We start from the raw sequence: 51,895 nt of genomic DNA on the forward strand, positions 1-51,895 counted from the left end.
TTATCAGACAGTTCATACAAAGGTGTATCTACAGCTCCAGGATAAACTGTAGTTACTCCGACTCCGAAACGTCTCATCTCGTACCATAGGGAACGGGAAAAATTTTTAAGAAATGCTTTTGTAGCTCCGTAGTGCGATATTGTAGGGAAAGGCATCCATGCAGTAGCCGATGACACTATCAGGATATAACCGTGTCGGCGTGTTGCCATATCTTCACCGAACAAACGTATCAGCTTTGCAGGTGCAGAGCAATGAAGTGAAATTATTTTTTCTAAATTGGTAAGTGGTGTTTTAAGAAATGTGGAGAATAACAACATTCCTGCATTGCTTACCAATACATCCACTTCAATGTTCCAGCCTTTTACGGTATTGTAGATTATTTCCGGAATATCTGATAAAGTAAGGTCAGCGTCTATAATTCTGACATCTGTATTCGGAAATTTAGTTCTTACTTTGTCGGCTGTTATGATATTTTCATCATGTCTGTTACTAACAATTATAACTCCATATCCTTTTTCTGCGAGTTGTAATGTGTAATGAACTCCCATACCTGATGAGGCCCCTGTTATCAAAGCATATTTCATTTTTCTATTTATGAATTTAAGTTCGTAATCATTTGTAGTCTGGCATCTTCTTTTCTCATAAAATCGGATACTGTGTCTGCTATACTCTCTGATGCGGTGGAATACCTACTCCTTCCATTATATAATTTATATGAGACTTGTAATAGTCGATATTTTATGATAATTTTGTTAGAAGTTTAGATAAATGCTTATGAAACATATTTACTGGAAAGGTCTATGGCGAAAGATTGATAAATTCATTGAAAGAATTATTGACTGTATAATTATCTTTTTCGGTTGAGAAAGATAAGATTATTATTATTCCAAAACTTCGTAGCTGCTGATTTGTATAGGCGTATCGAGATTGTGGAGTACTTTCTCAAGCATTATTCCGTCGAGGTTGTTGTATTCATAGCCGAATGTCGCACGTATTCCCTGAAGAATAAATTGTGTAGCTCTGTCGAGTGCTATCGGGAGACTGTCTCCCTGCATCAGGGCACCAGTTATGACACTTGTGAAAGTGTCTCCCGTGCCAGGATAATGTGCAGGCAGATATGGGCATGTAACTTTCCAATATCTGTTACCGTGACGGTTGTATGCAAACACAGAAGTAGTATGTGTGTTTTCAGGTACAGGTACACTTGTTGCTATTACTATGTCCGGCCCTGCATCAGAAAGTCTTTTCAGATACGATTTTATTTCCTGAACCGTTACCTCGCTTTTATATTCCACGTCCAGAAGTCTGAAAACTTCCGTCATGTTTGGTGTTATCACATCGGCATATTTTATGAGTTTCTTCATTTCTGTCACCATGTCTTCTGTGATGCCTTTATACAGATTGCCGTTGTCGCCAAGTACAGGGTCCACTACAACCATATCCTGCGGACGTCGGAACTTAGATATGAAATCTTCCACTATCTGTACCTGTTGTGGTGAGCCAAGATATCCGGTGTAGAACGTATCGAACTTCATGTCGAGTTTTTCCCAGCTTTCTATTATCCGCTTCATCTCCTCTGTCAGGTCGAGGAACGAGTAATGCGGATATTGTGTATGTGCCGATAGAACTGCCGTAGGGAGCGGGCAAACCTGTATTCCCATTGAGGAAAGTATTGGAATCACTGCCATGAGCGACACTCTTCCGGCTCCGGAAAGGTCGTGTACTGCCACGACACGTTTTACGTGGCTTTGCAGGTATGTCTTCTGCAAACCTGAACTTGCAGCCGATGTGTGCGCTGTTGCAGTTTTTTTCTTTTTCATTCCCGACTTCTGCCATGCGGCTTTGCGCGCCTGGTATTGTTCGTATTTGTTTTCTATATAATTGTCTGCCATAATCTGTTTTTACTGTTATCGTTGCAAAGTACGTCACTTTTTGGGTACGAGGCAAATATTTTGCATTATTTTATTGGTTGCATGGAAACTTCATTCTGTCAGTTTATAAACTTATTTTTGCCTTGATGTTTTCTGTAAATATAAGTTGTGTATTTATAAATATAACTTGTATATATAAAAATACAACTTGTGTTTTTATAAATATAGATTATATTTACAGATTATGAACTGTCGAAAATGTTTTTCTGTCAGCTCTTTTTCAGGTTATTGTCTTCTGCAGATGTAGATTAGCCATACGCCGGCATGTATTATTGGCATATTTCGCATATTTTCCGTATATTTGCATTAAGACATTAAATCATTATAAACTTATGGATATCCGTACAATACTGAAGAATCTGAAAATAGAAGAGTTGAACGCTATGCAGCAGGCAGCTGTAGAAGCTTATAAAGAAGGAAACGACATAGTACTGCTTTCGCCTACTGGTTCCGGCAAAACCCTGGCTTATCTTATTCCACTTGTGCAGTCACTGAAGAAGGATGCCGAGGGAGTGCAGGCTGTAGTGCTTGTTCCGTCACGCGAGTTGGCATTGCAGATAGAACAGGTCTTCAAAGGAATGGGTACTGACTTCCAGGTAATGAGTTGCTATGGCGGACGTCCTGCCATGGACGAACACCGCACAATGAAAGGTATCCGTCCGTCGGTGATTATCGGTACTCCGGGACGTATGAACGACCATCTTGGAAAAGGTAATATAGATGCATCTACAGTGCGTGTACTTGTTATTGATGAGTTCGACAAGTGTCTGGAATTCGGATTTCAGGAGGAAATGGCAGATGTGATAGGCAAGTTGCCTAATTTGCGCCGGAGGTTCCTTCTTTCCGCTACGGATGCCGAAGAAATACCGCGCTTTGCTGGAGTAAACAAGAGTGTAAGGCTGAATTTCCTGAATTCTGACGAACAGTTGTCGGACAGACTTCATCTATATAAAGTGGAGTCGCCGGTAAAGGATAAACTGGAGACATTATATAAATTGGTATGTAATTTAGGAGCGGAGCAGACACTGGTATTCTGCAATCATCGTGAGAGTGTTGACAGGGTAGGCCAGTATCTGCACTCAATGAAAGTTTATTGTGAAACATTTCATGGTGGAATGGATCAGGACGATCGCGAAAGAGCATTGTATAAGTTCAGAAACGGCAGTTGCAATATATTTATTTCTACAGACCTTGCTGCTCGCGGACTTGACATCTCGGGAATAAAGAATGTGGTCCACTATCATCTGCCAATAGCCGAAGATGGATTTATACACCGGAACGGACGTACTGCAAGATGGGATGCCGAAGGTAGTGCATATATTATTATGCATTCCGAAGAAAAAGTACCGGATTATCTTCCTGACGAGATTGATGTTTATACTCTGCCGGAGATAACACCCAAACCTTCGAAACCGGAGTTCGTCACATTATATATAGGTAAGGGTAAAAAAGACAAGATAAACAAGATAGATATAGTAGGCTTCCTCTTCAAGAAAGGTGGGCTTAATAAAGACGATGTAGGAAAAGTTGACGTTAAGGATCATTATGCTTTTGTGGCTATATCGAGGAAAAAGAGCCAACAAACGTTAAAGTTGATACAAAATGAAAAGATTAAGGGGGTGAAAACTTTGATAGAACTGGCAAAATGATAACTTTGTGTCAGTGCATATACAGAACAACGGGTCATTATCTCAATTTGCTATGGTTATTATAACGAAATACACCACAGTATGATTGTTGTGTGTCAAAATGATAGTAAAATTATGCTTCATATCATAAAATGAAAGAAAATTTCAATTGTGGATGTAATTTTATTAGATTAAAGTTTGGTTGTGTGGAAATAAATACATAAATTCGCAATCGTAAGATATTAAAATATATGTAAAACCAATTAAACAACTGCCAAATGAAAAAACATAATTTTAATGCGGGACCATCTATTTTGCCTCGCGAAGTAATAGAGAAAACAGCACAAGCTATATTGGATTTTAATGGCTCTGGACTTTCGTTGATGGAAATAAGTCATCGCGCAAAAGACTTTCAGCCGGTAGTGGACGAAGCTGTAGCTTTGTTTAAAGAGATACTAAATATCCCGGAAGGGTACTCAGTGATATTCCTTGGTGGCGGTGCAAGCCTTGAATTCTGTATGGTTCCATATAACTTCCTCGAAAAGAAAGCTGCTTATCTTAACACGGGTACTTGGGCTAAGAAAGCGCTGAAAGAAGCAAAAGCTTTTGGCGAAGCTGTGGAAGTTGCATCATCTGAAAAAGACGGATATACATATATTCCTAAGGATTATGTTATTCCTGAAGATGCGGAATATTTCCATATTACTACTAATAATACTATCTATGGAACAGAATTGCATTCGGACCCTGAAGTGAATGTTCCTTTGATTGCGGATATGTCTTCTGATATTTTCTCACGTCCTGTTGACGTTTCAAAATATATCTGTATCTATGGTGGCGCACAGAAGAATCTGGCTCCTGCGGGTGTTACTTTCGTAATTGTGAAAGATGAAGCGCTTGGCAAGGTTACACGTCATATCCCAACCATGCTTGATTATAAGACACACGTTGACAAGGGTTCTATGTTCAATACTCCTCCTGTAGTGCCTATTTATGCAGCATTGCAGACTTTGAAATGGATCAAAGCACAGGGTGGTGTGGAAGAAATGCAGCGCAGAGCTAAGGAACGTGCTGATTTGCTTTATGCTGAAATTGACCGCAACAAACTGTTCCGCGGTACAGTGACAGTGAAAGAAGACCGCTCACTGATGAACATCTGCTTCGTAATGGCCGATGAATATAAGGACTTGGAAGCTGACTTCCTGAAGTTCGCTACAGACCGTGGTATGGTAGGTATCAAAGGTCACCGTTCAGTAGGCGGATTCCGTGCTTCATGCTATAATGCTATGCCATTGGAAAGCGTTAAGGCTCTTATCGAGTGCATGCAGGAATTTGAAAAATTGCATTAATCCGTATTAATTATCAAATAGGGACGTGACGGAGACTTCTCTTTTCACGTCCTTTTTATCTTTATATCACTTAAATTTTACTACACATGAAAGTCTTGATTGCAACAGAAAAACCATTCGCCAAGGTTGCTGTGGATGGTATTCGTAAGGAAATAGAAGCAGCTGGTTATGAACTTGTTCTATTGGAAAAATATACAGAGAAAGCCCAATTACTTGATGCCGTAAAAGATGTGAACGCCATTATTATCCGCAGTGATATTGTGGATAAGGAAGTGCTTGATGCGGCAAAGGAACTTAAGATTGTTGTACGTGCGGGTGCCGGATATGACAATGTTGATTTGGCTGAGGCTACGGCTCATGGAGTATGCGTGATGAATACTCCGGGACAGAACTCAAACGCTGTGGCAGAACTTGCTTTCGGTATGATGATTATGGCTGTCCGTAATTTCTATAACGGTAAGGCTGGTACAGAACTTATGGGTAAGAAACTTGGTATTCATGCATACGGTAATGTGGGACGTAATGTAGCCCGTATCGCCAAAGGAATCGGCATGGATATTTATGCTTACGATGCTTTCTGTCCTAAGGAAGCTATCAAGGCTGACGGTGTCACTCCTGTAGATTCTGCAGATGAGCTTTACAAGAATTGTGATGTCGTTTCACTTCATATTCCTGCTACTCCTGAAACACGCAAATCTATCAATTATGACTTGGTGAACCTGATGCCAAAGAACGGTTTGCTTGTCAATACTGCAAGAAAAGAAGTTATCGACGAAGAAGGACTTCTGAAACTGATGGAAGAACGTCAGGACTTGAAGTATGTAACAGACATTATGCCAGAAAAGAATGAAGAGTTTGCCGCTAAATGTGCCGGCAGATATTTCTCTACTCCTAAAAAAATGGGTGCCCAGACTGCTGAGGCTAATATCAATGCAGGTATTGCTGCTGCAAAACAGATTGTGGCATACTTCAAGGATGGTTGCGAGAAATTCCGTGTAAATAAAAAATAAAAAACTTTCTGCCTATGGCAATAGTTAAACCTTTCAAGGGCATACGCCCACCGAAATCAATGGTAGAGGAAGTGGCTTCCCGACCATACGATGTATTGAATTCAGAAGAGGCGCGTGAAGAGGCTAAGGGTAATGAAAAGTCATTATACCATATCATCAAGCCTGAAATAGACTTCCCGGTTGGAACTGACGAGCATGATCCTGCTGTATATGACAAGGCAGTTGAGAACTTCAAGATGTTCCAGGAAAAGGGATGGCTGGTGCAGGACGATAAAGAAAACTATTATGTATATGCACAGACCATGAATGGCAAGACTCAGTATGGTCTTGTTGTTGGCGCATACGTGCCTGACTATATGAATGGCGTAATAAAGAAGCATGAGCTTACACGCCGCGATAAGGAAGAGGACCGTATGAAGCATGTCCGTGTGAACAATGCGAACATCGAGCCTGTATTCTTTGCATATCCCGATAATGCCGAACTTGATGCCATCGTTGCTAAATATACTGCATGCGAGCCGGAATATGACTTCATAGCTCCGGGCGACGGATTCGGTCATACATTATGGGTTATTGATGAAAAGGACGATATAGACAGGATTACTGCTTTGTTTGCTGATATGCCGGCTCTGTATATAGCCGACGGTCATCACAGAAGTGCCGCAGCAGCATTGGTAGGTGCCGAGAAAGCTGCCCAGAATCCAAATCACAAGGGCAACGAAGAGTATAATTACTTCATGGCTGTATGTTTCCCAGCATCGCAGTTGACTATTATTGATTATAACCGTGTGGTAAAAGATTTGAACGGACTGACAGCCGAACAGTTCCTGAAAGCATTGGAGAAAGACTTCATAGTCGAAGAAAAAGGCGAAAGTATCTATAAGCCTTCATCACTTCATAATTTCTCTTTGTATCTTGCAGGAAAATGGTATAGTCTTACAGCTAAACCGGGAACATACGATGACAATGACCCTATAGGAGTGCTTGATGTGACTATTTCTTCAAACCTGATTCTTGACGAGATACTTGGTATAAAGGATTTGCGTTCGGACAAGCGTATAGACTTCGTTGGAGGTATCCGTGGTTTGGGCGAACTGAAGAAAAGAGTTGACAGTGGTGAAATGGCAATGGCGCTTGCCCTTTATCCGGTATCGATGAAACAGTTGATGGATATTGCCGATACGGGAAACATCATGCCGCCGAAGACTACATGGTTCGAGCCTAAGCTTCGTTCGGGACTTGTTATACATAAATTGGAATGATATTTTGATTTACACTTTAGTTGATAGAAATCTGAAAAAGCCTGGTGAATAATCCATTCATCAGGCTTTTATTCCATTAATGTTTTTTACAGATGTTTACTATGCTATAATTATAAATTTAATATTTTATACATGATTTAATTTATTTCTTTATATTTGTACTTTGTTAGCCTTATTGATTTTTAGGCTTAAAACTATCTGTAGATTTTAAATATGAAGGTAATTTTTAAGTATATCATAGCAGTAATATTTTCTGTATTTTCTTTTGCGGATTTGTTTTCCGATGTATTTGACGGAGCGTTCAGTATTCGTCATATTGGTCGTGCTGATGGTTTGAGTAGTGAAAGGGTCTTTTCCATTGTTGAAGACAATGATAATGTGATGTGGATTTCTACAAGGACTGGAGTTGACAGATATAATGGTCTTACAGTAAAGAATTATTCCCTGCTTGGCAATTATTATTATGGAGATATGGCCGGTAGGATAATCAGGCTTTTTCATGACAATCATTTTGGATTGTTGGCATACGACCATACTGGTAGGATTTACAGATATCAACCTGAAACAGATAGTTTTGAGTTATATTTCTTTTTGGGAGATTATATTAAAGGTGAAATAATTCTTAATAAAATATTATCGGATAAATACGGAACTCTTTGGTTGGGATTAAGCAATGGACTTTATTGCAAAAAAACAGACGAAACGTTAAATCGTGTTGTTGATGGGGAGTATATAAATGATATTGCCTGTACTGGTGATTCGTTGTTTATAGGAACATCTGATGGAGTCTTACACTTAATGACTAATGATGGTAAAAGTACAGATCAACTTGTAGAAGGAAAGAATGTACAGACCTTGTATTATGACAGAGACGAAAAGAAACTATGGATAGGTACATTCAATAGTGGATTGTGGAGTCTGGATTTAAACGATCAATCATTGCATTGCATCGAAAGCCATCATCTGTCTTTTCTTAATCCTATTCGTGCCATTACTCCATATGATAATAACAGAATTCTAGTTGGTATAGATGGCGGTGGAGTATATTTTGTGGAAAAAGATACTCAAAAGACAATGTTGTTTATCAATGCAGAAGATAGTGGTGAATTATATTTGCATGGCAATGGAATATATACCATCACTAAAGACTTTCAGGACAATATTTGGATTGGCAGTTACACAGGAGGGGTATCTGTGGCTATCTCAATGAAATATCCTATTACTGTACTGAGGCATGAAAGGGGAAATCCGCAGTCGTTGGTAAATAATAATGTGAATGCAATAGAAGAAAACTTAGACAATGATTTATGGTTTGCCACTGATGATGGTATAAGTATCCAGCATAAATCAGATTTCAGATGGAAGCACGTTTTAAAATCTACTGTAATAGTTGATTTGTGTAAGTCGGAAAATGGAAATATGTGGGCAGGAACTTATGGTGATGGTTTGTATTATATAGATAAGGATGGGTGTGTTATTAGGCATTTTACCAGAAATACAGACGACTTGACCACAAACTATATTTTTTCGTTAAAGGAGGATGCCGATGGAGATTTATGGGTTGGAGGTCTGGATGGTAATTTGATAGTAGTCAATAAGCAAGGAAAACGTAAAGGAGAATTTAAGGTAAATTGGGTTCATTCCATTGAAGAGGTTGATTCGGGTAAGATGGCAGTAGCCACAGTAAATGGTTTCTTTATTGCAGAAAAAAATAACTTTAAGGTGAGCCGTTATGCCACTACTCGTGAATTTAATAATAAAAATATCAGTGCATATATAGTTTCTATGTTGTTTAATGGTGACGAAACTGTATGGTTAGGTACAGAAGGTGGTGGACTGAATCTTTATAATATAAACTCAGGTGATGTAAGAACCATTACTACGAACGATGGTTTATTGTCTGATGATATATACAGTCTGCTGCGTGATATGCGGGGACGCATATGGGCCAGTACAGGTAAAGGTCTTGCTGTGGTTAACGGTTTGCAGGTATCAAATCTGAATTATATGCATGATACAGACAAAACGTATAACAAGTCGGCATGTGCTAAACTATCTGATGGAAGATTTGCTTATGGAAGTACTGATGGAGCAGTTTTTATTACTCCTGATGCGATGGACATTGAGGCTTACGATGCTCCTGTCAGAATAATAGACTTGAAACTGGAATACGTTTCACCAGATAAGGAAATGCAAATGCGTCCGGACATTTATTCCATGCTCATGGATAAGAAAGTCAATCTGGATTACAGGTATAATTCTTTTTCTGTTACTTTCGAGTCAATTAATTATCGTTTTCAGCATGATATTGCTTATCAGTATATACTTGATGGTTATGAAAAATCGTGGAGTGCGATATATTCTAATGGTGCTGTCAGATTTACCAATGTATCTCCCGGCACATATACTTTGAAAGTCAGAAGTCTTAGAAAAAGTAATGGAGAAATTATTTCGGAAGAGTCACTTTCGATAAATATTGCTCAGCCATGGTGGAACAGCTGGTATTCATGGATAATATATGTCGCTTTCGTATGCGGAATATTTTATTTTATTCTCCGATATAAAAGCAATCAGCTCCAGAAAAAACATAATGAAGATAAGATTAAGTTCTTTGTTGAGACAGCACACGATATACGTACTCCGGTAACACTTATTATGGCTCCTTTGGAAGATTTAAGTAAGGAGAAGAATCTTCCGGATGATGTCAGCTATTTGTTGGAGACAGCACGCAGTAACACACAAAAGCTGAATACTCTGGTAAGTCAGTTATTGGAATTTGAAAAGATAGATATAAGTAATAAAAATGTGCTTCTTAAGCCGGTTAATATCAATGATTTGTTAGTGAAGGAATATGTAAGTTTCCAGTCTTTTTGCGATAAGAAACAGCTGTATATAAAGATGTCCTTGCCAGAACATGAAGTGTTCGCAATGGCAGATGAGCGACTGATGGAGATGTTGCTTGATAATCTTATTTCTAATGCATGTAAATATACTTTGCCAAATGGAACAATAAGCTTGTCGCTCTACATTAATAAGAAAAATATAGTAATTGAGGTTAAAGACACAGGTATTGGCATTCCTGAGGAAGCTGGCAGACAGTTGTTCAAGAATGTTTATCGTGCTGTTAATGCAAGGCAAACCAACGAACCTGGCACAGGATTCGGTTTGTTGCAAGTTCAGCGTCTGGTAAACATGATGAACGGAAAAATATCATATAAATCTGAGGTAAACAAGGGTAGTACGTTTTATGTTACATTGCGAAAGGCAGATATCGGTATTCCAACGGCTGATAGTGTTATAGAGAAAGAAATCTCTCCTGTCGTGGAAAATAAAAGTGAAGATATTGGTATTTATGCTGAGAATCCTAAAAAAGATTCGGATACATTGCTTATTGTTGAAGACAATGATGAATTACGTTGTTATTTAAGGAAGGTTTTTGAGCGTGATTACCGTGTAGTTGATGTCTCTGATGGAAATAAGGCATTGGAATGCCTGGCAGATGAATATCCTGACCTTATATTGTCGGATGTTATGATGCCGGGAATACAAGGCGATGAACTATGTCGTATAGTGAAGGATAATCCTCAGACATCAGGTATTCCATTTATATTGCTGACGGCGAAAGTTACTCACGATGCTATGGTTAGCGGTTTGAAGAGTGGAGCCGATGATTATATCCCTAAACCTTTCAGTGCAGAAATCTTGAAACTGAAAGTCCACAGTATTCTTGAAACTAGGAAGAGCCTAAGGCAGTTTGTCTTGAAAAATGTGGTAGCGCAGATTGAGAAAACGGATACTTGTAATACTGAAGTCTTTAATAACAATGAGGAAGTATCTCATGAAGATGAGGGAACTTCAGAAGAGACGATTCTATCAGTGTCCGATGATGACATGAAATTTATCAAGCGTGCTACTCAATTGGTCATAGATAATATTGATGATGTTGAATTCAATATAAATCAATTGTGTCAGGAGATGGCCATGAGCCGTACTTTATTTTATAATCGTTTGAAATCGCTGACAGGAAAGGCTCCTCAGGATTTCATTCGTTTGATTCGTTTGCAGCGGGCTGCTGAACTTTTAAAACAGGGAAAAAGTGTTGTGGATGTGGCAGCTGAAACAGGTTTTGTTAATGCTAAATATTTCAGTACATTGTTTAAAAAACAATTTGGAGTATCACCAAGTAAGTTTTTAGAAGAAAATTCATAAATAAGCAGGACTTGATATTACGGGCATAGAAATCAATAAGGTTTCATAAATGGAGGTTTATTGATTTTTAAGCCCGTTTTTTTTGTGAGAATCTTTATATATACTATGTGATTTGGTAGTTAAAAATCAAAAATGATAGATTTCAACCCTTTTCTGTCAGTATTCAAACCACTAAAAACAGTATTATACCCAATTTTGTCCACAGCTTGATAAGCGAAAATAATCTTTAGTTAACTGTAAATGAGAAAATGTGAATACATAAATGTTTAACCCCAAAAACTATCGGTAATGAAAACAGTTTTTTTATTTTTATTACTCTGCTTCGGAGTAAGTCTGCAATCCTGTTCAAAAGAACCGGTTAAACCGGATAATACGGAAGAGGAAATTAATGATGAAAGTAATGCTAATGAAAGTGAGGATGAACAGCAACATCCTGAAGATGATTCGTCGGACGGTGACGAACCTTCAAAACAGTGGAATCTAATATTTACAGAAGATTTTGATACTTTCGATGATTTGATCTGGACAAAGGAAACACATGAAGCCGGTTGGGTAAACAATGAACTTCAGGAGTATATCGAAGCATGTGTTAGTGTAGGTAAAGATGGAGATAAGTCAGTTCTTATTCTTACGGCCAAAAAAGAAGGGGATAAATTTTATTCAGGTCGTGTAAACAGCAAAGGCAAGAAAAGTTTTCAATATGGTAAAGTAGAAGCAAGTATAAAACTCCCTAAAACAGCAAACGGATTATGGCCTGCATTTTGGATGATGGGCGACAACGATAGGCAGTGGCCTGCCTGTGGTGAGATTGATATAATGGAGATGGGAGAAAAAGCAGGCATAGCCAATAATACAACAGAAACATATATCAATACCGCAATTCATTATGGTCCTAATGTCGAAGGACATGAACAGATATTCCAAACCAAGACAATGGAGAAAAGTCTACAGGATGGCAACTATCATGTCTATTCTTTGGAGTGGAATGAAAATGAACTTATCGTAAAGGTTGATGATATATTAATTAAGACATTCAATATCGGACCTGACAGTGGTCGTTTTGAGTATTTTAATGATAAATTCTATTTATTGCTTAATCTTGCAGTTGGCGGAGATTTTCCAGGCATTACAGATCCGGCACAGATTACAGCATTGAAGGATGGAGAAAAAGCCCAAATGTTTATCGACTGGGTGAAAATATATAATTAATCTTAATACTATTACTTATTAAAAACTTATGAGAAGATTAAACTACAAGTACACATTGTATTGCGGTACATTGTCCTTGTCTCTTTTGGGAGGAATACCGCAAGTGAATGCCGGAGTTGCAGAAGTCAATCTTGCAATAATGCAACAGAATCGACAGGTTTCCGGTAATGTTAAAGATGCGATGGGAGCGATAATCGGAGCTTCGATTGTTGAAAAAGGAACAACAAATGGAACCATTACTGACATGGATGGTAACTTTGTTCTGAATGTACAGCCGGGGGCCACATTGGTGGTAAGTTATGTCGGTTACAAAACAAAAGAAGTAAAAGTTGGTACTTCACCACTAGATATCACTCTCGAGGAAGATAGTAAGGTGTTGAGTGAGGTAGTCGTTACAGCGTTGGGTATAAAGCGTGAGCGTAAGGCACTTGGTTATGGTGTAGATGAAGTAAAAGGTGAAGCACTGACAAAGGCTAAGGAAACCAATGTCATTAACTCAATGGCTGGTCGAGTACCTGGATTGGTTGTCAGTCAGACTGCCGGTGGACCTTCAGGTTCTACACGTGTACTTTTGCGTGGTAATACAGAAATGACAGGAAACAACCAGCCTCTATATGTAATTGATGGTGTACCTTTGGATAATACAAACTATGGCAGTGCAGGTACAGAAGGAGGATACGACTTGGGTGATGGTATATCTAGCATTAATCCTGATGATATTGAGAATATGTCAGTACTTAAAGGTCCTGCTGCTTCAGCGTTGTATGGTAGCCGTGCCAGTCACGGTGTAATTCTTATCACTACAAAGAAGGCTAGCGGTAAGGATGGTGAACGTATGAGTGTTGAGTATAATGGTACAATGACATTTGAAACTCAACTTGCTAAATGGAACGAAGTTCAGCAAATATATGGTATGGGTAGTGATGGCACTTACAGTATAAATGCTGTTGCAAATACAAATAAGAGTTGGGGACCAAAAGCCGACGGTTCAAATATGCTTGATTATTTTGATGGCGTTTCGCGTCCGTATCTGATTATTCCTGATAACGTATCTGTTTTCTTCCGTACAGGTTTGACTGCAACAAATACATTAACTTTAAGTTCGAGCCATGGAAAGTCGGGAGTACGTTTTACTTACACTGATATGCGTAATAAGGATATAGTTCCTAATACAAATATGAGCCGTAACATATTCAATTTGCGTGCGAATACTAGTATGGGAAAAGTTGATTTGGATTTCAGTACAAACTATACACGCGAATCGGTAAAGAACCGTCCGGCTCTTGGCGACAGCAAAGGTAATGTCGGTAAAAACCTTATGACTCTTGCCACTACATACGATCAGGAATGGCTGAAAACATATCAGGATGCAAATGGTGAATACTCTAATTGGAATGGTTTGGATCCATATAATGTAAACCCTTACTGGGATGTTTACAAAAACTCGAACCAATCAGATAAAGATCAGTTCCGTTTCAATGGTAAGGCAATATGGAACGTTACTGACCATTTTAAGCTTCAGGGTACGGTCGGAGCTGAATTCAACTGGTTTAAGTTTGAGGATTTCAAGGCTCCTACAACTCCTGGTTATGAAGCCGGCAGATTGCAGATAAGCAATTTCAGAAACCGTATGTACAACTTCGAAATGTTGGCTCTGTATAACAACTCCTGGGGTGATTTCGATTTCAATGCAACATTGGGCGCCAACTTGTATAAAGTGAATAATGAGACTACAATTACTACAGCTCAGGATATGAAGATACGTGAAACGGTGGCACTCATGAGCTTTAATGAAACAAGTGTGGAACAGAATTATTACAGAAAACAGATAAATTCTATTTATGGTGCAGTAAATGTTGGATGGAGACACCTGATATATCTTGATGCTACATTGCGCGGAGACCGTTCTTCCACATTGCCTTTGAATAACAATACATATATCTATCCTTCATTCTCAGGTAGCTTTGTATTCTCTGAACTTATAAAGAATCACAATTTCCTGCCTTACGGAAAACTCCGTGTGTCATGGGCACAAGTAGGTAGCGATACTGATCCTTATCAGCTGGGATTGGTATATACAAAATCTAAATTTACTTATCCTGGATATACTTTAGGCTCTATCAGTAACACTACTATTCCTAATCGTGACCTAAAGCCTACAAGAACCAACTCATACGAAATGGGATTGGAATTGAAATTCCTGAATAGCCGTATCGGTCTGGATTTCACTTACTATAACCAGACTAGTAGAAATCAGATTATGGCTATGGCTAGTTCATGGGCTTCCGGTTATACATATCGTATGATTAATGCCGGTGAAATCCAGAACAACGGTATTGAAATTGCTTTGAACACTCGTCCTATTCAGACAAAGGACTTTTCTTGGGATTTGAACATCAACTTCTCTAAGAACAACAATAAGGTTAAGGAATTGGTTGACGGCATCGACTTATTTGAACTGGAAAAGGCTACATGGCAGGATGTGCAGATTGCAGCTGTAGTAGGAGAAAATTTTGGTTCAATTATTGGTCCGGACTTCAAACGCAATGAAAATGGTGATATTTTGATTGATCCAAGCACTGGTTTGCCACAATACGATAACAGTAACCATATATTGGGTAACGCTTCATGGGACTGGACAGGTGGTGTTGTAACAAATTTCACATACAAGAATATCTCTCTTGCTGCCGTATTCGATGTTAAGGTCGGTGCCGATTTGTATTCAATGTCAGCTCGTGCTGCATACGAATCTGGTAAAGCATTGGAAACATTGGAAGGGCGCGAAGAATGGTATAAATCAGAAGAACAGCGTAAAGCTTTAGGCATAAGCGAAGCAAATTGGACACCGACAGGTGGTTTCATTGCTCCTGGTGTAATAGACAATGGAGACGGAACATACCGTCCTAATGATATCTACGTAAATCCTGAGGATTATTGGATGAATATCAGTCGTTATGCTCCATCAATGTTTGTTTACGACAACTCATACATTAAATGTCGTGAAATCACATTGAGCTATTCATTACCTAAAACATGGTTGAAGAATAAGGTTCAAGGATTGACTGTGTCTTTCGTTGCGCGTAATCCGTTTATTGTTTGGAAGAATATTCCTAATATCGATCCTGATTCGAACTATAACAATACTACAGGTATGGGTATGGAATACGGCTCATTGCCTTCACGTAAAAGCTATGGTTTCAATGTCAACGTTAAATTCTAATTAATTCTAAATCATTTCAAAAAGAAATACACAATGAAACGTTACAAATCATATATAAAAACAGCAATGTGCATGGCAATTGCACTTGCTTTTACAGCTTGCAGTGATGAATACATGAATGACATGAATACAGACCCGTCGAAAGCTGAAAATATTGACCCAAATTCACAGTTGACTTTTGCCGAACTACAGACATACGGCGACCTTGGAATGATAGAGATATACCGAAGCTATATAGGTGCCTTTACGCAGCAGCTTATGGGATGTTGGAATACAACAAACTACGGAGGTCAGCACAAAATTGACAATAACGAAATGAATCGTTTTTGGACAAATCTTTATACTACAGGAATCAAGAATCTTGTAGATGTTGAGGTAAAGACAGAAGGTGACGAGAACAAAGTGAACATACATGCCGCTGCTGTGATTTACAAAGTATATCTTATGTCTATCATAACAGATACATACGGTGATGCTCCATACTCAGAGGCAGCCAGAGGTTTTATCAGTGGTATTACAAGTCCTCGTTATGATACTCAGGAAGAAATTTACGATAGTTTCTTTACTGAACTGTCTGCTGCCGTGGCTGCGTTGGATGATAAAAAAGATGCTATTACCGGTGATGCAATATTTAATGGTGATGTCAATAAATGGAAGAAATTTGCAAACTCGCTACGTATGCGTTTTGCGATGCGTATATCAGATGTAGCCCCTCAGAAAGCACAGGAAGAGTTTGAAAAAGCATATAATGATGCAGCCGGCTATATGACAAGTGCTAACGATGATGCTTTGATTGAATACATGGAACTTACATTCAATTTTGGTCAGGAAGCATATACTGATTACAGGCGCAATGCTTTGTCACAATTGTACTTTGGTAACGACCCTGCAAACAACCAGACTTATATCTGTTCTACTTTCTTCAACACATTGAAAGACAACGACGACCCTCGTACTTTTGTTCTTACCCGTTGTTATTTCGACAAGGGGCTGACTCAGTCAAATCCTAATAACCGTATTGATTTGACAGATGAAATGCTGGAACTGGGTGCGCAGTTCAATCCTTCAAAACCGGGTGAATTCTGGTATGAACCATGGCCGGACAATGGATATTGGAGTGAAATTATAGCAGACCTTAAAGAAAGGTATCCTGACAATGCAAATTACTCAAATCCATGGCTACAGGATGCTACCCGTCCTAAATTGGCCCAGAATTTCCTGAAATCTGATAATCCGGGTGTCGTTATGACATATGCTGAGGTTGAGTTCCTATTGGCTGAGGCTAAACTTAAAGGATGGAACGTGGGCTCTACAACTGTTGAACAGCATTATGAAAATGGCGTTAGGGCTTCAATGGCATTCCTTGTTGATAATTATGATTGTGAAATAGACAATCAGGCTATAAACGATTATATTGCAAATCATCCTATCTCAGCTCTTAGTGACGAAGGTAAGAAAGAAGCTATAAATACTCAGGCTTGGATTCTTCACTTCCATAACCTGTCAGAGTGTTGGGCAAACATTCGTCGTTCGGGGTATCCAAAACTGAAATCTCCTGCCGAATATGGCTATGCAGCTGATAAGCTGACAGGAGGATACGACATCCCGGTACGTTTATGCTATCCTATTCTTGAGTCTTCATACAACAAGGAAGGCTATCAGGAAGCTTTGGACCGTATGGGTGGAACTAACAGTTGGAATATTCCTGTATGGTGGGATAAAGAATAAAAATCTAATACGTTAAACAATTTAAACTTCGTATCAATATGAAAAAAATATATTTGATATTATTGGTATTGCTTGCTGCTGGTTCTGCTTTTACTTCTTGTAGTGAGGAAAAACCATTCTCTACTGCGACAGTAGATGATAACCCACGTATAATAGCACCGACATTTCCTGAACGTGATGAAAATGGCGGATTAGGAACTATTTCAGAAATTGACAGAGATGTGTTGTTCTCAATAACTGTTACAACGACACCTGCAGATTATACATCTGTGGTATGGACGCTTGATGGTGAAAATGTTGGGACAGAAAAGACACTCGAGATGAATCTTGAAGCAGGTATATATCATCTTAGAGTTGATGTCTCAACTCCTGTAGGAAAGACAACTTTTCGTGAAGGACTTGTAAAAATAAAAGCTTTGGCCGAAGATCCTCAGAGTGATGAAATCGTATTAGAACGCATTGTTGTACCAGGAGGATGGGCACGATTAAGCGGAACAAATCTTGACAAGGTAGCAAAAGTCGCTTTAAAGCAGATAAATGTTAGTGAATCTAAAAGTAATCCAGAAGTAGAAATATCTGATGTAACATACGTCGAATCAGGTGCCTATATTGAGTTTAAAATTCCTGCAGGATTGTCTGACGGTGAGTATCGTGTGGTATTTATTGATGTGGAAGGCAATAGATACGGTGCTAATACAATGGATGTTACTTCTAAGTCTTTGGTAACATCAGGCCCTGATAGTAAACAGCCAAATGCTAAGTGGACTCTTACAGGATTGAATATGGATAAAGTTGCTTCGTTGTCATTGGGTGGAAACGCAATCACTACATTCGTTGAACAGTATTCAACTCGTTTGACTTTCGTTTCACCTATAGTTGCAGATGGAGACTATGTACTGACTGGTATAACAAGTGATGGAGAAAGCGTTAATTTCTTTGTCGAAGACGAGATAAAGACAGAGCTAGCTGTTACAGTTAAGGATTCACCATCCGAAGTTGAATTATGGAAAGGACATTATTATGTTTCTTGGGAGGCTGGAGCATCAGAATCTGCAAAAGAATTTGGTGAAGTTAAAACAATGATTCAAGATTTGCCTCTAGGAAGTAAATTGAAAATATATTACACAATAGAGCCTAATGATACTTATCATCAGATTGGAACCAAAACTGCTTATTGGACGGATCTTCCAGGTTATCCTGAATCTGTATTCTCGGAAGATGGTGTTGTTGAAATTGTTTTGACTCAGGAGATAATTGACTTGTTGAAGGCTGAAGCTGGATTTATCTGTGTAGGTCATGGATATTATGTTGACCGTGTAACTTATGAAGAATAATTTATAAACAGCGAATATAATTGATAAATATGAATTTTAAAAGATTACTTTTAGTTTCGTCCATTATAGGAAATGCTGCCTGCCTCGTTCAGGCGGCAACTCCTGCAGGTTTGACGAAAGATGCAAATATTGAGAAAAAAGTTGAAGCCACACTGTCACGAATGACTTTGGATGAAAAAGTAGGACAGATGACAGAGCTTTCTATCGATGTCCTTGGTAGTGTAGTTGAAGGGGAATTCAAACTCGATAAGGAGAAAGTAAAAAATGCAATTGGAAAGTACAAAGTCGGATCTGTATTGAATGCTCCCGGACCTGTTGCACAGAGCCGTGAGAAGTGGAAGGAAATTATCGGCTATATCCAGGAAGTATCAATGAAGGAGATAGGTATTCCTTGTATCTATGGTCTTGACCAGAATCATGGTACCACATATACACTTGGCGGAACACTTTTCCCGCAGAATATTAATCTTGGAGCTGCATTCAATCCTGAACTAACATACGAGTCGGCTGTCGTGACTGCCTACGAAACGCGTGCAAGTAATTGTCCGTGGACCTATTCGCCTACAGTCGATATGGCAAGAGATCCTCGCTGGTCACGTGTTTGGGAAAACTATGGTGAAGATTGTCTTATTAATGCCATAATGGGAAGCGAAGCTGTCCGAGGCTTCCAGGGAGATGACCCTAACCATATTCCAGAAGACCGTGTAGCGGCTTCTGTTAAGCACTACCTTGGTTACAGTATGTCGCGTACTGGTAAAGACCGTACTCCGGCTTATATATCTGAATCTGATTTGAGAGAGAAGTGTTTTGCTCCATTCAAGGCTTGTGTTGAGACTGGTGCGCTTACTATTATGGTGAACAGTGCTTCTATCAATGGTGTGCCGGTACATGCCAACAAGCAGTTGCTTACAGAATGGCTTAAAGAAGATTTGGCATGGGACGGGATGTTGATTACAGACTGGGCTGATATAAATAATCTTTATACTCGTGAAAAGGTAGCTGCCAACAAGAAGGAAGCAATAGAAATTGCAATCAATGCGGGTATTGATATGGCTATGGAGCCTTATGATCTTGATTTCTGTACACTGTTGAAGGAATTGGTAGAAGAAGGTAGAGTTCCTATGAGCCGTATAGACGATGCTGTTCGTCGTATTCTTCGTCTGAAATATCGCTTGGGACTTTTTGACAATCCTAACACTGATTATAAGGATTATCCTAAATTCGGAAGCAAGGAACATGCCGCAATCGCACTCAAAGCAGCTGAAGAATCAGAAGTGTTGCTGAAAAACAAGAATAACATATTACCATTGTCAAAAGGCAAGAAAATCCTTGTGACAGGTCCTAACGCAAATTCCATGAGATGCCTTAACGGCGGATGGAGCTATACATGGCAGGGGCATCTTGCCGACCGCTTTGCAGGCGAGTATAACACAATTTATGAAGCCGTTTCCAATAAGTTCGGTGCCGATATGGTAACATTGGAACAGGGTGTTACGTATGTGGCCGAAGGTGCATACTATGAAGAAAATGCTCCAGAAATAGATAAGGCTGTGGCTGCTGCAAAGAATGCAGATGTTATACTGGCATGTATAGGCGAAAACTCATATTGCGAGACTCCGGGAAATCTGGCAGACCTTGCAATTTCTGAAAACCAGCGTAACCTAGTGAAAGCTCTTGCTGAAACAGGTAAACCTATAGTATTGGTAATCAATAGCGGACGTCCACGTATTATCAGTGATATAGAGCCTATAGCAGATGCTGTTATCAATGTTTTACTTCCTGGTAATTATGGTGGCGATGCATTGGCAAATATCCTTGCCGGTGATGCTAATCCAAGTGCTAAAATGCCTTATACATATCCTAGAAATCAGGCCGAACTTACTACGTACGATTATCGTGTAAGCGAGGAAATGGATAAGATGGAAGGTGCATACGATTATGATGCAGTGATTTCAGTGCAGTGGCCTTTCGGTTATGGCTTGAGTTATACGACATTCGATTACAAAAACTTGCGTGTAAATAAGGATACATTTGCAGTGAACGATAAACTTGAGTTTACTGTTGATGTAACTAATACCGGAAAAATTGCTGGCAAGGAAGTGGTAATGCTGTTCAGTAGTGATTTGGTGGCATCGCTTACACCTGAGAACCGCAGACTGCGCGCGTTCAGTAAAGTAGAATTACAGCCTGGTGAAACCAAAACTGTAACATTGACCATCAAAGGAAGCGATCTTGCTTTCGTTGGTGCAGATGGAAACTGGATATTGGAGAAAGGTGATTTCCGTATGCAGATTGGTAGTCAGGTTCTCAATGTCAAATGTTCAGAAACACATAAATGGGAAACAGCTAATATTTGTGTTAAATAAATAGCATCTATCATGTGATAGCCAGTTATGGTCCGGTCATTAATGATCGGGCTTTTCTTTTTTAGTTCAATAATTTTTAGTACTGTTTAGGAGCTGTTTAAATGCTGTTTAAACAGCTCCTAAACAGTATCGATACTGCATTTCTGTTTTTCGTACCCGTTTTGTTTGTACGCATTAAATAATTACCTTTGCATTATCATTCAAAACATCACAAAATGCAGCAGGAAGATACATATAAAACCATTGAGAAGAAATCCGAATCAATTTATACAGAAAAGCGAAGCAAATTCATTGCCATAGCTCTTCCGGTCCGTACACTTGGAGAGATAAAGACATACCTTGAGGAGTATCAGAAGAAATATTATGATGCCCGCCACGTGTGTTATGCCTATATGCTTGGGGCAGAGAGAAAGGATTTCCGTGCCAATGATAATGGTGAGCCTTCCGGTACGGCAGGACGTCCTATCCTCGGTCAGATAAACTCTTTCGGACTTACGGATATACTTGTTATTGTGGTGAGATATTTCGGTGGAATAAAGTTGGGAACAAGCGGTCTTATTGTTGCATACAAGACTGCTGCGGCTCAGGCTCTTGAAGAAGCTCTTGTGATAGAGAAAACTGTTGATGAGGATGTCTCATTCGCATTTGAATATCCTTTCATGAATGATGTGATGAGGATTGTGAAGGAAGAGGAGCCGGAGATTCTCGAACAGTCGTATGACATGGACTGTCTGATGGTACTCAGAATAAGAAAATCTGCTATGCCTAAGTTGAGGGCTCGTCTGGAAAAAGTAGAGACTTTGCGTTTCATTGATTTGTAAATTAATTATAAAATGCTATCTTTGTGTCAAATATATAAATAGTCGGACTATGAAAGCATTTGTAATTTCTTTACTTCTTGTCTTTCTTGTTTCAGGGTGTGAGATGAGAAAAGATGATGGTTTTGTGCCTTTGGAAGAAGTAGGGGAATTGCTTCAAAGTATAACTATAACGGAATTGTTTCGTGAAAAACCTATAACGGCAGAAGATATTAAAATCGCAAAAGAGCTTTTGTACGATAAATATACTTTGGATGATGTATATCCATATAAGGATACTGTGCGTTCCATAAAATGGGATGCAATAAAGAAGTGTCTTGCATACGTTGAGACCATGAGGCCGGAGTCAGGCAATTGGTGTATAATCCAGAATTATAGAAACCGGAATGGGGAAGCTCCATTGGTACGGAGTTATGTAAGAAATGAATACAGGCGTATCTCCGATTCTTTGGGTATAGAAAGATATCAGTCGGTGCCATTGTATTTGTTGTCAGATACAGTTACCCCCGTACGCTACGGTCGTGACGGAACTTTGGCTTCTGTAATAAAAAAGGTAGGAGGATATTACCATGTCTGTCAGGCAACTTTCGACGATGAATGGTATGTTCCCGAAAGGTATGTCAAGATTCTTCCTGATTCCACTAATTTCCATCATGTGATATTTGTTGACCGTGGCGACCAGAACATAACTACACTCGAACGTGTCGCTAAAGCCGAATGGAAGGTAAGAAGTATAAATCCTGCTACCACAGGCCGCCATCTTCCTCCATACGCGCAGGAAACTCCACTTGGCATGTACCTCATTCAGGAAAAGAAGCAGAAGATGATTTTTCTTAAAGACGGTTCAAGTGCAGTAGGAGGGTATGCGCCGTATGCAAGCCGTTTTACCAATGGGGCATATATACATGGAGTGCCTGTGAATGTTCCTGCCACAAAGATGATAGAATACAGCTGGAGTTTGGGTACCACTCCGCGTTCACACATGTGCGTTCGTAATGCAACTTCGCATGCCAAATTTGTTTACGACTGGGCTCCGGTGCAGGAAAGTCTGGTGATTGTAATAGAGTGACTTGTCTGGTATAACATTTCATTGTCTTTTTTAACCTTCTGATTTTCAGTGATGTCAATATTAAGTATTATCTTTGCGCCTGAATTTTCTTTGTGGATAGATGATAATACGAAATATATTCATATCGGCAGTTTTATTATTGGTGGGTTTTGTCTGTCCGGCAATGGCACCGTCTTCCGCACATGGTATGCTTGTACATTCTCCTTCTGAAATTGACGAGTGTGCAGGGCTTTATGCGTCCATGCAGTTGGAGGGGATAGTAAATTATAAAGCATTCCGTCAGGCGGTAGAGGGATACAATAAGATAGGCAACCGTCGTCGTGACATTCTTACTCTGATAGATTTCTCAAAACCATCCACTGAAAAGCGTCTGTACGTATTCGATATGAAAAAACGCAGGATGATTTTCAATTCTTTAGTCTCGCATGGCAGAAACAGTGGTGAGAACTATGCTACATCTTTTTCCAACGAATACGGTTCATATAAGAGTTCCCTTGGATTTTATCTTACGGAATCCACTTACAATGGCGGAAACGGTTATTCCCTGATATTGAACGGACTTGAGAAAGGTATAAACGACAAGGCTAAGGAACGTGCCATAGTGGTGCATGGAGCATCGTATGCCAATCCTTCAGTGATAAAAGGCGGTGGTCGCTTGGGTAGAAGTCTTGGTTGTCCTGCGCTTCCTCAAAAGATTTCCAAACCAATTATTGATGCAATAAAGGGTGGAAGTGTGATGTATATTTATGCCGAGAAACCTGAATACTTCGCACAGAGTGAGATTCTGTCTGATGTGACTGACGGAAAGAAATCATGATTTTCCCATTATAATCGTAAATACTGTTCCGTAACCGACTTTTGATTCTACGTTTATTAATCCGTCGTGCAGGGTAATTATCTGCTTGCAGAGACTCAAGCCTATACCTGAACCGTTTGGCTTAGTGGTAAAAAACGGAACGAAGATTCTTTCCTTTACTTCAGGCATAATGCCCTCTCCGTTGTCGGATATGGTGAATTTTATAGAATCATTCTTATAGTTAACCGCGGAAACTTCTATTTGAGGTCCTGCGGTTTTTTTGCATGCTTCTATGGCATTCTTTATTATGTTCAGAAAAACCTGTTCCAACTGTGCCTTGTCGGCTGATAGAGTCATATCATTGTCTTCAATACTAAAATGTATATAGTCTGTGGCAGTGAGTCCTTCGATATCCTTCAAAAAGTCATAAACTCTGATTTCGCTTTTTACGGGTGCTGATATTCGTGTAAGTTTCCTGTAGTTGTCCACAAACTCCATCAGTCCCTTGCAGCGACGGTTTATTATTCCCAGTCCCTGCGATATGTTTCTTTGGGCATTTTCGTTTATAGGAAATTCCGTACTTCTTTCTTTCAGAGTGTCCGACAATGAAATGATAGGGGTGATGGAATTCATAATCTCATGAGTCAGTACCCTGATTAGTTTTTGCCATGCTTCCATCTCATTCTTTTCCAATGCGGAATGGATATTGTTCATGCTTATTATGAATTGTTCTTTGCCATGAACAGTAATCTGTGTATATGATACAGATAAATCGAGGGTTGATTCCTGCTTCTTTCTGTGTACTATCTTTTCCTTATTGTTCAGTGCATTCTGAATATCTTCCGGCAGTTTGAATACCTCCGGTCCTAAGATACTTTTGGCGGACTTGTTCATCCATATAATCCTTCCATCCTTGTATGTTGATATTACGGCAGTATCTACACTGTTCATCAGATTCTTGTAGTATTGGTATTTTGTCTCATCTTCCATTGCGGAGTTTTTCAGATCCTTTATGATGTATGTGAGATTTTCTGCCAGTTCGGATATTTCCCTGTCCTTGAATGGAGGAGTTATTATACTGCTTGTATCTTTCGATTTCAGACACTCTATTGCTTTCTTTATCATTTTTGTCTGTCTGTTCTGCAGCCGGTATATGTTTATTATTACGAGCAGGCATAGAACAGAACAAAGCAGACAGGAAAAAACGAGTTTAGTATGCATACAGTAAACCGTTCCTGCCATACACAGAAACAGCGCGACCGTATTTGTCAATATGTAGATATTGAATCTTCCCATACCTGATGAATTAGAGTTGTAGTTTGTCTATTTTTCTGTAAAGTGCGAATCTGCTTATACCTAAAAGCTCGGCAGCCATAGTGTAATTCCCGTTCGTTACCTTTATGGCTTTTTCTATCGCCTTTCTTTCTAACGTTTCAAGGTTCAGTTCCTCGTCCGGCAGGCTTTTCTGTCCTTTCGTGCTTTGTGCGAAAATAAAGTCGTCGGTACGCAGCGAACTGTTGTCGCTCAATATCACAGCCCTTTCTATTACGTGCTGAAGTTCTCTCACATTTCCTGGCCATGAATATTTCATGAGTTTGTTTTTTGCGTCCCTGTTGATGCTTGAGATTTCTTTCTTGTACTTCCTGTTGTAAATCTTCAGGAAATGTTCTGCCAGCAGGATTATATCGTTTCCTCTTTCCCTGAGTGGCGGAATGTGAAGCTCTATGGTATTTATGCGGTAGAGGAGATCCTGGCGGAACTTCCCTTCGTCTATCATGGATTGAAGATTTGAGTTGGTGGCAGATATCAGACGTATGTCTATCGGTGTGTGTTCCACTCCTCCAAGTCTTGTAATATACCTTTTCTCTAATGCTGTGAGCAGTTTTGCCTGCATTGGCAATGACAGGTTTCCTATCTCGTCAAGAAACAGCGTACCTCCCGATGCCATCTCCATTCTTCCCGGTTTTGACTTTCTTGCGTCTGTAAACGCGCCTTTTTCATATCCGAAAAGCTCACTCTCGAACAACTGTTCGGGTATGCTCCCAAGGTCTATGGTGATAAAGCTTTCTCCTGCACGTGGCGAAAGACTCTTCACCATACGCGCCACCATGTCCTTACCTGTACCGTTCTCGCCTAATATCAAGATGTTGGCATCCGTCTCAGACAGTCTGTATATTGTGTCCTTTAGCTTTCTTACTGCCGGAGATTCTCCTATGAAATCCGATATCGGCGATTCGTTCCCCATAGCCGAAACCTGTTCGCGCAGTCTGTTGATTTCCTTATTTGATTTGCTTAGTTTGATTGCAGACGACAGTGTGGCAAGCAGTTTCTCCTTTTCCCACGGTTTTGAGATGAAGTCGGTTGCACCAGCCTTTATAGCCCTTACAGCCTTTTCTGTGTCGGCGTATGCTGTCATGAATACCACTACAGCCTTAGGGTCAATACTCAATATTTGTTCCAGATATTCAAACCCCTCATTACCGCTTATTGCGTCGCGGCAGAAATTCATATCCAGAAGTATCACGTCCGGACTGAAAGTTTCCATGAAGTGCTTTATCCTCGAGGGCTGGGTAGTCACTTTGATTTTTTCCATATATGGTTCCAGCAGTAGGTTTAATGCAAACAGCACATCTTCATTGTCGTCTATAATAAGTATTTTTCCTTTGTCTTCCATGTTGCACAAGTTTTTGCAAATATAATACTTTAAACGATGTGTTGTATGTGCGTTATCGCACGCTTTTTGTGCGCATACGCACGATATAGCAAATGATTTGTTTCTTCTAAATATCTGAAAGATAATGATATAGCATAATGGCATAGTTTTTGATTTTAAATGTCGTATAAATTATTGTTTTAGGTGTTATGACACGAATAAAAATATTTCTGATTATTGTTTTGTCTGTTTGTATTTCATGCATTGCTTATGCGGATGATACAAACAGGAGACTTACGCTCACTCTTGAGGATGCCATATCGCTGGCACACGATAATTCGCCGGAGGTGCAGGCAGCAAGGCATACATACCGTGCAGCCTATTGGAATTACCGTTCTTTCCGCGCCAACTATCTGCCGTCAGTCAGTCTGATTTCCAATCCATACCTTAACCGGCAGATTAACAAGATTACCCAGCCGGACGGAACTGAACAGTTCATCCGTCAGAATAAGTTGAGTACCGACCTTGGATTGCAGATTAGCCAGAATGTATCTTTCACTGGTGGTAACTTTTTCGTACAGACCTCTACACAGAGGATTGACGAGTTCGGAAGCAATGGCAGGGCATATAACACCCAACCGATTTCTGTTGGTTACAGCCAGTCGCTCTTCGGATATAACTATCTGAAATGGGACAAGCGTATCGAGCCGGTAAGATACCGTGAGGCATGCAAGACTTATGCGGAGACCATGGAACTTATCGCATCAAGAACCTCTCAGCTTTTCTATGCCCTTGCCTCGGCACAGACCAATCTTAATATTGCACGTTCCAACTATGCTTCTGCCGATACATTGTACAGATATGCGCGCGGAAGATATAACATAGGCAGTATCACCGAAAATGAGATGCTCCAACTGGAAGTGAACAAACTGAATGAGGAAACAAACATGATGAATGCCGGAATAGAGGTTGAAGATGCCATGCTTACTCTGCGTTCTTTTCTCGGAATAAATGATGATGCGGAGATAGAAGTAATTCCTGCAGACAGCATATACTATTTTGATGTACCGCTTGATGAGGCTCTCAGACAGGCATACGAAAACAGTCCGGATATCGACCTGTATAAAAGGCAGAAACTCGAAAGCCGCAGTCAGCTGGCATCAGCTAAGGCGTCAAGAGGCTTGAAGGCCGATCTGTATCTGCAGTTCGGTCTGTCGCAGACGGCAGATATTTTTAAGGATTCGTACAGCAATCCGCTCGACCAGCAGTATGTGAGTCTTTCCATAGCAATACCGATACTGGATTGGGGACGAGGAAAGGGAAAAGTGAAAGTGGCAAAATCGAATGTGGAACTGGTAGAGACACAGGTGGCCCAGGCCATGACAGACTTCGAACTGAATGTCAGGAAAATGGTACGCCAGTTCAATCTTCAGTCGCAGCAGGTAAGTGTCGCACGAAAAACGGAACGCACTGCCACGAAGCGTTACGAAGTGGCTCTCAAACTTTATCTTATGGGTAAATCATCTATACTGGATTTAAATGCGGCGACAACAGAAAAAGACTCTGCACTCCGGAACTACATATCAGCCATGCAGACATACTGGACTCTATATTACGGGCTGCGCAGTATAACACAGTATGATTTTATGAATAAATGTCCGATATGGCATAATCTTGAATTCTGACGATAAAAAAACATTACACTTATGGATATAAAATTAAAGAAGAAACCCTGGTACATACGCTACAAGTACAGGATAGCAGGCGGGGCAGTAATCCTTGCCGGGATAGTTTATGTGATAGTTCTTGCGTCCGGTCCCCGCCGGTTGCGGATAGACATCGACAAGATACAGACGTCGGAAGTCACGGACTCGGATTTCATGGAGTACGTTGACGTAGAAGGTATAGTACAGCCCATTATGACCATTATGGTGAATGCACGCGAAGCCGGGAATGTGAACAGCATCGTAGCCGAAGATGGAAGACTGATGAAGAAAGGAGATACGATATTGACACTCTCCAATCCGAATCTGATGAGAGATATCGACGACCAGCGTGATGATTGGGAAAAGCAGATGATAACATATCGCGAGAAAGAGCTTGAGATGGAGCAGAAAACTCTAGTCCTGAAGCAACAGACACTTGAAGCCGAATACGAACTGAATAAAATCAGGAAGAGTTTTGCCCTCGAAAAAGAAGAATACGAAATGGGAATACGCAGTAAGGCACAGCTTGAAGTGTCGCGCGATGAGTATGAGTATAAGACAGAGTCCACACGCCTGAAGTTGCGCAGTCTTCGCAGCGATTCTGCCATGACTGTTATCCGAAAAGAACTTCTGAAGAATGACCACGACAGGGAACAGAAGAAACTCCAGCGCAGCCTTGAAAGAATGAATGACCTGGTAGTGCGGGCACCGGTGGACGGGCAGTTGAGTTTTGTGAAAGTAACTCTCGGTCAGCAGGTAGGAGCGGGTGAGAACATTGCCGAAGTAAAAGTCCTTGACCAGTTTAAAGTGCACACTTCGTTAAGCGAGTATTATATCGACAGGATAACAACCGGACTACCGGCAACAGTTTCTAATCAGGGAGAGAAATATCCTTTGAAAGTCACCAAGGTTGTTCCGGAAGTTAAGGACCGTATGTTCGATGTCGATCTGGTCTTTACAGGAGATATGCCGGACAATGTCCGTCTGGGGAAAAGCTTCAGAGTGCAGATAGAGTTGGGACAGCCGGAACAGGCAATTGTTATTTCGCGCGGTAACTTCTACCAGCATACAGGCGGCAGGTGGATATATAAGCTCAGTGAAGACAAGACACGGGCATATAAAGTGCCAATAACAATTGGCCGTCAGAATCCGCGTCAATATGAAATTACCGAAGGTTTGCAGCCCGGTGATTGTGTGATTACGTCAGGATATGATAACTTTGGCGATGCGGAGGAATTGGTGTTTTAGACGTTTGGAAAAAATGTAGCCGACTCTGAAAAAACGTGGGCAAGTTTTACCTTAAATTTGCCCACGTTTTTTTTAACAGTTTCTAACGCTTCTTTTGCTTTAATTTATCTTATATTCATTTGTCGCTCCACATTCCATTGTGTATCTTTGTAAAACTAAGTGCTTTATACAAAAAACAGACTTTATATGAACAGATTATATCCCATAGGAATCCAGAACTTCGAGAAACTTCGTAGGGGTGGTTTTGTTTATGTCGACAAGACTGCGCTTATACATCGTCTTGTCTCTACAGGCGGATATTACTTTTTCGGTCGTCCGCGTCGTTTCGGTAAGAGTCTGATGATTTCCACTCTTGAATCTTATTTTGAGGGTAGGAAAGATTTGTTTGAAGGTCTTGCCATAGAAGGATTGGAGAAAGAGTGGAATGTTCATCCGGTGTTTCACATGGATTTGAACAGCCGCAATTATAAGGATGTTGATGCGCTTTATGGCATATTCAATCAGCATCTTGAAAAATGGGAAGAAGTTTATGGCGATGAGAAGAAGGACCGTGCTCCTGAAGAGCGTTTTGCATATTTGATAGAAAAGGCTGCAAAACAGACTGGTCGCGGTGTAGTAATCCTGATTGATGAGTACGACAAACCTTTAATCCAGTCGTTGGACAATGAGGAACTTCAGTCCGAGTACCGGAGTATCCTGAAATCCTTTTACGGTAATCTGAAATCATGTGACAAGTATATCCGCTTTGCCCTTCTTACGGGAGTGACCAGGTTCAGCAGGGTAAGCATTTTCAGTGATTTGAATAATCTGAATGACATCACCATGGATCCTGACTTTGCGTCTTTGTGCGGTATAAGCGAAAAAGAACTTGTAGAATTTTTTGATGAAGATGTCAGAGTTCTTGCCGAAAAGCAGAACATGAGTTGTTCTGATACATACGCAATGTTAAAGAGGAAATACGACGGTTATCATTTTGTCCAGAATACAGAGGGAATGTATAATCCGTTCAGTGTCCTGAATACTTTTTTCAGAATGATGCCTGAAAATTATTGGTTCTCCACCGGTACCCCGACCATACTCGTAAAACTCCTTCAGAAGAACAATTACCTTCTGAGTGACCTGACAGGCAATGCGGAAGCAACAGCAGATGAGCTTACCGGGCTTGAGACAATAAACACCAATCCTATTCCTTTGTTTTTCCAGAGCGGATATCTGACGATAAAGGAGTATGATGAACGTTTTAAGAATTATATACTTGGTTTTCCTAATGAGGAGGTTGAACAGGGATTCCTTAATTTCCTTATGCCCAGCTATATGAATATGCATGGCAGGAATACCAGCTTCCATATAATGAATTTCATCAAAGAATTGGAAAAAGGAAAGATTGCCAGTTTCATGGAGCGTCTTCAAAGTCTCTTTTCAGATACTCCATACGAGTTGATCCGCGACACAGAGCTTCATTACCAGAATGTTCTTTTCATAGTCTTCCGTCTTATGGGTTTCTTTACTCATGCCGAGTATCATACATCTCAGGGCAGGATAGACATGGTGGTGAAGACTCCACAGTATATCTATGTAATGGAATTCAAGTTTGAAGGTAGTGCCGAGGATGCCATAGCTCAAATAGAATCCCGAAACTATGCCCTTCCTTTCATGTCTGATGACCGTAAGGTTTATAAGATAGGAGTTAATTTCAGTGCGGAAACCAGAAATATAGAGAAGTGGATAGTATCCGATTAAGCATATAAAGAATATACTTGGTTAAAAACGTGCGTATTTGCAACATGAATGTGCGGATACGCACGTTGTTTTATATTGGCTGTTAAGAGTATTGCCTTGATTAATAGGAGATTATGTGTTTGGCATGATTTTTGATTATATTTACTATGAGAACATGTTATGAATTCTTGGAATACGTCAGTTTTCTACTGGTGTGTTATTTTAATTAAATGACTTTGGATATGATATTACATTATTTGAAAGTAGCCGTACGCAGCTTGATGAAATTCAAGATGCAGAACATTATAGCCATATTCGGACTGTCTATGTCGTTGTTTTGCTTTAGTGTCTGCCTTTATTGTAGCAGGTATATATTCAGTACAGATGATTGTTTCAGGAATAGGGACAGGATAGTTGAATTATATTTAGGACGTTCTGACAATAATTTCAGTAGTATAACTTCAGGTAGTTTACCTTCGTTTTTGAGAAACCAAGGTTTGAATGCAAAAGCCTTTTGTGGAGTTGCAAGAACGGATGAACGCTCGTATAACATTGAGGTTTATGAAGGTAAACTGTTACCTTATAACCTGAGGTTCATGGAGACTGATTCCTGTTTTAATGAAGTCTTTACTCCTGAAATATTACATGGCAGTTGGAAAAATGCAATACAGAATCCCAATTCGGTAATTCTTTTTGAAAGTACAGCCAGACGTATTTTTGGTTCAGCCGAAAAATCAATAGGTAAACGTATGGTTTTAAACAGACGTTTATATACTTCGCCAAACAGTACGCCTCGTGAGGGAGGGATAGGTTATGTGATACAGGCAGTAGCCAAGGATTTGCCATTGAATAACAGCTTGAACTTTTTACGTAGAACAGATGCTTTGGTTATTAATGATACAGAAGGGCAAATCCATGACAGAAACCTACCGGTAATGGCTGCTAGTACATTCGCATTGGTGGAAGATGCCGGTTCGGTACAAAGTTTTATTAAAGAATTAGATGACAGAAAACTTGACTTTGAAATCTTTAATGAGAAGAGGGGAGTTTTTGGCGGTACTTTCGGAACTTATTTTTGGAGTGGTGAAGGTGTAGCATTATATTTTGCTAATATTACTCTTATAGCCGGAATATTGGTATTGGTTGTAGGCTTGCTCAATTTCTTTCATTTCATAATAGGTTCTTTCCTCATACGTGTGAAAGAATGTAATATCCGTAGGGTGAACGGTGCCGGATTTAAAGATATGTTTCTGATGTTTTTCGTACAGATAAGTGTTTCTATATTTTTGTCGGCATTCGTTACTTATCTTATCATAGAACTTCTTTCACCGTTCCTTAGTCTTACACTGGTACGTTTCAGCATTGTCATAGATCCGTATTTACTGATGTGGCAGACTTTTACTTATCTTATTGGCATCATGGTGTTGTGTATGGTGATATCGTTGTTTGTAATAGTAAAAGTGAGACGGTCGTATGTTACTCAGAAACTCAACACTGTCACTGGAAGATATGGCAGGCACAGGTTGAGAAATTTATCATTGGGAATACAGCTGTTTATCAGTCTGATATTTATTTCGCTTGCAACGGCATTGTACATGCAATCTGTGAATACAAACAATTCTGTTTTCGGAACATTGTCAAAAACCGAAAAAGAACGCATCCTTAGTGTTTCGCTCGATTATTCTTTTATGGATAATAACACCAAAAAGGCATTGACAGAAAAGTTCAGACAATGTCCGGGTGTGGAAGATATCATTATTTCAGATATCAATTATCTGCAGGGAGTTTCAGGTACAGGACTTTTTCTGACAGAGAAAAGAGATAATTCCGTCGATGCAAATGTAATGCGTGTATCACCGAGCTTTTTCCGATTTATGAATATAGGCATAATATCCGGTAATGAACAGAAAACATTGGGCGAAATGGTAGTAGACGAAAATCTGGCTCGGCGTATTGATAAAGAAATTAATCTTGGAAGAATATTGTATGATTATAGAAAAGGATATACGCTTGTGGGCATATCCGCTCCTTTTGTAACAAATAATTATTATCAAGAAAGTAATAGTGGCTTTATGTTTGTACCCTCCGATTTTTCTCATTACATAGGACATTGTTATTTAAAATGTTCTACCAATCGTTTGGAAGAAACTGTTTCGTCAATAAAATCTGTAATGAAAGATGCTTTGCCGGAAAGTATTGAAGCCTCCGTGTCTACAATGATGGATGATATATACGAGGAACATGCTTTGGAGTTCAAACTGAGAGGTATTGTACTCTTTATGTCAATCATAGCACTTATCATCTCTGTGCTTGGGATTTATTCAGCAATAACTCTCGACACCGAATACCGCCGTAAGGAAATGGCTATAAGGAAGATAAACGGAGCAGGAGTTCGTCAGATAGTATTGATTTTTGCAAGGCTTTATATAGTGTTGGTTATCGTTACTGTGGCTATAGCATTCCCTATTGTGGAATTCCTGTTACGAATGTTCAGCAATATGTATTATTCTTTTATAGATACAGGTATATTGTTTTACGGAGGAATATTGTTGTTTGTGGTGTTGCTCATTACTCTGACAGTTTATGTTCGCATAAGAAATATAGCTCGAATTAATCCTGCTGAGATTATAAAGAGCGAATAGATTGCATATTTTCTCACTTTAGTTTATCTTTGTAGAAATAAGTGCGATGCCTCATTCAAAAAAACAGAATTTATATGAACAGATTATATCCCATAGGAATCCAGAACTTCGAGAAACTTCGTAAAGGTGGTTTTGTTTATGTCGACAAGACTGCGCTTATATATCGTCTTGTCTCTACAGGAGGATATTACTTTTTTGGTCGTCCGCGCCGTTTCGGTAAGAGTCTGATGATTTCCACTCTTGAATCTTATTTTGAGGGTAGGAAAGATTTATTCCATGGACTTGCAATAGAGGGCCTTGAAAAGGACTGGGATGAATATCCCATCTTTCATATAGATTTGAATAATGAAGAGTATAATTCCCGCAAGCGGCTTGAAGGTGTACTTAACAATTATCTTGTGCGATGGGAAAGGATATACGGAAGTGAGCCTTCGGAGGAATCCCTTTCGTTGAGATTTGCCGGACTTATCAGACGTGCATCGGAGCAGACCGGTCGCGGTGTAGTAATTCTTATTGACGAGTATGACAAACCTCTTATCCAGTCGTTGGATAATGAGGAACTTCAGTCCGAGTACCGAAGTATTCTGAAATCCTTTTACGGTAATCTGAAGTCGTGTGACAAGTATATCCGCTTTGCTCTCCTTACGGGAGTGACCAGGTTCAGCAGGGTAAGCATTTTCAGTGATTTGAATAATCTCCGTGATATAACGATGGAGAATGAGTTTGCATCATTGTGTGGTATCAGCGAAACAGAGTTGATAACTCATTTTGAATCAGATATACGCGAATTGTCGGTAAATATGAATTTAAGTTACGAAGAAACGTGTGGTCTTCTTCAGAAAAAATATGACGGTTATCATTTTACCGGCAATAGCGAAGGAATGTACAATCCCTTCAGTGTGTTGAATACATTCGCTTCAATGAAAATAGAAAACTACTGGTTTTCAACCGGTACCCCGACCATACTCGTAAAACTTCTTCAGAAGAACAATTACCTTCTGAGTGACCTGACAGGCAATGCTGAAGCCACTGCCGATGAGCTTACTGGGCTTGAGACAATAAATACCAATCCTATTCCTTTGTTCTTCCAGAGCGGATATCTGACGATAAAGGAGTATGACCCTGAATTCAAGAACTATATACTTGGTTTTCCTAATGAGGAGGTTGAACAGGGATTCCTTAACTTCCTTATGCCTTGCTATATGAATATGAACGGCAAGAATGCCAGTTTTCATATAATGAACTTTATAAAGGATATACGAGCAGGAAAGATCGACAGTTTCATGGAGCGTCTTCAAAGTCTCTTTTCAGATACTCCATACGAGTTGATCCGCGACACTGAACTTCATTATCAGAATGTTCTTTTCATAGTATTCCGTCTTATGGGTTTCTTTACTCATGCCGAGTATCACACATCTCAGGGCAGGATAGACATGGTGGTGAAAACTCCACAGTATATCTATGTAATGGAATTCAAGTTTGAGGGTAGTGCCGAGGATGCCATAGCTCAAATAGAATCCCGAAACTATGCTTTACCTTTCATGTCTGATGGCCGTAAGGTTTATAAGATAGGGGTTAATTTCAGTGGGGAAACAAGAAATATAGAAAAGTGGATAGTAGCAGATTAAAGTGAAAAACGATATGTTTACTGTGTGAAGCGTGCGAATTCGCAATAATAATGTGCGGATACGCACGCTTTTCGTATATCCTGTTTTTATGTAGGATGCACATATTCAATGTGTTATGCGTATGGCACGGTTTTTGAATATAAAGAATTATAAAAACGACTGTTTCATGTAAATATAGAATTTCAATGATAGTACATTATTTAAAGATGGCTTTACGCAGCCTGATACGTTATAAGGTACAGAATATAATCAGCATATTAGGTATCGCTGTAGGTTTCGTGTGTTTTGCCTTTTCCATGATATGGATAAGGTATGAGTTGAGTTATGATACATTTCATCGTGACTCGGACAGGATGTATGTGGTATATAAAAAGTCAGATCATGGATTCACTAATATTTCATACTTTACGCATTATCCTGTAGCAAGAGATATTAAGAATAATTTTCCTGAGGTTGAGGATGCTGCTGCTTTTATGAATGGACCGGCTGTAGTTGGAAGAAGTCCACAAAACGGAGATTTTTCAATGAGGATTATAGTTGATTCAGCTTTTATAAATATGTTTGATATAAAACTATTGTCCGGTAGCTGGAGTTTTCTTAATAATCAAGAAGAAGTTGCCGTCACAGAAGAGTTTGCAGAACGTCTTTATGGAACAAAGAATGTACTTGGAAAAGATCTATTTTTCTGGAAGTCACCGAAAAAGATTTCTGCAGTAGTTTCAGGTTGGGGAAAGCACTCTAATTTCAGATATGATATTATGCTCGGTGTCGATGAAAAGTTCAGAGATGATTATAGGTATAGTGGTTTTTATGTGTGCTTACGTTTGAAAGATGGTGTTAATGCCTCTGTATTTGCTCAAAAGCTGAAGAATAAAGGCTTTGAAGTACCTGGTGGAGGAGGATATACTATAAGAAATTTTTTGCTGGAGAAACTTTCATCGTCCCGTTATACGGTATTCTATAAATATGATGACATATCCTTGTCGTATGTAAAGATGTTTTCGGTAGTAGGAATAACTGTGATACTTGTGTCTTTGGTTAATTTCTTTTCTATACTTATTACCCGTATGAATATTCGTCGAAGAGAGATTGCACTTAGGATATCATGCGGTTCAGGTACAAAAGAATTGATATTGATGTTTGTAACCGAACTGGTAGTGATGATGCTCTTCAGTGGTCTTATAGGTATGTCTCTGATGGAATTTCTCAAATCTGAATTTGTCAGATTGGCGGATATAGAAGATAGTTTCTATTTGTCTTCACTCTGGTATTTCTTTGTCATTCTCATTATGTCTGTTGTAATTGCTGTCTTTTTGATCAGATATAGTAGCAGGAAAACTGTATCAGAAGAGATAATAGGAAATATCACGAGAAAGTCTGGTTTATCGTTTCAGAATGGTAGCATAGTGATACAGTTTATAATATCAGTTACCGTATTGTTTTGTCTGGCAGTATTATTCAAGCAATTATATTATCTTAAAAGTACTGATGAAGTAGGATTTGAGCGAGATGGAAAAGCTTGTCTTTATTGTCAACCTAAAGATATACATATAATACATTATTTGAGAAAACTGCCATACGTCCATGAAATAAAGGAAATGTATTCATTATTACCACAGAGAGCATCTACCAGTAGTACTATAGGTGAATGGGACGGAAAGTCAGAAGGACAGAAACCGGTTACATTGCAGGTAATACGTGAAGGACGTGACTTTCTTGATTTCTACGGTATCAAACTGTTGCGTGGAACTTATCTTACGGATAAAGAGGATGTCAAATCAGTATTGATAAATGAGGCTACGGTGAGAATGTTCGGTTGGTCAGAGCCGATAGGAAAGAAGATATATAATTATACCGTGGTTGGTGTGATAAAAGATTTTCATATTTCACTACCTACACAGCCGGTCAAACCTTATATGATAACGCTTGACAGACGTAATGATCATGGTAGTGATTACGTGATTCGTTTTGATGAAGAACATCTTTCCGATTTGAGGAACAGTATGAAAGATTATATAGAAAAGAATGGTATAAATTTCTGTTATATTAAGACTGCGAATGAAGCTTACGAAGAATATCTTGTTTCAGAACAGATGCTTCAGAAATTGCTGTCATTCGTATCTATGATATGTGTTGTTATTTCATTGTTTGGAGTATATTCACACGTTTCATTGCCATGTGAGCGACGTAGGAAAGAAATAGCTATAAGGAAAATAAATGGTGCAACGGCAGGCAATATAATGAAGATGTTTTTCAAAGATTATCTTTTAATGCTTGCAGTGTCGTGTATCATAGCATTCCTGACAGGGACTGTTGTAATGAAGAAATGGTTGGAACAGTATGTAGAACAGACTTCTATGGATGCATGGATATACTTTGGATTATTTATACTGATGGCTGCATTTATTCTTCTCTGTGTAGCGAGGAGTATATGGAAGGCTGCCAACGAAAATCCAGCTGAGGTTATCAAGAGTGAGTAATAATTTATAAAACAAGAATATTATGATACTACATTATTTGAAAGTGGCAGTTCGGAACCTGATGAAATATAAGGTTCACAGTCTTATTTCAGCATTGTGCCTGGCTGTGGGAATAGTCTGTTATACATTGGTGGCATATTGGATAAATGCTTATAATAGCATGATAAATATGCATGATAAAGAAGTTGTAACATTTAAGCTTGAAGATGAAGATGGCCGGTGGAGTCTGTTTACGCCGGTTGATGTTGAACGGATAGAGGATCTTCATATTGATGGATTGTCGGATATTACAGTTAAATTTCCGTCAAGACAGGCTGAGATAGATGTGATAGATAAGGATCAGAAAGAAAAGCCCTTTATTGTAAACTATACTGTGGTAAACGGAAATACTTTTTCATTCTATGGATTGGATTTATTGTATGGTAACAGTATTCCGGAGAAAAAGGATGAAGTCGTTATATCACGTTCTTTTGCAGAAAAGGCTTTTGGTCAAGATAATCCGATTGGGGCTGTGATACATCTGACGGAATCTGTTTACGATTTCGACAAGGGGATTCGTGATTACAGGGTTGTAAATGTGGCTGAAGACAACTGGGCGTTTCCAAGAGTAGATTGCTTTTTTTCATATCAGGCTTTTCCTCAGGGATTTATGGAAGTGTATGCACTCCTGGATGATGGTACAACTCTGTCTACGCTTAATGGCAATCTGCAGAATCTTAAATTTGTAAATAATGGAAAGGACTACAGTGTGTCTGCTTTGAGTTTTTCTGATGATTTCAAGAAAAAACAGATGACAATAATCTTTTCAATTGTATTGTTCGTCGCATCGCTCATATTGCTTTCCGGAATGATTAACTTCCTGAAGTTTGCTATACAGATGTTTTATAACCGACAGAGGGAAGTAGCTTTGCGTAAAAGTATGGGGTCTGATGCCCGGGGATTGTTTATGCTTCTGTTTTCAGAGGTATTCTGCATGCTTACAGTGTCATTTCTGCTGTCACTTGTTATAACGGAAATTGTAGTTGATACATGTCATACTTATATTTCATCCGACGATTTGCCATACATTGACTTGCCGGAAGTATATTGGGTGCAGACAAGGTGTTTTGTTTCCCTTCTTGTTATCTGTTTACTTGTGGTTTATGTTCCGGTATGGCGTTTGCGACGTTCCTGTATAGGCTATCATGTTCGCATAAACAACAATAAGCATGTCTTTCGTTCTGTCATGATGTGGCTTCAATTGAGTATTGCTATATTCTTTGTCGGAAATGTTTTGTATATAAACATTGCTTTTAATAAGGTTTACTATTCCGTCTACAGACCGGTTTCTGATGATGAGGAAGCCCGGATTATAGAGTTCAAGCCAAGTACATATCGCTTGAGGCAGAATATATCGCATGTAGTTGATGCATTCAGAAAGATGCCGGAGATTGTTGATGAGATAACTTTGTGGGGAGTGTTGGATTCTCGTATAAAACAGAGATATATTAAGGCTGATGGTACACATTCTTTTATAAAAATTACAAAGGGTAATGCCAATTACTTCCAGTTCTTTAATATCCCTCATCAGGGTGAAATGACGGAGTCGGAAGATGCTGTTTATGTAAGCGAGAGATTTATGAGACAATTGGAGAAAGACAGTATTTCCGGAACTGTTTTCATTCAAGGTACTTCATACCGTATAGCTGGTACATATAAGGCCCTGTATGGAGAGAATGAAGATGATTCACGTACAATCGGTTCTGCATTCTTCCCGGTAAAACCCTTTGGAACTTTTTATTTTAAGATTGCTGATGGGAAGGATACAGACGAAGTGATTGGTAAGATGAAAGATATTTGCAGGGAATATGTTCCGGAAACATTACCTTTGGATATTAAACCGATAACCGACAGAAAACAGACCTTGCTTGGTACGGTGGGTTTAGTCGGAACACTTGTCAATGTATTGGCTTTGGTCAGTCTGCTGTTGGTGATTCTAAGCATATATTCTGCCATTTCGCTTGATACGGACGGACGACAGAAGGAGGTTGCCATAAGGAAAATAAACGGTGCTTCTCCGGTTAAGATAGCTCTTATGTTCGGACGTTCATATATGTTGATTTATATTTTGTCGTTTGCTGCTGCATTTCCCTTTGTATATTATTTTGCATCAACAGTCTTTGTAGATAGTGCTTTCTCGGTTAACATGGATTGGGGAATGGCTTTAGCCTTGTTCGTTTCAATGTTGATTGTGGTTTTAGTTACTGTAGCATATAAGATATATAAGGTTATGCATATTAATCCGGCAGAGATTATTAAGACTGAATAAGTGATATATATTGCATTGTGCGATGTGTGCGTATTTGTAACAAAAACGTGCGATAGCGCACATGAACAGAATGTATCGTATTTGGGTAAATTGTTGATTGTTAGTAACTTAATACTTTGGCACGATTATTGATATAATATTTACAGGTGAAATGACTTTTTTTTGATATATGTTATTGATAAAGATTAAATATGCGATTCGTTTTTTGCTTCGTGCAAAGTCATATACGGTTATCAACCTGATAGGGCTTTCGTTGAGTCTTGCCTGTTGTATAATATTGTTACGATATATCCACAGGGAACTTACGGTGGATACTCATGCCAATGATTTAAGCACCATAATCGTTCCTTTAAGGGATATAGACGGTAATATTTATCCTGGAGAAAATCCGGGAAATAAGGATTATTCGGTAGATGAAAAGTATATAGAAGACAGATGTAAACTTGTAGATGAGAGGAATTCAACCATAATCAGTAATGACGTTGCTTATAAGACAAATCTGATGGCTGCCGATACAACGTTCTTCCATTTTTTTAATTATCGTGTATTGGAAGGAAATCTTTCTTTAGATAGTCCTCATGATGTTATACTTACAGAGGGCTATGCCATGAGACTGTTTGGAAAAGAATCTCCTGTAGGCAAAAATATCTATTTTGATGGAAATATGCTTACAGTGTCCGGTGTTATTGAACAATCTGTATGTAAAACCACATTCAATTTTGATGCTTTGGTCTCTAAAAAGTTAAGGCAGGGTATTTCTTTTATTTCTTGTCGGAGTATTGAATTTTGTCAATCTCTATTCTTTCGTTATGCAGAAACGAAGAAAAATATACGGTGTAAAGAAAGTTTTCGGTCTGTCCGGTAGAGGACTCTTTACTGAAATGTGGATGGAGAATTTCCTGCTGTTCGCGTGTGCTGTATTTCTTTCATGGTGTATTATAGAAACTTCTTCTGGATTGTGGCAGTGGCTATTTTCAGAGAAAATACCTGTTACCGGTTTTGACTGGTTTTTGTCACTGGGATTATTGTTGCTGGTGCCTCTCTTTACGGCTATATTCTTTTATATCAGATATGGTTACAAAAATCCTGTAACCGGCGGTGAGAATGTAATAGTATTGAATCGGTCTGCGATGAAATTACTTGGATATACTGACCTTAAGGAAGCATTTGTAAGGAGCACGTCGCCTTTGAGTATTTCTTTTGTAGATAATAAATTGATAGAATTCGGAGTTGATATGACCTCAGTCTCAGCAGTAGTTGAGGATTATTATATGGGACATCTTACGGAAGGAATCAAACCTATGATCTTTATTGTGGGGGCTAAGGATGCAGATGGGGATGTTATGATAAAAGTGAAGAAAGACAGAGAAAAGGAAGTTATAGACTATCTTCGCAAAGTTGAAAAAGAAATATATAACTCAGAGGATTTTACATATAAATGGGCTGACGATATAGTGGCAGAAATGTATCAGAAAGATAAAGAGACTGCACATATATATACTGTTTTCTCATATATCGCTATAGTGATATCATGTTTGGGACTGTTGGGTATATCTCTGTTTGATATTCGTCGCAGGTATCGTGAGATTGCTATCCGTAAGGTAAACTGTGCCAAGCCTAAAGACCTGTATATTTTATTAGGTAAGAGCTATATGCTGAATCTGGTGTTGGCATTTGTTGTTGCAGCGCCTGTATCATGGATTGTCATTTATTATTATACGGCATCTTTCGTAGAAAAGGCGCCTGTTACATTTGGACTGTTTGTCATTCCACTGTTGATAGTATTGATTTTATCTATGCTGACATTATATTATCAGATAAACAAGGCTGCACATATCAATCCGGCCGAAGTAATGAAGAGTGAATAAATATAGAAAAATAACATTTTAAATTCTACTAATATGATTAAGACAGAAAATTTGAAAAAGGTGTTCCGCACAGAGGAAGTGGAAACCTGGGCATTGAATAATGTAAGTATTGAAGTAAAGAAAGGTGAGTTTGTGGCTATCATGGGACCTTCCGGATGTGGTAAGTCTACACTGCTCAACATCCTCGGACTGCTTGATAACCCTACTGACGGGACTTATTACCTTAATGGAGTGGAAGTGTCAAAATTCACGGAATCGCAACGTACTGATATAAGGAAGGGAGTTATAGGTTTCGTATTCCAGAGCTTTAACCTTATTGACGAACTGAACGTGTACGAGAATATAGAATTGCCTCTTTTGTATATGGGTGTTCCGTCGTCGGAAAGAAAAAAGAGGGTAGAAGAGGCTATGAACCGTATGGATATATCCCACCGTTCCAAGCATTTCCCGCAGCAGCTTTCCGGTGGTCAGCAGCAGCGTGTAGCCATAGCGCGTGCAGTCGTAGCCAACCCTCAGCTTATCCTTGCCGATGAGCCTACCGGAAATCTTGATTCGAAAAACGGTAAAGAGGTTATGTCTCTTTTGAGTGAGTTGCACAAGGATGGCACTACCATTGTCATGGTTACACATTCACGTCATGACGCTAGTTATGCCGACAGAATAATCAATCTGTTCGACGGTGAGGTGGTAAATGAGGTGAGCGAATGAATTTTCATTTTTCCATATCCCTCAGATGTATCTCCAGTGCCTTTACGGATATATGTATCTCCCAAATAGAAATACCGAGTGATGCTATAAGCAACAGCAGTGCTATGCCGAATACATACACTGCTGTTGTATGAAATCCTATATAAATCAGAAACATTGTGATTACGCAGAGAAACAGACTTGATATACCAAGCACCTGCATGCTTCGTGTAAGGTAAAGCCGGCGGCGCAGATTGTCTATCTGTGCGGCTGTCACTTCCGAGTGTTTCTGTACATATTGTTCTTTAAGAGTTCTTACAAGCTGTGCGTACGACAGAAATCTGTTGGTATATGCCAGTAGTATGAGTGAAACTGCCGAGAACAGCAGGGCAGGAGTGCTTAAGTTCAGTTCTTCCATATAATTTTTTATTTTTATATTGTTTTATTGTACGCAAAGTTAGTTTTTTATTCTGGAAGTATAGTCTTTTCGTAAGGTTTTACGTATAAAGAACTGACTTTTTATCATTTTTATGTTAAAACAGACTAAAAACCTCAACGTATATTTTTATACATTATTTACAACTATTAATTTTGTAAGAGATTAAAGGCAGGTTATTGTAATGTTCTCATATAAAGTAGCAGGTAAATATATATCCAGAATAGTTTGTATGATCATGTTTGTGCTCATACAGTTCGATGTGTTCGGATATGACTTGATTTATGCTGCTTTTTGTGATGATGAGCCGTCTGCTGTCTTGACTGTGGACGATGAGTCTTCTGTAAGCGATTCGCAAGGGGAATACGCTGAATGGTCCAATCCGTCTTACAGAACTTCATCTGTCCGTTTCTTCTTCTTCTTCGATTCTTTTTGTACTTTGTGTTTTATGCCGGTATATTTTTCTGACGATTACCGGCTTCATAAACGGCATTATATATCTGAAAGTCCAATTTATATTACAGATAGCCAATCCTATATCAAGTTTAGGACTCTGCTTATTTAGTAGGGATTTATGTCTTGTGCCATGACTTCCCGTCATGGTTCAGCATATTAATTCTATTCTAACAAAACACATAGTTTCTTTTAAAATTCTATTACGTAATCTTATGAAAATTTCTATTCAGAAGGTTGCTTTTCTGTCGTTGCTGGCGGGAATGCTTCCTGCGTGCCACGAATCCGGCACAAACCAGGTAAGGAGTGACGGCTCTATACCTGTAACAGTTCTTCAACCTACAACGGTAGAGTTGCCGCGTACGTACGTGGCCGATATCCAGGCCATACAGTTTGTAGAGATAAAGCCTAAGGTGGAAGGATACGTCAAAGAGGTATTGATTGATGAAGGTGAGTTCGTGAAAAAAGGACAGCCTATGTTCCGTTTGAGTTCTGAAAACTATGCTGAGGCTGTGAAAGAGGCAGAGGCTAATTACAAACAGACCGAGGCCGAACTTGAAATGGCAAATTACGAGATGGAACGTATTGAACGCCTTGTGGACAAGCAGATTTATTCTCCGATTCGTTTGGAGCAGGCTAAGAGAGAACGTGAAGTGGCCCGTATGAAGGTGGAACAGGCTCGCGCGCAGATGCAGCGTGCGCAGATGGACCTGAAATATACTACTATCACTTCACCTTTCACGGGTTATGCTGACCGTATTCCTTATAAGGTAGGTAGCCTTGTAAGTCCTGAAAGCTTGCTTACTACAGTGAGTGACATCTCGGAGATTTTCGCTTATTATAAGGTAAACGAGAGTGAATATCTTCGTATCCGCCGTGCCCAGCTTCAGGGTGCTGATGTCCAGCAGGCTAATAATGTGGAGCTTGTTCTTGCCGACGGAACAGTTTACCAGTATAAGGGTGTTATCGAAACTGTAGAAGGTGATTTCGAACGTGGTACAGGTTCTATCGCTTTCCGTGTTCGTTTCCCTAATCCGGAAGGACTTCTTAAACATGGTGTTACCGGTAAAATCCGTCTTATGACCAAGATGGAGGATATTTGTCTTGTCCCTCAAAAATCGACTTTCGAAATCCAGGACTTTACATATGTATATCTTGTCGATAGCACCGGTACAGCAAAGGTTCGCAGCTTCAATCCTATAGAACGTTATCACAACTACTATATCACCGATGACCTTGGCGCAAACACAACTATAGTGTATGAAGGTGTGCAGATGATTCGCGACGGTATGCATATCAAGACAGATACTATCCCGTTTGCTGATGTGAGAAAAGAACTTCATTTGGAAAACGTCGAATAATCTCTTCAGCCTATGTTCAAGTTATTTATTCGTCGTCCGATTCTCTCGGCGGTTATATCAGTAATATTCGTGTGCCTGGGGGTACTGGCTATCGTCTCTCTTCCTATCACGCAGTATCCGGATATCGTGCCGCCGTCCGTTACGGTCACTGCCCGCTACACGGGTGCCAGTGCCGATGTTATGACCAAGACTGTAGCTACTCCGCTCGAACGTGCCATCAACGGTGTGCCGGGCATGACTTATATGACTACAGTCTGTACCAACGACGGTATGTCGCTCACCACTATCTATTTCAAGGTAGGAACAGACCCTGATGTGGCTGCTGTGAATGTGCAGAACCGTGTGACTACAGTCCTCGATGAGTTGCCTGAAGAAGTTATCCGCGCCGGTGTGGTTACGGAGAAGGAGGTAAACAGTATGTTGATGTACCTCAACATCTTCAGTACAGACAGTACTCATACAGAGAAATTCGTATATAACTTTGCCGATATCAATATCCTCCGCGAGCTGAAACGTATCGACGGTGTGGGATTTGTGGAAATCATGGGTAGCCGTGACTACGCTATGCGTGTATGGCTTAATCCGAGCCGTCTGGCTGCATATAACATGGTGCCGCAGGATGTAACGGAGGCTATCCGCCGTCAGAACATCGAGGCGGCACCGGGTAAGACTGGTATCAGTTCCGACAAACTTCCGCAGCAGTTGCAGTACGTGTTGCAATATACCGGTAAGTTCAGTACTCCTGAAGAGTATGGCGAGATTGTTTTGAAGGCCATGCCTGACGGTTCGCTCCTGCGACTCAAGGATGTGGCTACCATAGAGTTCGACTCTGAGGACTATAACATGATTTCCATGACCGACGGTCGTCCTTCGGCATCTATCATGATCAAGCAGCGTCCGGGTTCTAATGCCAGCGAGGTAATCAAGAACATCAAGACACGTATGGAAGAAATTAAAGAGAGCAGTTTCGCTCCGGGTATGGAATATAATATTGCGTACGACGTGTCGCGCTTCCTCGACGCTTCCATCGCGTCAGTGCTGAAGACACTTGTCGAGGCATTCCTCCTTGTGTTCGTGGTGGTATATATCTTCCTTCAGGACTTCCGCTCTACGCTTATTCCTGCCATCGCCGTTCCGGTGTCACTTGTCGGAACATTCTTCTTCATGCAGGTTTTGGGATTCTCCATAAACATGCTTACTCTGTTTGCCCTTGTGCTTGCCATAGGTATTGTGGTGGACAATGCCATTGTCGTGGTTGAGGCTGTCCACGTTAAGATGCACGAAGAGAAACTCTCTCCATACAAGGCATCAGTGGCCGCGATGAAGGAAATCGGTGGTGCTATCGTTGCCATTACTCTTGTCATGTCGGCAGTGTTCGTGCCTGTAGGTTTCATGGAAGGTACGGTTGGTATCTTCTACCGTCAGTTCTCGCTCACACTTGCCGTGGCTATTGTCATTTCGGGTATAAATGCCTTGACTCTGTCGCCTGCACTCTGTGCCATGCTGCTCCGTCCGGCTACTCACGGAAAGAAGAAGGCAACTCTCATGCGCCGTTTCTTCGTAGTGTTCAATCGTGGATATGCACGTTTCGAACGCCGCTATAATCTCGGACTTTCCAAGTACCTGGGCCGCCGCTCATTCACATATCTCACTCTGTTGCTTTTCCTTGCCGCCACATACGGTATCAATCTCGTTCTTCCTACAGGATTTATCCCTAACGAAGACCAGGGTATGATATATATCAACGTCGATGCGCCTCCTGGGGCAACCGTAGAGCGAAGCGAGAAAGCATTGAGCCAGGTTCAGGCAGCACTCCTTCCGCTCGAAGAGATTGAAAGTATCTCTACACTGGCAGGTTACAGTCTTATGACCGAAACAGAAGGTGCCAGCTACGGTATGGGTATGATTAACCTCAAGCCGTGGGACGAAAGAGAGCAGACAGTAGATGAACTTATGCGCACATACGCCGACCGCGTGTCGCACATTAAGGATGCCGACATCCAGTTCTTCCTTCCGCCGTCGGTTCCGGGCTTCGGTAATGCCAGCGGTTTCGAGCTTCGATTGCAGGACAAGACTGCGGGCGACTTCCATGAGTTTGCCGAAGTGGCTGACAATCTGGTAGAGAAACTCAATGCCGACCCTCGCATACAGGGTGTCACATCAGGATTTAATCCTAACTTCCCTCAGTACCTCTTGAAAGTCGATTTGGCAAAGGCTGCCAAGTTGGGTGTTGACCTTGACAAGTCGATGGAGACACTTCAGGCATATATCGGAAGTTTCTATTCATCAAACTTCATCCGTTTCGGACAGATGTATAAGGTTATGATTCAGGCTTCTCCTGAGTACCGTATGAATCCGGAAGACATCTATAAACTTTATGCCAAGAACAACGACGGTAATGTGGTGCCATACTCCAACTTCCTCACTATGGAACGTATCTATGGTCCGAGCCAGATTACACGTTACAATATGTTTACTTCCGCGCTCATTACCGGCGAAGGTGAGGGTGGAGTAAGTACCGGTGAGGTAATCAAGGTAGTTGAGGAAATCTGTAAGGAAGTCCTTCCTCGCGGTTACGACGTGGAATGGTCGGGTGTTACACGTGAGGAGAAAGACTCCGGCGGACAGACATTCATGATATTCGGTATCTGTCTTCTGTTCGTATATCTGCTTCTTGCCGCACAGTACGAGAGCTTGCTTCTGCCGTTCTCCGTTATACTGTCGTTGCCTGCAGGTATCTTCGGTTCTTATTTCTTCCTCCAGGTAGCGGGGCTTGAAAACAATATCTATGCCCAGGTGGCGCTCGTCATGCTTATCGGCCTTTTGGGTAAGAATGCCATCCTCATTGTGGAGATGGCAAACCAGTTCCGTGCAGCGGGAGCTACTCCATTCGAAGCAGCTGTCAAGGGAGCTGTCAGCCGTCTGCGTCCTATCCTCATGACCTCCTTCGCGTTCATCTGCGGTCTTATTCCGCTTGTGCTTGCTTCGGGAGCCGGAGCTTTGGGCAACCGTTCCATCGGTACTGCCGCCGCGGGAGGTATGTTTATCGGTACGTTCGTGGGTATCTTCCTCGTGCCGGGATTATATTTGGTATTTGAAACACTGTCGGTTTATCTCAACCGCAATAAAGTCAGCTATTTAGAAGAAGATGATGAAGAATAAATTTGCATATATTGTTTTAATGGCTTCGGCACTGGCTATGGGAGGGTGTAAGGCACCTTCCCTTACGCCGACGGAGAAGTTCGACCTGCCCGAAGCTTTTATTGAAGACACAGATACTGTGACAATGGCATCCGTATCATGGAAAGAATTTTTTCCTGACGCGTACCTTGTGGAATATATAGATTCAGCTCTGTCGAACAATCATTCTTTCCTCAAGACAATAGAAAATGTTTCCATAGCCCGTGCGCAGATGAAAGCCGGAAAGGGAGCCCTGTTTCCGGAAATCTCATTGGGTATTGACGGTGGCATCCAGCGTTTCGGCGAATATACTATGGACGGTGTTGGAAACAGCACCACCAATACACCTGATTTGGCAAAGGACAAGCATATTCCTGACCCTTATAAGAATCTGAACCTCGGACTGAACTTCCAGTGGGAGGCCGATATATGGGGAAAACTGACCGACAAGAAGCGTTCGGCAGTGTCACGCTGGATGAAGTCAGTCGAGGCAAAACGTCTGGCACAGACAATGCTTGTGGGTGAAGTGGCAGATGTATATTATAAGTTGATAGGTCTCGACAAGAAACAATATGTACTCGAGGAAGCCATCCGCAAGACGGCGGCATCATATCTTCTTGCCAATGAGCTTATGGCCGAAGGTGAGGAGTCGAGACTTTCTGTCGATCAGTTCCGCTCGCGTCGTCTTAAGCTTGAAGAAATGCTTCTCGACACCGAACAGCAGATGGCTGAGACCGAACGTGCCTTTGCGCTTCTGCTGGGACGCATGCCTTTTGAGATAAAACGCTCTTCGTTCGAGGAAATAAGTGATTATACATTCCCTGTGGAGACAGGCATACCTGCTCAGATTTTGCGTAACCGCCCGGATGTGGTTGCTGCGGAACTGGAACTATTGGCATGCAAGTCGGATGCATCTGCCGCACGTAAGGCGTTTTTCCCTTCTCTGGTTATTGGGGGAGGGGCTGGCTTCAATGCTTTCAGTCTTGATAAATGGTTCACTTCGCCTGCATCTATGGTATATAATCTCGCTGCTGGGATTTCGGCTCCTATATTCAGACGCAATGAAATCCGCGCTTTATGGGAAGAAGCCAACGGACGTCAGCGGATAGCGTTGCTCGATTATCATGAGACAGTACTTCGTTCGTATCTTGAAGTTGTGAATCTGATTACTTCGTCCGAGCAGATGAATCTCCGCAAGGCATTGAAGGAAGAGGAGAGCCGCATTCATCACCGTGCCATTTATAATGCCAACGAACTGTTCAAAACCGGTTTTGCCGGCTATCTGGATGTTCTTTCTGCCGACGAGCGTTATCTGGATTGTGAACTCGAGAGAATTGAGCTGAACATATCGTATTGCCGTATCCATACCATGCTCTACAGAGCACTGGGAGGCGGTAGTTTTTAGTGTTAAGAAACTGTTAAAAAAAACGTGCGCACATTCGAGACAAAATGTGCGCACATTTAACTTTAAACGTGCGCACGTTTTACCTTAAACGAACGCACGTTTTTTTTTGAGGCATTAGAAAGGATTATTTCGTATATTGTTTTTATATTTGCTAACCCTCTGAACAGATAAGATAAATTCATTATATATAGACATCATTTTTCATGGAAAAATCTGAAAATGCATTCCTGTTGCATGGCAAACCTGTAAGGGAGTATATCCTGAAACTGGCTGAAAATTCAAATAAGGAATTTGCCGAGAAATTGAATCCCGGAGTAGAGAATGTGCTTGGATTGCGTTTGCCTGATATGCGTAAGCTGGCGGCTGAAATAGCCAAAGCCGACTGGAAGGCTTATCTGGCTGATGCTCCATCGTTCTATATGGAGGAAAGGATGCTTCAGGGACTTGTGTTAGGCTATATCAGACCGGACGGGAATATTGAAGAATATCTGTCATACGTTACGCGTTTTGTTAAGATTATAAACAGCTGGTCTGTATGCGACTCTTTCAAGTTTGCCGGTAGCAAAAAATATTTCTCAGTTCATTCTGACAGAATATGGGAGTACCTTAAGTCATTCATCTATTCGGATAGAGAATATGATATACGTTTCGGGGTGGTTATGACTATGAAATATTTTATTGATGACAGCCATATTGACGAATTGCTTGAACTTTACGACAATATCCGTCACGAAGGATATTACGTCAGGATGGCTGTGGCATGGGCCATATCGTTCTGTTTTGTGGAATATCCCGAAAAAACGTTGGAATATATGAAACGGGCGAAACTTGACGATTTTACCTATAATAAATCCATACAGAAAACTATAGAGTCATATCGTGTTGATGGAGACATGAAAACGTGTTTGCGCAATATGAAGAGAAAATGAATAACAGTATAACAATTATCATTATGAAAACAATTTCAAGATTATTTTTTATTGCGGGATTGGCGTCATTGTCGGCATGTACGCCGTCGCAGAAAAACATGGAGGCACAGGAAGCCGCTTCCGAGGGTAAAAACCAGGTTATAGAGACCATTATGTCGCGCAGGAGTATCCGCAAGTACAAACAGCAGCCGGTTGAGCAGGAAAAGTTGCGGCAGATACTGGAATGCGGAATCAATGCGCCCAACGGACAGAACAAACAGTCGTGGGAGATACGTGTAGTTAATCAGGAATACATTTCTGAGTTGGACTCGCTGAACAGAAGCCTTGCCATTGCTAAAGGCGCTGACGAATCAAAAATCCGTCATACCTCATACGGAGCTCCTGTAATGATATTCATTGCCAACGATACTACATACGATTTCTCGCAGGTGGACTGCGGACTTCTCGGAGCGAATATGATTCTCACTGCAAAGTCGTTAGGATTGGGCTCATGCTGTCTTGGAGGAATAGCCAGAACAATGAAACTGCCTGAAGCGGAATCTTTGCTCAAACGTCTTGACCTGCCGGAGAACTATAATCTGCTTTATGCTATATCTTTCGGCTATCCTGATGAATCGCCGGCTGCAAAACCTAGAAAAGCAGAAAAAATCAAGTTTGTAGAGTGATATTTTAATAATGAAATATATTATATAAAGAAATAGCAGAAACTTTGTAGCTCCAATTTCAATAATTAATTATATAAATATATTCCTGTTTATTAGGCTATTACGTTTTTTTTGTGTAATTTTTATTGGAAAAATATTTGCGAAAAAGTTTGTATTATTGGAAAAAGGTTGTACCTTTGCATCCGCTTTCGAGAGGGAAGGCAGTTAAGTTGAAATGTTGAGAAGGTGGTAGAGCTGTTGTAAGGTTCTTGAGTATCTTACCTTGTTAGTATACAAGGGAGCGAGAAATGTTCCTTCGGTTTTTTATCCTCGAAAATTTTTTCGAAAAAAAATATTCGAAAAAATTTGGTGATTAAAAATAAATCGCTTACCTTTGCAAACACTTTCGCTTCCAAAACGGAAGAAAGTTCTTTGAAAGATTTTAAATAAATAAACAAACAGAATGTAGTACAAGCGTCACATTATAATAATGTAGTGTGATGAAAAATTAAAGAATAAACCGTCAATTAAAATAATTACGGGATCCTGGACAGAGACAAAGACATATCCTTAACGGATATATAAAAATATTTTACAATGAAGAGTTTGATCCTGGCTC

The 51,895-nt window shown here is 40.2% G+C and carries 34 protein-coding genes (1 of these 34 running past the window's edge); 29 read left to right on the forward strand and 5 right to left on the reverse strand.

Annotated elements, in window-relative coordinates; genetic code table 11:
* Both H6A27_RS03615 and H6A27_RS03620 read right to left on the reverse strand, forming a co-directional pair.
* Positions 1 to 584, reverse strand: partial view of an SDR family NAD(P)-dependent oxidoreductase gene (locus H6A27_RS03615; protein ID WP_204507717.1) — the 5' portion only. The gene continues 211 nt to the left of window position 1, outside the view; 584 of the gene's 795 nt are visible here — the first part of the coding sequence; the start codon lies at positions 582 to 584; its stop codon lies off the left edge, out of view.
* Between the two features lie 297 nt (positions 585 to 881).
* Positions 882 to 1,892 (reverse strand): pyridoxamine kinase, encoded by a 1,011-nt coding sequence (locus H6A27_RS03620; protein WP_204402315.1) that lies wholly within the window; start codon positions 1,890 to 1,892, stop codon positions 882 to 884.
* A gap of 371 nt (positions 1,893 to 2,263) precedes the next feature.
* On the opposite strand from H6A27_RS03620, the gene H6A27_RS03625 reads away from it, so the two are divergent.
* The 13 genes from H6A27_RS03625 to H6A27_RS03685 all read left to right on the forward strand — a co-directional run bounded on the left by H6A27_RS03625 (position 2,264) and on the right by H6A27_RS03685 (position 23,950).
* On the forward strand, positions 2,264 to 3,580 hold the full coding sequence (locus tag H6A27_RS03625; protein ID WP_204507718.1) for a DEAD/DEAH box helicase: 1,317 nt from the start codon (positions 2,264 to 2,266) through the stop codon (positions 3,578 to 3,580).
* A gap of 257 nt (positions 3,581 to 3,837) precedes the next feature.
* Complete coding sequence (gene serC, locus H6A27_RS03630; protein WP_204507719.1) at positions 3,838 to 4,908, forward strand: 3-phosphoserine/phosphohydroxythreonine transaminase; 1,071 nt, start codon at positions 3,838 to 3,840, stop codon at positions 4,906 to 4,908.
* An 86-nt stretch (positions 4,909 to 4,994) separates the two neighbouring features.
* Positions 4,995 to 5,918 (forward strand): NAD(P)-dependent oxidoreductase, encoded by a 924-nt coding sequence (locus tag H6A27_RS03635; protein WP_204507720.1) that lies wholly within the window; start codon positions 4,995 to 4,997, stop codon positions 5,916 to 5,918.
* Positions 5,919 to 5,932: 14 nt separating this feature from the next.
* The gene (locus H6A27_RS03640) at positions 5,933 to 7,180 is read left to right on the forward strand and encodes a DUF1015 domain-containing protein (RefSeq protein ID WP_204507721.1); all 1,248 of its coding nucleotides are present in this window, start codon (positions 5,933 to 5,935) and stop codon (positions 7,178 to 7,180) included.
* Between the two features lie 213 nt (positions 7,181 to 7,393).
* Positions 7,394 to 11,389, forward strand: coding sequence for a hybrid sensor histidine kinase/response regulator transcription factor (locus tag H6A27_RS03645; RefSeq protein ID WP_204507722.1), 3,996 nt, complete (start codon positions 7,394 to 7,396; stop codon positions 11,387 to 11,389).
* A gap of 288 nt (positions 11,390 to 11,677) precedes the next feature.
* Entirely contained in the window at positions 11,678 to 12,598 is a 921-nt protein-coding gene (locus H6A27_RS03650) for a glycoside hydrolase family 16 protein (RefSeq protein ID WP_204507723.1), read from the forward strand.
* 28 nt (positions 12,599 to 12,626) lie between these two features.
* Positions 12,627 to 15,818 carry a SusC/RagA family TonB-linked outer membrane protein gene (locus H6A27_RS03655; RefSeq protein WP_204507724.1) on the forward strand — a complete coding sequence of 1,064 codons (3,192 nt, stop codon included), beginning with the start codon at positions 12,627 to 12,629 and terminating at the stop codon, positions 15,816 to 15,818.
* A 33-nt stretch (positions 15,819 to 15,851) separates the two neighbouring features.
* Entirely contained in the window at positions 15,852 to 17,546 is a 1,695-nt protein-coding gene (locus H6A27_RS03660; RefSeq protein ID WP_204507725.1) for a SusD/RagB family nutrient-binding outer membrane lipoprotein, read from the forward strand.
* Between the two features lie 38 nt (positions 17,547 to 17,584).
* Positions 17,585 to 18,880, forward strand: a complete 1,296-nt coding sequence (locus H6A27_RS03665; RefSeq protein WP_204507726.1) for a hypothetical protein — start codon at positions 17,585 to 17,587, stop codon at positions 18,878 to 18,880.
* 29 nt (positions 18,881 to 18,909) lie between these two features.
* Positions 18,910 to 21,246: a glycoside hydrolase family 3 N-terminal domain-containing protein gene (locus H6A27_RS03670; RefSeq protein WP_204507727.1), complete on the forward strand. Its 2,337-nt coding sequence runs from the start codon at positions 18,910 to 18,912 to the stop codon at positions 21,244 to 21,246.
* Positions 21,247 to 21,461: 215 nt separating this feature from the next.
* Complete coding sequence (locus tag H6A27_RS03675; RefSeq protein ID WP_204507728.1) at positions 21,462 to 22,067, forward strand: IMPACT family protein; 606 nt, start codon at positions 21,462 to 21,464, stop codon at positions 22,065 to 22,067.
* Between the two features lie 49 nt (positions 22,068 to 22,116).
* A complete protein-coding gene (locus H6A27_RS03680) occupies positions 22,117 to 23,133 on the forward strand; it encodes a L,D-transpeptidase (RefSeq protein ID WP_204507729.1) in 1,017 nt (338 codons plus the stop codon).
* A 163-nt stretch (positions 23,134 to 23,296) separates the two neighbouring features.
* The gene (locus H6A27_RS03685; protein ID WP_204507749.1) at positions 23,297 to 23,950 is read left to right on the forward strand and encodes a murein L,D-transpeptidase catalytic domain family protein; all 654 of its coding nucleotides are present in this window, start codon (positions 23,297 to 23,299) and stop codon (positions 23,948 to 23,950) included.
* Here the strand turns inward: H6A27_RS03685 and H6A27_RS03690 are convergent.
* Positions 23,945 to 25,054: a sensor histidine kinase gene (locus H6A27_RS03690; RefSeq protein ID WP_239469556.1), complete on the reverse strand. Its 1,110-nt coding sequence runs from the start codon at positions 25,052 to 25,054 to the stop codon at positions 23,945 to 23,947. The genes H6A27_RS03685 and H6A27_RS03690 overlap by 6 nt on opposite strands.
* A 181-nt stretch (positions 25,055 to 25,235) precedes the next feature.
* On the reverse strand, positions 25,236 to 26,603 hold the full coding sequence (locus H6A27_RS03695; RefSeq protein WP_204507731.1) for a sigma-54-dependent transcriptional regulator: 1,368 nt from the start codon (positions 26,601 to 26,603) through the stop codon (positions 25,236 to 25,238).
* 197 nt (positions 26,604 to 26,800) lie between these two features.
* Here H6A27_RS03695 and H6A27_RS03700 point away from each other — a divergent pair, with 197 nt between their 5' ends.
* The 10 genes from H6A27_RS03700 (at position 26,801) to H6A27_RS03740 (ending at position 42,889) form a co-directional block, all read left to right on the forward strand.
* On the forward strand, positions 26,801 to 28,267 hold the full coding sequence (locus H6A27_RS03700) for a TolC family protein (RefSeq protein ID WP_338083592.1): 1,467 nt from the start codon (positions 26,801 to 26,803) through the stop codon (positions 28,265 to 28,267).
* Between the two features lie 21 nt (positions 28,268 to 28,288).
* Positions 28,289 to 29,536 carry an efflux RND transporter periplasmic adaptor subunit gene (locus H6A27_RS03705; protein WP_204507733.1) on the forward strand — a complete coding sequence of 416 codons (1,248 nt, stop codon included), beginning with the start codon at positions 28,289 to 28,291 and terminating at the stop codon, positions 29,534 to 29,536.
* Positions 29,537 to 29,722: 186 nt separating this feature from the next.
* Positions 29,723 to 31,276 carry an ATP-binding protein gene (locus H6A27_RS03710; protein WP_204507734.1) on the forward strand — a complete coding sequence of 518 codons (1,554 nt, stop codon included), beginning with the start codon at positions 29,723 to 29,725 and terminating at the stop codon, positions 31,274 to 31,276.
* A gap of 221 nt (positions 31,277 to 31,497) precedes the next feature.
* Complete coding sequence (locus tag H6A27_RS03715; protein ID WP_204507735.1) at positions 31,498 to 33,897, forward strand: ABC transporter permease; 2,400 nt, start codon at positions 31,498 to 31,500, stop codon at positions 33,895 to 33,897.
* 74 nt (positions 33,898 to 33,971) lie between these two features.
* Positions 33,972 to 35,525, forward strand: a complete 1,554-nt coding sequence (locus H6A27_RS03720; RefSeq protein WP_204507736.1) for an ATP-binding protein — start codon at positions 33,972 to 33,974, stop codon at positions 35,523 to 35,525.
* A gap of 185 nt (positions 35,526 to 35,710) precedes the next feature.
* Positions 35,711 to 38,005, forward strand: coding sequence for an ABC transporter permease (locus H6A27_RS03725; RefSeq protein WP_204507737.1), 2,295 nt, complete (start codon positions 35,711 to 35,713; stop codon positions 38,003 to 38,005).
* A 22-nt stretch (positions 38,006 to 38,027) separates the two neighbouring features.
* Complete coding sequence (locus tag H6A27_RS03730) at positions 38,028 to 40,313, forward strand: ABC transporter permease (RefSeq protein WP_204507738.1); 2,286 nt, start codon at positions 38,028 to 38,030, stop codon at positions 40,311 to 40,313.
* 169 nt (positions 40,314 to 40,482) lie between these two features.
* On the forward strand, positions 40,483 to 41,178 hold the full coding sequence (locus H6A27_RS15100; protein WP_239469558.1) for an ABC transporter permease: 696 nt from the start codon (positions 40,483 to 40,485) through the stop codon (positions 41,176 to 41,178).
* Positions 41,123 to 42,181 (forward strand): ABC transporter permease, encoded by a 1,059-nt coding sequence (locus H6A27_RS15105; RefSeq protein ID WP_239469560.1) that lies wholly within the window; start codon positions 41,123 to 41,125, stop codon positions 42,179 to 42,181. Before H6A27_RS15100 ends, H6A27_RS15105 begins: the two co-directional genes overlap by 56 nt.
* Positions 42,182 to 42,214: 33 nt before the next feature.
* Positions 42,215 to 42,889: an ABC transporter ATP-binding protein gene (locus H6A27_RS03740; protein WP_204402279.1), complete on the forward strand. Its 675-nt coding sequence runs from the start codon at positions 42,215 to 42,217 to the stop codon at positions 42,887 to 42,889.
* 4 nt (positions 42,890 to 42,893) lie between these two features.
* On the opposite strand, the gene H6A27_RS03745 is transcribed toward H6A27_RS03740, so the two are convergent.
* On the reverse strand, positions 42,894 to 43,286 hold the full coding sequence (locus H6A27_RS03745; RefSeq protein WP_154045134.1) for a DUF2721 domain-containing protein: 393 nt from the start codon (positions 43,284 to 43,286) through the stop codon (positions 42,894 to 42,896).
* A 202-nt stretch (positions 43,287 to 43,488) separates the two neighbouring features.
* Between H6A27_RS03745 and H6A27_RS03750 the strand changes: the two genes are divergently transcribed.
* The 6 genes from H6A27_RS03750 (at position 43,489) to H6A27_RS03775 (ending at position 51,297) form a co-directional block, all read left to right on the forward strand.
* Positions 43,489 to 43,869, forward strand: coding sequence for a hypothetical protein (locus tag H6A27_RS03750; RefSeq protein ID WP_204507739.1), 381 nt, complete (start codon positions 43,489 to 43,491; stop codon positions 43,867 to 43,869).
* Between the two features lie 151 nt (positions 43,870 to 44,020).
* A complete protein-coding gene (locus tag H6A27_RS03755; protein ID WP_420867841.1) occupies positions 44,021 to 45,118 on the forward strand; it encodes an efflux RND transporter periplasmic adaptor subunit in 1,098 nt (365 codons plus the stop codon).
* 12 nt (positions 45,119 to 45,130) lie between these two features.
* On the forward strand, positions 45,131 to 48,280 hold the full coding sequence (locus H6A27_RS03760) for an efflux RND transporter permease subunit (protein WP_204507741.1): 3,150 nt from the start codon (positions 45,131 to 45,133) through the stop codon (positions 48,278 to 48,280).
* Positions 48,267 to 49,703: an efflux transporter outer membrane subunit gene (locus H6A27_RS03765; protein WP_204507742.1), complete on the forward strand. Its 1,437-nt coding sequence runs from the start codon at positions 48,267 to 48,269 to the stop codon at positions 49,701 to 49,703. Before H6A27_RS03760 ends, H6A27_RS03765 begins: the two co-directional genes overlap by 14 nt.
* Positions 49,704 to 49,906: 203 nt before the next feature.
* Complete coding sequence (locus H6A27_RS03770; RefSeq protein WP_204507743.1) at positions 49,907 to 50,632, forward strand: DNA alkylation repair protein; 726 nt, start codon at positions 49,907 to 49,909, stop codon at positions 50,630 to 50,632.
* A 23-nt stretch (positions 50,633 to 50,655) separates the two neighbouring features.
* Entirely contained in the window at positions 50,656 to 51,297 is a 642-nt protein-coding gene (locus tag H6A27_RS03775; protein WP_204507744.1) for a nitroreductase, read from the forward strand.
* Positions 51,298 to 51,895 lie beyond the last annotated feature (598 nt).

The sequence above is a fragment of the Bacteroides caecigallinarum genome, from assembly GCF_016902295.1.
Taxonomy (GTDB): domain Bacteria; phylum Bacteroidota; class Bacteroidia; order Bacteroidales; family Bacteroidaceae; genus Phocaeicola; species Phocaeicola caecigallinarum_A.

What these genes read in the sequence shown, in the direction of transcription:
- H6A27_RS03620 (WP_204402315.1), bottom strand. Translation starts at nt 1,892, where the DNA reads ATGGCAGACAATTATATAGAAAACAAATACGAACAATACCAGGCGCGC.
- H6A27_RS03625 (WP_204507718.1), top strand. Translation starts at nt 2,264, where the DNA reads ATGGATATCCGTACAATACTGAAGAATCTGAAAATAGAAGAGTTGAAC.
- serC (WP_204507719.1), top strand. Translation starts at nt 3,838, where the DNA reads ATGAAAAAACATAATTTTAATGCGGGACCATCTATTTTGCCTCGCGAA.
- H6A27_RS03635 (WP_204507720.1), top strand. Translation starts at nt 4,995, where the DNA reads ATGAAAGTCTTGATTGCAACAGAAAAACCATTCGCCAAGGTTGCTGTG.
- H6A27_RS03640 (WP_204507721.1), top strand. Translation starts at nt 5,933, where the DNA reads ATGGCAATAGTTAAACCTTTCAAGGGCATACGCCCACCGAAATCAATG.
- H6A27_RS03645 (WP_204507722.1), top strand. Translation starts at nt 7,394, where the DNA reads ATGAAGGTAATTTTTAAGTATATCATAGCAGTAATATTTTCTGTATTT.
- H6A27_RS03650 (WP_204507723.1), top strand. Translation starts at nt 11,678, where the DNA reads ATGAAAACAGTTTTTTTATTTTTATTACTCTGCTTCGGAGTAAGTCTG.
- H6A27_RS03655 (WP_204507724.1), top strand. Translation starts at nt 12,627, where the DNA reads ATGAGAAGATTAAACTACAAGTACACATTGTATTGCGGTACATTGTCC.
- H6A27_RS03660 (WP_204507725.1), top strand. Translation starts at nt 15,852, where the DNA reads ATGAAACGTTACAAATCATATATAAAAACAGCAATGTGCATGGCAATT.
- H6A27_RS03665 (WP_204507726.1), top strand. Translation starts at nt 17,585, where the DNA reads ATGAAAAAAATATATTTGATATTATTGGTATTGCTTGCTGCTGGTTCT.
- H6A27_RS03670 (WP_204507727.1), top strand. Translation starts at nt 18,910, where the DNA reads ATGAATTTTAAAAGATTACTTTTAGTTTCGTCCATTATAGGAAATGCT.
- H6A27_RS03675 (WP_204507728.1), top strand. Translation starts at nt 21,462, where the DNA reads ATGCAGCAGGAAGATACATATAAAACCATTGAGAAGAAATCCGAATCA.
- H6A27_RS03680 (WP_204507729.1), top strand. Translation starts at nt 22,117, where the DNA reads ATGAAAGCATTTGTAATTTCTTTACTTCTTGTCTTTCTTGTTTCAGGG.
- H6A27_RS03685 (WP_204507749.1), top strand. Translation starts at nt 23,297, where the DNA reads ATGGCACCGTCTTCCGCACATGGTATGCTTGTACATTCTCCTTCTGAA.
- H6A27_RS03690 (WP_239469556.1), bottom strand. Translation starts at nt 25,054, where the DNA reads ATGATAAAGAAAGCAATAGAGTGTCTGAAATCGAAAGATACAAGCAGT.
- H6A27_RS03695 (WP_204507731.1), bottom strand. Translation starts at nt 26,603, where the DNA reads ATGGAAGACAAAGGAAAAATACTTATTATAGACGACAATGAAGATGTG.
- H6A27_RS03705 (WP_204507733.1), top strand. Translation starts at nt 28,289, where the DNA reads ATGGATATAAAATTAAAGAAGAAACCCTGGTACATACGCTACAAGTAC.
- H6A27_RS03710 (WP_204507734.1), top strand. Translation starts at nt 29,723, where the DNA reads ATGAACAGATTATATCCCATAGGAATCCAGAACTTCGAGAAACTTCGT.
- H6A27_RS03715 (WP_204507735.1), top strand. Translation starts at nt 31,498, where the DNA reads ATGATATTACATTATTTGAAAGTAGCCGTACGCAGCTTGATGAAATTC.
- H6A27_RS03720 (WP_204507736.1), top strand. Translation starts at nt 33,972, where the DNA reads ATGAACAGATTATATCCCATAGGAATCCAGAACTTCGAGAAACTTCGT.
- H6A27_RS03725 (WP_204507737.1), top strand. Translation starts at nt 35,711, where the DNA reads ATGATAGTACATTATTTAAAGATGGCTTTACGCAGCCTGATACGTTAT.
- H6A27_RS03730 (WP_204507738.1), top strand. Translation starts at nt 38,028, where the DNA reads ATGATACTACATTATTTGAAAGTGGCAGTTCGGAACCTGATGAAATAT.
- H6A27_RS15100 (WP_239469558.1), top strand. Translation starts at nt 40,483, where the DNA reads ATGTTATTGATAAAGATTAAATATGCGATTCGTTTTTTGCTTCGTGCA.
- H6A27_RS15105 (WP_239469560.1), top strand. Translation starts at nt 41,123, where the DNA reads ATGCAGAAACGAAGAAAAATATACGGTGTAAAGAAAGTTTTCGGTCTG.
- H6A27_RS03740 (WP_204402279.1), top strand. Translation starts at nt 42,215, where the DNA reads ATGATTAAGACAGAAAATTTGAAAAAGGTGTTCCGCACAGAGGAAGTG.
- H6A27_RS03745 (WP_154045134.1), bottom strand. Translation starts at nt 43,286, where the DNA reads ATGGAAGAACTGAACTTAAGCACTCCTGCCCTGCTGTTCTCGGCAGTT.
- H6A27_RS03750 (WP_204507739.1), top strand. Translation starts at nt 43,489, where the DNA reads ATGTTCTCATATAAAGTAGCAGGTAAATATATATCCAGAATAGTTTGT.
- H6A27_RS03755 (WP_420867841.1), top strand. Translation starts at nt 44,021, where the DNA reads ATGCTTCCTGCGTGCCACGAATCCGGCACAAACCAGGTAAGGAGTGAC.
- H6A27_RS03760 (WP_204507741.1), top strand. Translation starts at nt 45,131, where the DNA reads ATGTTCAAGTTATTTATTCGTCGTCCGATTCTCTCGGCGGTTATATCA.
- H6A27_RS03765 (WP_204507742.1), top strand. Translation starts at nt 48,267, where the DNA reads ATGATGAAGAATAAATTTGCATATATTGTTTTAATGGCTTCGGCACTG.
- H6A27_RS03770 (WP_204507743.1), top strand. Translation starts at nt 49,907, where the DNA reads ATGGAAAAATCTGAAAATGCATTCCTGTTGCATGGCAAACCTGTAAGG.
- H6A27_RS03775 (WP_204507744.1), top strand. Translation starts at nt 50,656, where the DNA reads ATGAAAACAATTTCAAGATTATTTTTTATTGCGGGATTGGCGTCATTG.